This window comes from Mucilaginibacter flavidus (assembly GCF_024055575.1).
Lineage (GTDB): Bacteria > Bacteroidota > Bacteroidia > Sphingobacteriales > Sphingobacteriaceae > Mucilaginibacter > Mucilaginibacter flavidus.
Genome location: NZ_JAMXOE010000015.1, coordinates 114,744 through 160,857, shown reverse-complemented (window position 1 = coordinate 160,857; position 46,114 = coordinate 114,744). Strand labels below are relative to the sequence as shown.

Below are 46,114 nucleotides of genomic sequence, written 5' to 3'. Positions count from 1 at the left end.
AGACATCACCACCCCGCTGAAAAACTGTTAATGTTTATTGAACCGCCGTATGCCGAACGGCACGTACGGTGGTGTGAGAGGACAGTAAGGGAAATAATCCCTTACTTCCTACTCGATGTGCGCGATATAAGTACGATAGAAAAATGCTGTTTTTTTCGGCAGGTTGGGGAGTAACTCTACAATCATATTTATGTGTGAAATTATTAAGTATCTGATTTTTAGGTCTTTTGTATGTATTTTAATCGTTGGCACCATTATGCACTATTGAGTCATATCATATTTAAAAAGCAAATTGTAATTATGAAAAGATTCATTTTATCAGCAGCAGTATTAGTAGTAGGCTTAGCCTCAGTAAAAGCAAATACCTTAAAGACCAACGTGCAAAACGTTGCGATTGTTAGCCAGGCAGATACCGGTAAAAAAACACCTATTAAATTAGACGCCCTTCCCGACCCTATAAAAACTGTGCTTGGTACAGAAGTTTTTAAAACCTGGGTACCAACAGATGCCTTTGCAGTAACCGCAGGCACCGCTCAGTATTACGAAGTTGATGTTAAAAAAGGTACCGAAACTAAGGCGCTAAAATTCGACAAAGACGGAAAAATAATTCAGTAAATTCCAGTTAATATTGTTTTATCCCTCAAAAGCCCCCGATATACCGGGGGCTTTTGTATTTTTGCCATACATCAACCCATATTACCTATGGCAAAAATATTGATAGTTGAAGACGATTTAACTTTCGTCCAATTATTGCAAGGGTTTTTGCAAAAGCAGGGCCACGAAATACTTGCAGCACCAAATATTAAAGGCGGTTTGAAGCTTATAGCACAACATCCCTTTGACTTATTGCTGCTGGACTACCGGTTGCCCGATGGTATCGGCCTTGATGTGCTTATTAAAGAGCGCGAAACAGGCTCTGTGGTGCCGGTTATTATCATGACCAGTTTTAACGATGTGCGCACTGCAGTGAAGGCTATTCAGTCGGGTGCGTTTGATTATATTACCAAGCCGGTTAACCCGGATGAGTTGCTGATGATAATGCACAATGCACTTAATGGTAAAAAGAAGCCAGTCGAAACCACATCCAATGAGCAGCCGGAATTTATAAAAGGCAGCAGTCACGATTCGGACAAGCTACATGAGCATATAGATGTAGTTGCGCCTACCGATATGGCCGTGCTGATACAGGGCGAAAGCGGTACCGGCAAGGAGTATGTGGCCCGTACCATTCACAGCCAGAGTAAACGCGCGGTAAAGCCATTTGTGGCTATTGATTGCGGAGCATTATCAAAAGATTTAGCAGCAAGCGAACTTTTCGGCCATATTAAAGGGGCCTTTACGGGTGCTATAGCCGACAAAAAAGGCATGTTTGAATACGCAGATGGCGGTACGCTTTTTTTGGATGAGGTAGGTAATTTGAGCTACGACGTGCAGGTAAAATTGCTCCGCACCTTACAGGAGCGGGTGATACAACCGCTGGGCAGCAATAAACAGATACCTGTTAACGTGCGGATAATTACTGCAACCAACGACGACCTGGTAAACAGCGTTAGCGAAGGCGACTTCAGGCAGGACCTTTATCACAGGATAAATGAATTTAAGATACAACTATCACCGTTGCGTGTAAGGGATGACGACCTCGATATTTTTATTAAACATTTTATAACCCAGGCAAACAGGGAACTTGGCCGTAACGTAAGCGGAATTGTCCCCGATGCCAGAGAAATATTACACAAATACGATTGGCCGGGCAACCTGCGCGAACTAAAAAATGTGATTAAGCGCATGGTGTTATTAAGCCAAACAAACGTTGCCGGGGCCGATACCCTGCCTGATGAGATGTTGTTTTCGATATCAAATCATATCCCTCAAAATCGAGATTCAGATTTAAAAGCCCAGAATGAGGTAAACGAAAAGCAGCTGATTCAAAAAACCCTTCTCCAGGTAAAATACAACAAATCAAAAGCCGCAAAATTGCTGAATATCGACAGAAAGACACTGTACAGTAAGATTGAGCGATACGGGTTGGATAGTTAATGTATTCTCATCAGTAGCCGAAACTATCCCACGGTTTCTTTCACCCCATATTCCCTCGCTGCCAATGCCAGGGTGTGCAATTTTTCGGCAAGCGCCAAAATGTTTTCGGTAAGGGCTGGTGTTAATTCATTCTTACCGGTCAACTCCATTTCAGCACGGCGGAAGCCCTCGGCCAGTTCACGTGAGCCGGCCTGTGCAGTGCGGCCGGCAATGCGATGGGTTATTAGCGAAAGCTTTTCTGTGTCCTCTGCATTTATCGCCGCCTTTAATTGTTTAATATCGTGCGTGCTGTCTTTGGCAAATTGGTTAAGTATTTTAGCGGTTTGTTCCGCGTCGCCAAAGGTCATTTTTTCAATGGTTTTGAGGTTTAGCTGTGGTAAATCCGTATCGCCGGGTTTGTTCTTCGAAACTAAGGCCACCAGCTCGCTTTCCCTGAATGGTTTCATCAGCAGGCCATTAAACCCATGGTCCAAAACTGTTTCGCTTTCGCCGGGCAGCGCCTGGGCTGTCAGTGCATAAATCATCACATCATCCGGCACCTGTTTACGCATTAATCTGCACAGCTCAATTCCGCTCATTTCGGGCATGCGGATGTCGAGCAGCAGGTATTTAACTGCCGCATCCCATTTAGCAGCCAACAGTTCGTGCGGTGAGCTAAAGCAGCGGTAAGGTATTTGGTTATGATCAAAAATCCTTGAACATAGTTCAAGGATGAATGAGTCATCATCAATTATCCAAACCTTATCATTGTTTCCGCCCCCGTTTGTAACAGGTTTTTTAAGGCCTGCCGGTTGCTGCGCTTTTTCGAAAGACAAATCGAAACTAAAACTGCTGCCTTTATCCGGTTTGCTTTTTACCGTTATTTCGCCGCCCTGGCTTTCTATCAATTCTTTGGTTATGGGTAAGCCAAGCCCGGTACCTACACGCATTAATTTTTCATCGCCTGCTTGTTCAAATTCTTTAAAAATCCGGTCGACATCCTCTGCAGCCAGCCCAATACCGGTATCGGTAACATCGAAATGAAAAACGATGTAGTTGCCGGCATGCTTACATTTTACCGTTAAAGCTACGCCACCCCTCTCGGTAAATTTAATAGCATTGCCCAACAGGTTAAAAAGTATCTGCTTAAGACGAAACGGATCACCATTTACAAAAACAGAAATGGCCTCGTCAAAATTGGTGGTAAGGGCAATGTCCTTCTTCTCGGCCTGCAAATGCATTACGGTAACGGTTTCATCCAGCAGCGTCAGCATGTTAAACGGTTGGTTAATAAAGCTGATTTTGCCCGATATGATGCGGTTATAATCAAGTACCTCATTCACTATCTGCATTAAGTGCCCGCTGGAATTATAAATAGCGTCGATGTCTTTCTGCTGCGGGTGCTTTTGCTGTTTAACCATTTCGGCGTAGCCGATTATCGACTGCAGGGGCGTGCGTATTTCGTGGCTCATGTTTGAAAGGAAGCGCTGCTTTGCCTGCGCGTGGTACTCAGCCTCGTCGCGCGCTTTTTCCACCTCTTTCCGGTATTTGTTTATACGCGATATGTCCCTCAAAATAAAATAAACCAGTAAAACAATCAGTATCACAAACGCCAGCATGATTAAACTGATGCGCTTAATGCTGCCCTGTACCATGTTTTTAGCCGCCATGTTGTTTTCGGCGGTTTGTATAACCACTTCTACCTCAACCTTATTCAAAATTGACAATATCTGGCCGATGATGTTTTCGCTTGATTTAATCAGTACCGCCTCCCGGGTTACAAACGCAGCACTTTTTTGCTGCTGAACTTTTTCAAGGTCGCGCATGGTTTGCCCGAGGCCCTTCAGTAGGCTGTCCTGTATGGCCTTTGCCAGGGTGTCGTGCTTTACTTTTAGTTCCTCGTTTACTATCTGGAAAGGCTGTTTCAATGAGTCGGTATCCATTGCCTTTTTTTTGCCAAAGAGGCGGTTAAAAAAACTTCGGTTATCTTTCTTTTCGCTGGTGTAAGCCGGGTAAACGGTGGTAGTCGATGTTTTCTTTTCTGTGGTGGTAACCATGCTGTCGGCCTGCTTTGCACTTTGGGCCACAATTTCATTCAGTCCTTCAACCTGCGCCGAAAACGATTTATTGTCAATAAGTCCTTCGCGCACTTTAAGGTAGTTTACAAACAGGCGGTCGCGATCGTGCAACAACTTTTTCAGCGTGTTGAGCCGGCCTACCTGAGCCGATTTTACAGGGTAAAGCGTCTGAAGCGTATCAATTTTAAAAATCAGTGTCTTTGAATCATTGAAACCGTAATATTTGTCGGGGTTGTTGATTGAGCGGGCGCGCTGTACCTGGTCGATACGGGCAATACCGCGCGACAAGTCGTTTACCAAACGCAGCTTGTTGTTTGGTGCAGATACATTTTCGAAGGCATCAAGCATAGCGGTAAAAGCGCCCTTGCTGGTGCTCCAGGCCAAAAACAGGGCAAAACAGGCCAGTATGGCTGCAATAATTATTTTCCCTTTTACCGATTGTATAAACCTTGGTTTGTGCATTGGCATAATGGTTAAACAATCATACCTAAACGCAAAAACAGGAAATATGTGTTTTTTTTGATGAAATAGGTGGTTTGTCGTACCACAACGACCAGGAAAATCTATTTATTAATTCTCCTTATTTGGTTTACAGGAGGTTATGGGGCTTTTGTGAAATCATACGCATCTCTTTCCACAAAATCGGCAACCTTAACCCTTATGCCTTTTACGCTGCCATTTTTAACGATAAACGGGAACACAGCCTTGCCCAGCGTTGGATCGGAGAAGGTAGCATAAAAACGGTTACCTCCCAGGGGTTGTAGGTGAATATACATTTTAGGGTGATGCTCGAAGCGTATCTCCAGGTCGTTGTTTTCACCCTGTGTTATCGTCATGCTGCCATAAAGGTCGTTGGTATATTTGCCGGTATAGCTTGATGGGGGGAAGGCCGGTTTTAAATTCAGGGCAACTGAATCGCGCAGTTTCTTGTCTGCCACCTGCTCAACAGCTGCATCGTTTTTAAATTCGGCTAAATACGTATCGCTGTAATCGCGGTATTGCATTTTAAAATAGGCGTCCATTATTTCCCAGCGCAGGGCTTCAAAAAAGTTGTTTTGGTCGGTATTGGTTAAAATAACAATACCCAAATGATCCTGCGGTACCAGTGTTACCGACGACAGGTAACCGTTCACTCCGCCATCGTGCATAATAAGGTGATGGCCCGAATAATCCTGTATCATCCAGCCAAGGCCATAAAGCTCATAATTGGTTTCGCCATTTAAATGCTTTACCCGGCCCATAATATCCTGTGCCTCGCGGGTGACGTTTATGGCAGCGGCAGGTATTACCTGCCTTTGGCCAACCTTGCCATCACTTAGCAGGGCAAGCACCCATTTGCTCATGTCGTTTATCGACGAGCTGATTCCGCCGGCCGGTGCAAGTCCGTCAATCTGGCAATAGGGTATAGGTGATAACCGCCCATCAATCAGGGTATGAGGTACAGTGCGGTTTAATGATTTAGGCATATCGGCGCTCAACGCAACAGTATTGGTCATGCCCAGCGGCGCAAAAATATTTTCCTTTAAATAAACCTCCCACGATTTGCCGGTAACCACCGGGATAATTTCTCCCGCAGTTAAAAACGCCGCATTGGTGTAACCCCATTTGGTACGGAAAGGGTAAACGGTTTTCAGCATGCCCAGCCGCTTTATAACATCGGCACGGGATAAGTTGGTATTGTAAAATGTAAAATCGCCCTGAAAGGTTTGAAAACCCAGCCTGTGACAAAGCAGATCGCGAATGAGTACCTGGTCGGCGGGCTTGCCTTCCAGCTTAAATTGGGGTAGGTATTTGTTAACCTTGTCATCAAGCGAAAGCTGTTTATTGGTTTGCAGCATGGCCAGCGCCGTGGCGGTAAAAGCTTTGGTATTACTGCCTATCATAAACAGGCTATTAATATCAACCTGGGCGGGTAAACCAAGCTCTTTAATGCCATACGCCTTCATCAACACAATTTTGCCATCCTTAACAATGCAGACGGCAGCACCGGGAATACGCCAGTTGGTGAGAGCGCGGTTAATATAAAAATCGAGGCTGTCCTTAATAAATTTACTCCTGTCGATACGTTGTGCATAACTAACCATCACACAGCTAAAAAGACCAACCACACTCACAAGTATTTTTTTCATCTGAAGAATTTAAAATAAACACGTATTATCACGAATTAGGGCGAATTTCACTAATTCATGCTGTCGTCTTGGTCAATTCGTTCAATTCGTGTAATTCGAATTAATTAGTGACAATTAGTGATTCATTTGATAAAGTACTAATTTAACGCAAAATTTACGGACGCATTACCCATAAATAAAATTAAGCTAAAAACTGACCACATGAATATTAAAACTTATCAACAAAAACTAATACCCTTGTTTTTTTTAGGGCTCATGCTATGCCAGCTGGCGGTAAAAGCGCAGCGGGGAAGAACGCATTGGGCAGCCGACGGTTACCAGTACTTTCGCGCCGTAGAGGCCAACGGAATCGTAGAACTTGACACCCGCGATCCGGCGAAGAAAACTGTTTTGGTAAGCAACGAAATGCTTACACCGCAGGGCAAAAGTCCGCTTAAAGTAGCTAATTTCTACCTGTCGGAAGACGGGCAAAAGGTGCTAATATTTACCAATACCAAAAAGGTTTGGCGCTACAATACCCGTGGCGACTATTGGGTGTACGACATTGCTGCAAAAACTTTAAAACAATTGGGTACCGCGAGGCCGGAATCTTCACTGATGTTTGCCAAACTATCGCCCGATGGTACCAAAGCAGCGTATGTTAGCGAACATAATATTTATACCGAAGACCTAGCTACCGGTGCAGTTAAACAGCTAACCACCGATGGCAGCCAAACACGTATTAATGGTACGTTCGACTGGGCGTACGAAGAAGAACTGGATTGCAGGGATGGTTTCCGCTGGTCGCCTGATAGCCATAGTATTGCTTACTGGCAAATAAATGCCGCTAATACCAAAAAGTATTTGATGCTTAATACCACCGATTCCATCTATCCATACGTGGTGCCGGTTGAATACCCGGTAGCGGGCGAAAACCCTAGCGAATGTAAGATAGCAGTGGTTGATGTTACCACCGGTAAAATTACCTGGATGAACATTCCCGGCGACGCCATACAGCATTATATTCCGCGTATGGAATGGACAACCAACTCCAACGAGATTATTTTGGAGCAACTGAATCGTGCGCAAACAGAAAGTAAAATTTTTACGGCTAATGTGTCAAACGGAACGGCAAGGGCCATCCATACAGAAACAGACAAGGCCTGGATTGACGGTAAATCGCGCTGGAACGGCGGCGACCCTGTAGGGTGGGAATGGATAAATAAAGGCAAAGATTTTTTATGGATAAGTGAAAAGGACGGCTGGAGGCATATATCGAAAATTGACCGCGATGGCAAGGAAACGCTAATTACGAAAGGCAATTATGATGTAGAAGCGCTTAATTTAATTGATGAGGCAACAGGTTATATCTATTTTATGGCGTCGCCTGATAACGCTACCCAGGAATACCTTTATCGTATAAAATTAAGCGGTGGCAATGCCGAGCGTGTAACGCCTATGGACGAGCCGGGTACGCATAGCTATGAAATATCGCCTAACGGAAAAATTGGCTTGCATACATTTTCAAATATTTACACGCCGTACCAGAGCGAAGTAGTAAGCCTGCCCGACCATAAACATATTAACGGAACGGTTATTAAATTAAATACCGATGCCAAAAACAAGCCGGAGTTTTTTAAAGTGAAAACTGTTGATGGCGTTGAGATGGACGGTTGGATGGTGAAACCATTGGATTTTGACCCGGCTAAAAAGTATCCGGTTGTATTTTATGTTTACAGCGAACCGGCCGGTGCAACCGTTACCGATAGCTACGGAACCGGCCGCAATGGCGAGTACGTTGGTGATATGGCTAAAGACGGATATATCTATATCTCACTGGATAATCGCGGCACTCCGGCCCCGAAAGGCGCTGAATGGCGCAAATCAATTTACAAAAAAATTGGTATAGTAAACATACAGGACCAGGCCATGGGCGCAAAAGAGATTTTGAAATGGCCTTATGTCGATTCAAGCCGGGTAGCGGTTTGGGGTTGGAGTGGCGGCGGCTCGTGCACGCTTAACCTGATGTTTCAGCATCCTGAAATTTACAAAACAGGGATAGCTGTGGCGGCAGTTGGCTGGCAGCTTACTTATGATAATATTTACCAGGAACGTTACATGGGTGTACCCATTGACGAAGCAAGCAAGCAAGTATTTATACAGGGGTCACCTATTACTTATGCCAAAAACCTGCGCGGCAACCTGCTTTACGTACACGGCACCGGCGATGATAATGTACACTATAAAAACGCTGAAATGCTGATTAACGAGTTGGTAAAATACAACAGGCAATTTCAGCTGATGTCGTACCCTAACCGAACGCACGCAATATATGAAGGGCCGGGAACAACATTGCACCTGCGCACTTTGTACACACAATATTTAAAAGAGCACTGCCCTCCGGGAGGTAGATAAGAACAGTTCGGGTAAAACATCAGGCGGCTTTCCCCATAGCGATGGGTTTTAAACCCATCGCTATAATGGCTGCATCCTTTTAACTAAAACGCTGAATTGTCGTGACGGTGACACGACAATTCAGCGTTTTTCTTTAAATGGGCAAACGCACGAAAGCCACACGGGGTTACCGTGTGGCTTTCTATAAATATCTGCAATTGGTTTAGTAAGCTATATTAACGTCTCCGGCGGTGCCGTTTAAATCTTTTGTCACTGGTTTTGAAGCAACACCGTCATTTTCAAAATCAGTCTTCCGGCCGAGTAAGGTAAAGTTTTCGGCAACTACCTCGGTAGTGTATTTTTTTATTCCTTCTTTGTCTTCAAACGAGCGGGTGCGCAACTTCCCCTCTATATAAACAAGCTTTCCTTTTTGTAAAAATTTTGCAGCCACATCAGCAAGGCCGCGCCACATTACAATATTGTGCCATTCCGTTTGCTCGATTTTACGACCATCTTTATTAAAACTTTCTGACGTAGCAAGCGGAAAACTTACTACTGAAACACCACCTTCTAAAGTACGGGCTTCGGGGTCTTTCCCTAAATGGCCCACCAAAATAACTTTATTTACGCCTGACATATATATTGTAAAGCAACAAAAAATATATTACAAATTAAAAATATTTTTTATAAATATAAATATGATTTTAGGAATGGCTAATTTTTGAAGGTTTTCTACAGGTGTATAAAACCAATTTTCCTGCAATTTCAGGGGCTTGTTTTGGAGTGTTATCAAACGAACATACAGTCGCTGATGGGTAAGTACATGTTTTTTTAGAGGCGATATTTCGCTGATTTTTAAATTTGCACCAAAGAATTCTGCAACCTTATCACTGTTAAATAATTCTTCGGGTGTAAGTAAGGCAGTGGTTTCAATTAATGGCAAATCGTACATATTTGCCCAGATGTCAGTTTGATCGCGCTTGTTTACCAACACGCTGTCGCTGTCGGTGACCAAAAAATAATTAAAAAAGCGCTCACGCACCTTCACTTTGTTTAGTTTAACAGGCAGGCTGTTTATTGCATTATGGGTAAAAGCATAACAGCCGGTGCGCACCGGGCAAATGCCACACCCGGGATTTTTTGGTTTACAAATTACCGCCCCAAACTCCATCATTGCCTGGTTGTGCATGCCGGGCATTTCACTATTAAGTAAATCGTTTGCAGCCTCCTGGAATATTTTTTTGCCTTTAGTACTGTTTATGGGCTCGTCAATACCAAGGTAGCGCGCTAGTACCCGGTACACATTACCGTCGACAACCGCCCTAGCCTCGTTTGAGGAAAACGATGAGATAGCCGCGGCCGTATACTCCCCGATACCCGTAAGTTTTATAAGCTGGTCATAACGTTGTGGGAAAATGCCGTCGTATTGCTCCTGAACCAGTCGCGCAGTTTTAAGCATATTGCGGCCCCGGGAGTAATAGCCCAGGCCCTGCCACAGTTTTAAAATATCGTCTTCACTGGCCGCGGCGAAACTGGTAACTGTAGGGTACTTCTCTAAAAAACGATTAAAATAGGGCATTCCCTGTTCAACCCGGGTTTGCTGCAAAATAATTTCGGATAGCCAAATTACGTAGGCATCGGTAGTGTTGCGCCAGGGCAAATTGCGTTTATTATTTAGGTACCAGTTTAGCAGTTCGTGGTTAAAATTCATGGGGTGTAAAAGTACTAAGCAATTAACACCATTTTATAGATAATTTTTGAGGCTTTTAACTGAATCACAGCATGTAATAAAAAAATAATGTTAATTATTTCAATCTTTAGTAATAAAGAGATACTTTTGCAACCCCAAATCAGTTAAGTAATTGTATAATAAATAAAAGAAAAAGCAGATATGACTAAGGCAGAAATTATAACTGAAATCTCGTCAAAGACAGGAATAGAAAAAGTAGACGTGCAGGAAACTGTTGAGGCGTTTTTTAAAGTAGTAAAATCCTCAATGATGGGCGGTGAAAACGTATACGTAAGAGGTTTTGGAAGTTTTGTTGTAAAAAAGAGAGCGAAAAAAACAGCACGTAACATTTCGAAAAATACTGCCATCATTATCCCGGAACACTTTGTACCAAGCTTTAAACCAGCAAAAACCTTTGTTGATAAAGTTAGGACCGGCAACAAAATTACCAAATAATTTAAGGCAATGCATAAAAAACAAATAGCTGTACTGGTAGTAGTTTTCGCTATTATGGGCGGTTTGTTTTTAATGCCTGTAAAGGGGTTGATTAAGGCTAAAGATGACCCGGGACATTCCCGTGCCACTGTAAACCAAAGTAAACCCGTTAGCAAGGTTGTTGATGTATCAGTTGTATCTGGAGCTGCCAAAATTTTAATTGGCGCGTCGTTATCTGCACAGATAAATGACCTTGAGGGCCAGCTGAAAAGCGCAACATCTGATTCTGATAAACTTAACCTGCAGAGAAAACTGGCCAAATTGTGGGATGATGTAAATCAGCCGGCACCGGCCGCTTTTTATTATCAGGATATTGCCCAAAAGGAAAACAAGTTTGAAAACTGGTTAAATGCGGGCAATCGTTTCAACGAAGCCTACCGTACTAGCCAGGACACAGCAGCACAGCCAACATTTGTAGTAAACGCAATTGCTAACTATAAAAATGCTGTAAAGCTAAAACCTGCCGACCTTGATGCCAAAACCGGCTTAGGTATTGCCTATGTAAACCAAACAAGCTCTGGTATTACCGACCCTGACGGCGGCTCGCCGATGCAGGGTATAATGCTGTTGCTTGACGTGGTAAAGCAGGACCCTAAAAACCGGAATGCAAATTTAAACCTTGGCTTGTTCGCCATGAAAAGCGGTCAGTTTGATAAAGCTATCGCAAGGTTTAAAACTGTAATTGAACAACAGCCCGAAGCTGGCCCGTACTTTTATATGGCCGAAAGCTACAAGGAATTAGGACAAAAAAAGGAAGCTATTGCAGCTTACCAAAAATGTAAGGAATTAGTTACTGATCCAACTTTTGATCAGAAGATTGACGACTACATAAAAGAATTGAAGAATTAATCACACATTAAAAATTATTATTATGCCCAGCGGTAAAAAACGTAAAAGACACAAAATGGCTACCCACAAACGTAAAAAACGTTTGAGAAAAAACAGACATAAGAAAAAATAAGCAATGTTTTTTTAGTCGGTAGCCTTAAGTCCTAAGTCGATAGCCCTTTTTACTTTGGGGAACGATTTTAGACTTAAGACTATAGACTTAGGACTAAACACTTACCCCATGCTTATTTTCCTGTTTGTATTACAGGCAAAGTTGTTTTTTACCCACTAATTAACGTGCGGTTGTATAGCCGCTTTAAGAAATGGAGTAGCAGTTGATAAAAGAATTAATTATCGATTCATCCCCCAGCGGGACTACTATTGCATTATTACAGGACAAACAGCTTGTAGAACTTCATAAAGAGCAAATCAGCAACAATTATACTGTTGGTGATATTTACCTTGGCCGTATCAAAAAGATTATGCCAGGGCTAAATGCAGCTTTTGTTGACGTAGGCTACGAGAAAGATGCCTTTTTGCATTACCTTGATTTGGGGCCGCAGGTACAAAGCCTGCTTAAGCTAACCAAACAAGTACGTAGCGGGGGATACCAGTCAAAGCTTTTAGATAATTTTAAGCTGGATCCGGATATTAATAAAGGGGGTAAAATCTCGGAATTATTATCGAAAAGTCAGCTTATACCTGTGCAGATAGCCAAGGAGCCAATTTCAACAAAAGGCCCCCGCTTAAGCTCAGATATATCTATTGCCGGACGATACGTAGTATTGGTGCCGTTCTCGGAAGTTATCTCTATCTCGAAAAAGATAAAGAGCAACACCGAGCGTAACCGCCTGCGTAAAATTGTTGAAAGTATTAAGCCAAAGCATTTTGGCGTAATTATACGTACCGTATCAGAAGGTAAAGGTGTTGCCGAAATGCAAAAGGACCTGCTTGATTTAATATCAAAGTGGGAGTCGTTCATTACGCGCCTGCCGTCTATCGAGCCCGCAAAAAAAGCGCTTGGCGAAATTGACCGTACCTCGACCCTTTTGCGCGATATTTTAAATCCCGATTTTCAGCATATTTATGTAAACGACAACAGCATGTTCGAAGAAGTGCGGTCGTACGTTCATGAAATATCGCCGGATCTGGAGAGTATCGTGCGTTTCCACAAAAATAGTGTGCCCATATTTGAGCACTACGGTATTGATAAGCAGATAAAGGGTGCGTTTGGTAAAACAGTAAACCTTGCAGGCGGTGCCTACCTGGTTATTGAGCATACCGAGGCCCTGCACGTTATCGATGTAAACAGCGGAAACCGCACAGCCAATAAAGAAAACCAGGAAGAAAATGCCTTCCAGGTAAATAAAGAGGCTGCTAAAGAAATTGCCCGCCAGCTCAGGCTGCGCGATATGGGCGGCATTGTGGTTATCGACTTTATCGATATGCACAAGCCAAACAACCGTAAAGACCTGTTCGACTACCTGCGCGCCGAAATGGCCCACGACCGTGCAAAACACACCATTTTGCCACCGAGCAAGTTTGGACTGGTACAAATTACCCGCCAGCGCGTTCGCCCGGAAATGAACATTGTTACCAGCGAAGTTTGCCCAACCTGTAACGGAACAGGTACCATCAGGCCTACCATTTTGCTGCTTGATGATATCGAGACTAACTTTAACTTCATACTGGTTGAGCAAAACGCAAAAAATATTACACTTACGGTTCACCCTTATATTGAGGCCTATATTAAAAAAGGCTTTATAAACCGCCAGGTGAAATGGTTTGTAAAATACAACCAGTGGATAAAGGTTAAAAGTAATCCGGCGTATCAAATTACGGAGTTCCACTTCTTTTCAGGTAAAGACGAAGAGATAAAGTTATAGAATGATGTGTCCCGCAGGTGCGGGATGCGTATTTCTGATGTGCGGATGAAAGAATTAAGATAAGAGCAGATGTTTTAAGAAGCATCTGCTCTTATTTTTTTGGGAAGATTTATGGCAACGCAGGATGAATAGAGTTTAAAGTGCGGAAGATATTATGGCGATAGGACTAAAGAGAATTTTATTTTACGTAAATCAATCGTAACTTGAGATTTCAATTTCAATATCTTGTTTTTACCCAGACAAAAAATTCGTAAACAACTTGCTACATTAATCACACGTGCGCAGCAATTGGGTTTACCTGCTACTGACGTGGCAACAGCACAAGAATATCTGGAATACAATGAATATAGATTGTGTTTAGACCATATTGTAACCCAACTACACGAATGCGAAACCCCTATCGATAACGAATTCTATCACGAAGTTGAAAAGGTGGCAGCATTAATGTCGGTTCACGAAAAAGAACATGATTATATTAAAGATTTGATAACTATGTAACACGTCACATTGTTCTGACCGGGGGGGGGCATTTTCAAATCATCAAATCAACACATCTTCAAATCAAAAAATCACTTCTTCATCTCTTCCTTAATCGACCTTAAAAATTCATTTACATGTTGGGAGCCGATGATATAGATGAGGCCGTCGCGGTCCGTAAGGTGCAGCGCTTCTTTGCCTGCGCAATAAAAGCGGATAGTACCTTTTGAATGGAGGTTATAAACAGGGTTATTGAATAAATATCTGCTGTATTCTTTTCTTTCAACTTTTACAATACTGTTCAGATCTATTTTAACCAGGCGTGTGGTCCAGAGCCCATCAAGCATGATACTTTTATTTTCAACACGGATGCGGAAATGCAGCAGGAAACCCATAATGATGGATATGATGATAATAGCGAAGCCTACAATAGCCAGCAGGCCGCCGTTACGCTCGCGCTCGTCGGTAAAAAAATAAGCCGCAAAGCAAAACATAGCCAGCACCAGGCGTATGGTTATTGGTATAAATTCCCTGCCGAGGTATTGTTTCTCAACGAAATCCGGTTTATCCATTTAATTTGATGATTTGATGATTTGAAAATTTGAAGATGTTTTTTTGTTATGAAATTGAAGTTGTTTTCATCTTCAAATCGTCGCATTTCCAAATCTTCAAATTAAAACCAACTCGAATATAACTACTTTTTTGGTGTCTTTGGTAACTTTATAATTATCGGCAAGCCGGTAACCGCCCAGCCAGGCAATATCACCATTGCCGTTTATCAGCAGCGGTACTTGCTCTTTTTGATGTAACGGCACTTTTTCGCCAACAAAAAAATCGCTTACCTTTTTACGGCCCTTCATCCCCAACGGGACAAAAGAATCGCCTTGCTGCCACGGCCGCAAAGTTAAGGGATAAATTAATAACCCTGCATCGATTGAAACAGCCATCGGGTTGTTTTTTACAATAAGCGGACTATCGTCATGCAAAATATTCAACTTATAACGGCCATAGTTAATCTCCCGGTCGTGTATATTAATCAACACTTCCCGTTGTTGGCCAGTACCCTTTTTTGTTAAAATGAGCCGCTCCCGGTCTAATATCAATCTAAAATTTTCTGATTCAAAAACGCGGCCGGAGTGTTTACCCAATGCTGAAATTAAATCATCAATGCTGGTTTCATTAAAGCCATAGGGCTGCAGCAGGTTAAAAAGCAGCAGGCGTTTGGGTTCCAGGTCGATAATATCCTTTAAAAAAATATGGCTTTCGCCCCCGTAAATTACAACCACTTTTTGCTGCAATTCTGCCACCCGCAGGTTAAGCAATATTTCAAGTTCCCTGAAATGCTGCAGGTTGTTTTCAAAGGTACGCTCAAGGGCCGGGTTCAGTTCCTTTAGCTTCGGCATAACTTCGAGCCGTATTTTATTGCGGGCGTATTTGGTTGATGAGTTCGAACTGTCCTCGCGGTACGGTATTTGTAAGCTCTGTATTAGCTGGTGAATACCATCGCGCCCTAAAAATAATAAGGGCCGTACAAGCGGGCCATTTTTAGGTAAAATACCATGCAAGCCGGCAATGCCGGTTCCACGGGTGAGGTTTAACAATATTGTTTCAATTGCATCGTTTTGGTGGTGTGCAAGCGCAATAACTGAATAGCCCGCCTGTTCCCTAACCTTTTCAAACCATTGGTAACGGAGTGTACGGGCAGCCATTTGGGTGGATACTTTGTTATCACTAGCAAATGTTAAAGTATCAAAGCTGGTAGTGTGGAAGGGTACATCAAGTTGTTGTGCCAGCTGGCGGCAAAATTGTTCGTCGCCGGTAGATTCATCGCCCCTAAGCTGAAAGTTACAATGAGCAATACCAAAATTATACCCTGCCGATTTGAGTAAATGAACCATGATAACAGAATCCATACCCCCGCTAACGGCTGCAAGTATTTTACTTTGCCCGTCAAAAAGTGAATTTTGATCGATAAAATCAGTGAAATTTTTAACCGGCAGCATCCATCAAAATTATTAATTTAAAACCCCAACAAAAAACTAATTTTGCGAGCGTGAGGAAATACGTTTTATTCGTCCTGTTATTGTGCTTTTCGGCGACCGCATTTTGCCAGAAAAAATCGTCGGTTACACTGGTAAAATCGCGGGAGACATTTGGAGTGAAGCGCAACGGCAAAGATTTGATTAAAGTTTACCAGGGTACCTTTAAGCAGGATTTTAGCACGCTCACTTCAGATAGTGCCTACTTTTATCCGCAGGATAACGCATTCGACGCGTTTGGCAACGTGGTAATAAACCAGGGCGACACGCTGCACATATTTTCGGACAAGCTGAATTATAACGGTAACACCAAAATAGCCATACTTACCGACAACGTAAAAATGGTTGATAAAGACGCCACGCTTACTACCAATCATTTAACCTATAACACGGCCACACGCATTGGCACCTATACCGATGGCGGCAAGCTGGTGAATAAAGACAATACGCTTTTAAGTAAAAACGGCTACTACTTTGCCTTTACCCGCGACTCATACTTCAGGTATGATGTATCGCTCACTACACCCGATGCATTGGTGAAAACCGATACGATGCGGTATAATACGGGAACCAAAATTGCCTATTTTTATGGGCCGACGCATATTTATAGCACCGGCAAAGACAAAACTCCAAAGACCAAAAAGAGCGATACCGCTAAAAAGGACAGAGACACGCTTTATACGGAAAATGGGCAATATAATACGGTTACGGAGCAAGCCGCTTTCGGAAAAAACAACCTGTATACATCGGGCACAAAATCGTTAAAAGGAGATAGTTTGTTTTATGATAAGCTGAAAGGCTATGGCCGGGCGGTTAAACACGTAACGTTTACCGACAAGGAACAGAAAACTACCATCAAAGGCAATTTGGGTACCTACTTTAAAGATGAAGAACGAACGGTAATGACCGAAGACCCCTACATAATTATTGTTACGGAAAAAAAAGATACCACCAAAACCGACTCGCTGGCAAAAGCTGATTCTGTAAGAAAAGCCGATTCGGTATTTAAGATAAACCCCGGCAAAAATAAGGGCACCATTAACATGGCGAAGCTGATAAAGCAAACCGTTCCCGGCAAGACTGACACTGTTGCCAATACCCGAAAGTATAACCCGGCGTTAATAAAAGAGGGTAAACTGAAAGTTGATACCATACTTAAAAAACTGCATGCGGATACCGATGTAATCCGTAAAAAGATAGACTCCGTTATTAAAAAGCCACCGGTTAATGTAAAAACCAATAATTTGAAAACGGTGCAGGCCAAAATAATTCCGGGGAAATCAAAACCGGTGACCAAGCCCGGGATAACTCCATTGAGGCGCGGGCAGCCGGTGTATGATAAGGAACCTGTTACTACTGTTGTAAAGAAAGATACGAGCCACCTTAAACGCGATTCGGTTTATATGTCGGCAGATACGATTGAAACCCGGATTTTAACTTATAAGGACTTAAAAATATACCAGGAAAAACAACGGCTGGCGCATATAAGGGATTCTTCGGCGAAGCCAAAGAAGAAAGTGCCAGATTCGAAGTTTTTAACGGCTGCGCCGGCCGGTGTATTGGTCGACACGACCTTTCGCCACCGTGACTTTTTTGGCAAGCCCAAACTAGTGGTAAAAAAGGCGCCGCCAGCGCCAAGCAAAAGGCAACTGTTAGCCGACAGCCTTCGAAAGAAAAAGTTTGACGACTCGGTTACGATGGCCAGGAAGCTTGAGCCGCTTGATACCGCGCGTATACGTATTGTAATAGGTCACCATCATTTTAAAATGTTTAAGTCGGATCTGCAAGCCAAAGCCGACTCAATGTTCTACAGCAATGCCGATTCTACCATTCGCTGTTATGTGAACCCGATTATATGGACCCAGGGCTCGCAACTAACCGGTGATACGGTGTATATGCAGATGAAGCATAAAAAGATGGACAACATGACGATGTTTCCGCATGCCTTTATTGTGAATATTGAGAAGGACGATTCCGTACATTTTAACCAAACGGGCGGCAAAAAAATGCGCGGCTATTTTAAGGATGATAAGCTGCACCAGATGTTTATTGATGGCAACGCCGAAAGTATTTATTTTGCGCGCGATAGCGGGAGCACAAAAGTAACCGGTATGGAGCGGTCGTTAAGTACCCGCATAAGTGTTGATTTTGAGAACAACCAGGCAACCCGTATTGGGTTTTATTTAAAGCCCGAGCATAAATACACGCCCATTGCTAAAGTTGTGGATGATGATAAAATACTAAAAGGCTTTATATGGAAGCCAAAAGAACGGCCCATTTCAAAGGAGTCGATTATTCCTTCGTATAGCAGAAAGGCTGATGCGAAAGCTGCAAAGGAAAAAGCAAAGGCGGGCAAGGCAGGGGTGAAAAAACTGCCGGATGGCAAAGCAGTAAAAGATACTACAGCTAAGTCGCTGCAGAAACTGCCGGGAGTTAAAGCCGCCAAGGATAGTTTGAATAAACTGCCATCAAAAATGCCGGGGGTAAAAGCCGTTGCCGATAGTGTGAATAAGATGATTCAAAAATCACCGGCGATAAAAACGGCGAAAGACAGCCTGCTGAAAGGTGCGCCTGTAAAATTGCCCGGCAACAAAGCCTCAAAAGATTCGGTAAATGGTAAGCCGGTTTTGAAAAAAACCACCGAACAATAGGTATGAGCTTATAAAATTGAAGATTACACTTCAATATTTCTTCGATGGAATTATTACATTTGTAATATAACACTTACAAAATGAGCGACAAGGATTTTGAAAAGTTAATGGATATAGCTAAAATGCAGCTTGAAGAGGTTAAAAAAATGACCAAAAAAGAGGCAATCGCATCCCTTCATGATGCGGGTATCTTAACAAAAAAAGGAAAGTTTACTAAACCTTATGCCATTTTAGAACAGAAATAACAGTATTGAACCTGCCTTACTATGTATGATATCCGGCCCAATAGTATTATTGGGTTTCACGGTTGCGATTTAAGTGTACGTGACCATCTGATAAACAATCCCAACAATATTGAAATAAGCAGAGAACCGCACGATTGGTTAGGCCATGGGATGTACTTTTGGGAAAACAACTATACGCGTGCGATGGAATGGGCAGAGCAAAAGGCGACACGCGGAAAAATTAAAAACCCAGCCGTTCTCGGAGCTATATTGCAGCTTGGCCACTGTTGCGATTTTTTAGATTCTAAATATTTACGGCTTATAAAGCAATACCATGAAATGATGAAGGAAGGGTATGAAATAGCTGGTAAAAATCTTCCACAAAATATTGACGCTACCGGAGACAGACATCATGATAAATTACTAAGGATTTTAGATTGTGCGGTTATTGAATATATGCACAACAGAACTATTAAGCTTTATAACAAGGAAATAGCCGATAACGATTTCAGTACCACAAAAATATTCGACTCAACCCGCGGCGTTTTTACCGAAGGGGGCCCTGCATTCGCAGGTGCAGGAATTTTGGAAAAGAGCCATATCCAGGTATGTATTCGCAATATGAATTGCATAAAAGGATTTTTTATCCCACGCGATGAAATTTCATTTCCTTAATTAACAGGTATATTCGCCGCAAATAAATTCGCATGGAAACCGAATCGCCTTTGCCGCTTACCGCCGACACTAAACAACTTGCCCAACAAACAGTATTCCCCATCCTGTTTACCATCAGTTTTGCACATCTCATTAATGATATGCTGCAATCGGTTATCCCCTCAATTTATCCATTAATTAAGGGCGAATTTCATTTAACCTTTGCACAGGTAGGGTTAATAGCGTTTACCTATCAAATTGTCGCTTCTATCTTACAGCCTTTTGTTGGCTTTTATACCGACCGTAAGCCAAGGCCATTCTCATTGCCGGTAGGCATGGGGCTTACCCTCACGGGCTTGTTAATTGCATCCATGGCATCAAGCTACTATACTATTTTGGTAGCGGTCGGTTTTATCGGCTTGGGCTCGTCCATATTTCACCCTGAATCGTCACGGGTAGCACATTTGGCTTCCGGCGGCAGGAAGGGGCTGGCGCAATCCATTTTTCAACTGGGAGGTAATGCAGGCAGTGCTATTGGCCCTTTGCTGGCGGCTATTATAATTGCGCCTTACGGGCAGTTTAATGTAATATGGTTTTGTATCGCCGCCTTTGTTGGGATATTGGTATTACTGCAAATTGGCAAATGGTACCGCGACCGCCTGGCATACAACGCAAAAAACAAAACTACCCACAGCGAATATCATAACCACAACCTGTCGCGCAAACGGGTAATGTTTTCACTCGCTGTATTGCTGGTGTTAATATTCTCGAAGTTTTTTTACCTGAGCAGCATTACCAGCTATTACACTTTTTTCCTTATCCATAAGTTCCATTTAACTATACAACACTCGCAGGTTTACCTGTTCCTGTTTTTGGGTGCAGTAGCCGCAGGCACTGTTATCGGCGGTCCGCTGGGCGACCGTTTTGGCCGCAAGTACATCATCTGGATATCCATCCTGGGTGTGGCGCCTTTTACCATGCTGCTGCCTTACGTGCCGTTATTTTGGACCGCTGTGTTGTCTGTAGTAATCGGCTTAATCCTGTCGTCGGCTTTCTCTGCCATATTGGTTTATGCCACCGACTTAGTGCCGGGCAAAGTGGGGTTAATAGCCGGGTTATTTTTTGGACTTGCCTTCGGCATGGGTGGGCTTGGCTCGGCAGTATTGGGTAAAGTTGCCGATATGACCAGCATTGAGTACGTGTTTAAAATATGCGCGTTTTTACCGCTGATAGGTATTTTTACTGCGTTCCTGCCCAACATTGAGCATAAAAAGAAATTGTAAACCACGCTCAAACATAAGCTGTTGTAGATTTGTTGCCTATGGTAAATTATTTATCATGAATGCAAAAGCTGCAGTTAGCATGCTAACTATTTACCTGGTTGCTTATGTAATTGTTTTTGCCACGGGCTACTATGTAACCCTGCTGGCCTACATGTTCCTGGTGTCGCCGGTGTTTTTAATAGCTACGGTGTATTTTGTACTGTCAGATACCACGGATAACTACCCCGAGTTGGGTGAGGGCGAAGAGTGGGGTTACGGTGATAAGGACAAAAGCGAACTGGGTGTATTTTAACAGGTGGTGCCTATTTTCACCAGGTGAACTTTTTTTGTACGATATAAGTCTTACGGCAAAAAGTGCAGTAATACTTGCGTATGTCGAGAAAGAAGAGGAAGAACTTAACGAACCAGCCCCTGTGCTTTTTACAATTGAAATCATCGCCGCACGAAGGGCAAAAATGAATATATTTTAGTTTTACTACTGTTTTCAAGAACGCGTATTTTTCCATTTTACGGAAAATGCTGCTGAATGGTTTTCTGCTATCAAACACTTAAGGGAATAATGAATGCTGTAGCCGAACCGCAGGTGGAAAAAAACTAACCGCTAATCTCCGGCCTCTAAACTCTAATCACTATCTTGCAGTCTAATTACCAATTCATTTCCAAACGATGAGAAAATTCCTGATACTGATTGCGCTGCTGTGCCCGGTGCTTATTTATGCTCAAAAAAAGAAAGGGCCGCCAACAACTTTTGATTTGCTGATAGGCACTTACACCAAGGGCAAAAGCAAGGGCATTTACGTGTACCGCTTTTATGCCGAGAAAGGCCGGCTTGAATATTTAAATGAAATTGACGGCGTGAGCAACCCATCATATCTTACCGTTACAAACGATAACAAATTCGTATACGCGGTAAACGAAGACGGTAAGCAAGGCGAAGTAAGCGCATTTAAATTTAATGCAAGGCTGGGTAAGCTGGAGTTTATAAACAATCAATCGTCGCTGGGTGCCGATCCATGTTATATTTCGGTTGATAAGGACCAGAAAAATGCATTTATAGCCAATTACAGCAGCGGCACCATTGCGGTATTGCCCATTAATAAAGACGGCTCGTTAGCCAATGGCATACAATCCATGCACGATGATGGACATGGCATAAATAAAGAGCGCCAGGAATCAGCCCACGTGCATACTGCGGTGCTGTCGCCGGATGAAAAATATTTGCTTTATACCGATTTAGGTACCGATAAGCTACATGTAACCCGTTATCGCCCGGGTAAGGAAAGCCCTTTAACTGATGCAAAGCCTCCCTTTGTTAGTGTAACACCCGGCGACGGCCCACGCCATCTTGTTTTTTCGAACGATAAAAAGCGTGTTTACCTGTTAACCGAAATGGGTTCGAACATACATGTGTTTGATTATGATGGCGGTAAACTGAAAGAGAAACAAACGATATCGTTTTTAATGCCGGGATTTAAAGGCAAAACCGCCGGCGCCGCTGTGCATATTACGCCTGATGGTAAATTTCTGTATGCATCAAACAGGTTGGAGACCAATACCATCACAGCGTTCGCAATAAATGAAGAAACCGGCGAACTTAGCCAGGTAGACCAGATCTCGACCTTTGGTAAAAACCCGCGCGATTTTGCCATCGACCCGAACGGTAACTTTTTGGTTGTAGCTAACCAGGACAGCGACAGTATATTCGTCTACAAAATAAATAAGGAAACCGGCAAGTTAAACTTGTTGCAAGGCAAGCTGGAAATTGGCAACCCGGTTTGTTTAAAATTTACACCGGCAGAATAATAACAGGCGTTAGCATAAAGCTAAAAGCAAAAAGACCAAAGCTATTTTTAAATAGCTTTGGTCTTTTTGCTTTTAAATAATTTGTTTGGGAATTGCTTAAAGTGTTTTAGGGTCAATTATTTTTAACCCTTTGATGTTATCAAAGCCTTTATCGCTGGTAATCAGTGATAAATCGTTAACAATAGCAGTAGCCGCAATAATTGCATCCGGTGTTTTTGTTTTTTTACTTCTCCTGATCACTATAGTTTGTTTAACAATTGATGATGTAAGCGGTAAAATATTGGCGTTTTGGATAAAGTCCTTAACAACGATCTCCTTATTTAAATCGGAACTGATCCACGAAAGCGCTTCGATTTCTGTGATTACTGAAATATTTGGTGTTTTGTCAATTATTTCTGAAACGAGATCCATTCCTTTCTCAGATAACAGTTCTGAAAAGTAATTTGAAATTACGTTATTATCAATTAAGTATTGTCCCATTCTTTACGCATATTTTGGGTGTGATTCTCAAAACTTTCAGCGTCCTCTTTTGAAAATACACCTCTATATTTGTCGGAAAGTTTGGTTTTAGAGGGTGCTACATTTTCTTGTAATACTTTGATAATCTGTAATTCTTCCAACTCATGCAGCAACCCGGCTGCTCTATGATTAGTAAGTTGTATCAACATTGTATTTTCCATATCACAGGTGCTTAAAATAAATATAATTCAAATTTAGTTAAATAACGTGAGTTCGATATAAAGATTGGCGCTAATAAATTCACATCGTTTTACTTGGTAGCTTGCGTTTGGCCTCACCTAAATCCTCTCCAAAGGAGAGGACTTCAGCTTCGCTCTTCGGAAATTCCTTTTAGAACCCTCTCCTTTGGAGAGGGCAGGGTGAGGCGACGACCAGCTATTGTGCTGAGGTTCGCAACTCCCAAGCATCGTGTTCTATCCCGAACTCACGTTAAATAAATTCCATCAGCATGTGGAATTTATTTAGTAGCGCTTTATTAATAAAAAAAGCCAGGAGCAATTCTCTTACTAAGAATCGGCTCCTGGCTTTAATCTTAAATCTTTTAATTCTTACTGCGTCTTTGCAAATGAATAAACAACATAAGCTGTTTTATTGCCTAATGCAACCGGCGATTTTAAAGTCATGGTAGTGCCATCGTTGGCGGCAACAATTAGTTGGTAGCCCTGCGTTACTTTTTGGGCTTTGTCGCCTTCAAAAAGTTTTTTGAACTGAAATAATTGGTCGCTGCCTGCACTGTTATTTACCGACCAGAATATGGTTTGCGAAGTACCGTCCTGTAAAGTATATGTACCATTGCCGCTATTGGTCAGTTTCCAGGTACTGCCGACAAAAGCTTGTGGCGGCGCCTGGTCAAATACGTTTTGAACTGCTTGCTGTACAATGCCCTCGTAATTAACGCTGTTGATGGTCCAGGTGCCGGTAAATTTACCGCGCGACACGTTGCTTGCGCCTGTAACTGCGTTTTTTGAACTTGAGCATGCCGAAATAATAAAGGTAAGGGCTAAAACTGTTAATGATAATTGAACTAATTTTTTCATGAGTATGTAGTATCTTTCCCATGCATAAGCATAAACCCTGCCAAAGTAATGGCCGCCGCAATATTGTACCGAATAATTTTAAGCGATTAGGCTTTCTCCTTTACCTTTTCCAACACCTCTAAATAGTAATTCTCATACACAGGCAGTATATTAGCCAAATCAAATAATTTGGCCCGTGCCAGGGCGTTTTCTTTAAAGGTCATCAGGCGTTCTTCGTCTTCTAAAATATAAATGGATCTTTCGGCCATGCCATCCACGTCGCCAACATCTCTTAGAAAGCCTGTTTCGCCATCTATATTTAATTCGGGCAAACCACCGGCATTTGAGCTTACTACAGGCACTTTACAGGCCATGGCCTCTAAGGCTGCCAAACCAAAGCTTTCGGACTCTGATGGCATTAAAAACAAGTCAGACACTGACAGGATTTCTTCCACGGCGTCTTGTTTACCTAAAAAGCGTACATCGTTCCATACGTCCAGGTCGCGGCACATTTGTTCACAGTATGAACGCTCGACACCGTCGCCTACCATTAGCAGTTTGGCCGGAATTTTCTTTACTATTTTGGCGAAGATCTTCACAACATCCTGGGTACGTTTTACCTTGCGAAAATTGGATGTATGCACAATAATTTTTTCGCCCGATGGCGCTATGGCCTTTTTAAAATGATCTTTGGCTTTCAGGTTAAAACGGTTTAAATCGATAAAGTTGGGGATCACCCTGATGTCGTTTTCTATTTCAAAAAAGCTGTAGGTATCATTCCGCAAATGTTCAGACACCGCTGTTACCCCGTCTGATTTGTTGATAGAGAAGGTAACCACCGGTTTAAATGTACGGTCTTTACCTACCAGCGTAATATCAGTACCATGCAAGGTAGTAACCACCGGGATGTAGATACCGTAGGTCATTAATATTTGCTTTGCCATAAACGCAGCTGATGCATGCGGGATGGCGTAGTGTACGTGCAATATATCCAGTTTTTCGAATCTTACCACATCAACCAGCCTGCTTGCCAGGGCCAGTTCATAGGGTGGGAAATCAAAAAGCGGGTAGTTTGATACGGATACTTCGTGATAAAAGAGATTTTCGGAGAAAAGATCGAGCCGGGCGGGCTGGTTATAGGTAACAAAATGCACCTGGTGACCGCGGTCGGCAAGGGCCTTACCCAACTCGGTGGCAACAACCCCGCTTCCGCCAAAGGTTGGATAACAAACTATTCCAATTTTCATTAATGCTGTTTAAGTCGACACTAACCAGCTGCAACTAATTGGTTGTTTTTTGCCCTGCTGATTAATTATACAAGTTTAACAGCAATTTATGGGAATAGTGTTAACCGGATGTAAAATGATTTTGGCGGATTTCGGAATTCGGATGTTCGATTTCGGAATTATAGGATTTGGTGCGCTTCCCGAAATAAATTCGGGACAGGCAGTTCCCCTCCCTGGAGGGGCGCGATGGATTGGTGTTGTGGCAGGGGTGGGTTCGCCGCCATGCTCACTCACCAACCCGTCATTGCGAGGAACGATCCGCCAGCTGGCGGACTACGTAGGACAATCAATGAACTTTCATGATGATAGGACCTTGCAGCCGCTTGCCCGGTGGCTTCGAAATAGAGTTTAGTGAATTAACCTAATGTTCACCCCGCTCAATTGCCGCGGAGGCTGTTACTTTTTGTCTTGATACAAAAAGTAACCAAAAAAATCAAGTCAGCAGAAATGCTTCTTTGCCGCACCGGGCCTTTCACGCACAAAGCCGAAAAAACTGCGGGCTGGAATCTTTTTGCCGGATGACCCTGTCGCTTTGCTACCCTGCAATGCAAAAATTTCCTATGCCCTGCCCGGTGCGCAGGCCGGCAGTTTTTTCGGCTTTCTCCCGAAGCTTATCTGCTGACGGAAACCCAAAGCACAAGATATCCAAATCTAAAAAATTAATTGATTGTCAGACGTTTATAAATAAGTCATTATAAGCGAGGAACAAGCGCGGCAACCTCGTCGCCTGCTAAGCACAGGCCATGCCCGGTAGAAAAACTACATGGTTTAGTGCGCTCCCTGGAGGGGCGACGGATTTGTGTTGTGGCAGGGGTGGGTTCACCGCCATGCTCACTCACCAACACGTCATTGCGAGGAACGAAGCAACCTCAACGTAGGACAATCAATGAAACTTCATGATGATGGGACCTTACAGTCGCATGCCCGTTAACCGCAGGCCCCTCCCTGCAAAGCGTTCCGTTTTCCCACACGGAACACCCCGAACGCTGCGTAGCGCGCTCATTATCAATCATTTCATTTTTTAACCTTTGTAATATGCTGATAATCAACGTTTCCAGGTTTTGCATATTTAACGCCATAAAACACACTGACAATCAATTAATTAACCACAAAATGCGTTTTTTGCACAGACTTCATGTATAAACCTGGAACACTTTTTATTTTAATGCCGCGCCAAATACCGCTCCCTGCCATGGCCGGGGCCAAATTTGTGGAGGTAGATGGTCATGGTTAGCTTGTCGTAATTGTCGTACCAGGCTTCGTTAAAGCTCACTGATTGGTCGTTGTTAAACTCGATATAAAATGATTGGGCAAGTGCGCCGGAACCGCCGCTGCCACGGGTGCGGGAGGTGCCTATGTGGGTGATATCAGCGTAGGGAATGGTGATTGGCTTTTTAAATGCGCGGAACACCGTGATGCCGGTTTCGGCTACCACAACGCGCTGCCACGATTTTGAAAAGAAGTAATAATAAACCCAAACCGACCCGCACAAAAGTGCCGTTAACCCGTAGGCCTGGGCCGGGTGCGCAAAATCGCCCCGTAAACAATGGTACAGCATATACCCCGTGCACCACACAAAAAATGCCGCCCCGCAAATAGCCCTGGCAAAATACCTGGAATTAAAGCTGGAGGTTACGGTGGTGTCCATTGCGATGAGGATTTTGGGCTATGAGTGATAAAATGTTTTGTTGTTGGGTTAAAGGTAGTGAAATTGTTAAAATGATTTTGGGGTTGCCCCGCTGGTAGAAACGGTACCGCTCCGTTAGCTAACGGATCATACGCCTGCATGCCCTAAGCGCGGAGGTCTTTATCCGCGGCAATCGCTGACCCGGGCTTGTTGCTACATAGTGTGTTGGTTACCTGAACGCGGGCCACAAGCGGGGGAGATATCAAAATGACCAAACTTTATCTGTAATTATTGTGGAAGATTTCATTGGTTAATTTCTTTCTTAAGCCACATTAGAATAGCAACTTCGAGTTCTTTTCTAGTAATGTCTTCCATAATAGTATTTGCGATTTTTCCTGTTACAATATCGTATTCAAAATCGTAAATTTTGATTAATTCTGCTTTTATTTGATCTAATTTTTCTTTTATAACAACATGCTTTGCGGCTCCCATTATTTTAAGTAAAAATAGATAGAAGTCTAAAACATTTTTTTTGTAAAGTGCTATTAGTTTGTCTTCATTGTCTTCGAAAATTCTTTTCACTGGGTCTTTGGAGTCATTAAAAATCATATTAAAAGCGCCGCTAAAAATAACATTAGTCAAATCGGGACTTGTGGATGACTCCCATGTTTTAATAATTTCCTGATCTGCCTCGATTTTTTGTACGTAACTATTTATCTTTTTATCTAATGCTTTACCCCTTTTGATTTCATTTTTGTCTTGGCTGATCTCACTATAGAAGCTTTCTGCAATAGCGTTTATCTCGTCACCTAATTTGCCTTTAATATCTGACTCCAGAAATCGTTCCTCATCCCTGTATTTTATTGCTTGTTCATAATCTTGTTTAGTTACAGCTATTAATTTTCGCTTCTTTTTCGCAGATAAAGCATCTATAGTCTCATAAATAAATTCGGGGATTGGTATAAATAAATTATCCAATTTGTTTTTTAAATAGGCATTTTTATCTATAACCCCAATTACTAAATTGTTTGCCTCTTTTAACTGAAATACAAATGTGCCCCCTTCATGACCTACATTTTGTAAATCTCCAAATAAAGGCGTCTGACTTTTGTCTTTATCAAATTTCAGGATTACTTGATGTGCTAGTATAGAAAATGGCAATTCTTTGTTTTCATTCGATTTAAGTATCTCAATTAAGGCCTTTGCAAACGGGCTTGTCTTCCCTTTTAATCCATCCGAAACTTTTTCTATTCCACCAGCAGTTAAAGCTTGCCTTGATTTCTTGTTTTTTAAAGTCTCTAAGCCTCCTCCTCTAAATGGTGGATTAAATAATGCTCCAGAAAAACAGGAGTCGGAAACAATACTTATTTGATTAGCACTAGATGCGCTTATTAGAGCTAAAATATCTCTAACATTTAACCAACTGGTTGTATCGGTTTTATCAGCGTCGGATGGCTGCCAATAAGCCGTTTTTAGATAGTCATCATAAGCACCGTGTCCAGCGTAGATAACTAAAATATTATCGCTTTCTAAGGCATATTTAAAATATTCCTGTAGCCTTTGAAACAGAACTTTACGTGAAGTTTTTGCCTTTTCATATATGAATTCGACTTCATCGAAATTATATTTTTCCGATAGAACTTGTATTATCTTATTAACATCTGAGTAACAATTTTCTATTTTATTTAACTCAAGATCGTCGTAGTCATTTATCGCAATTGCGAGGATTCTATTTACTGACATACTTAAAAAAATTCTTTATTTTGAATTATAACAACCCGTTTAACTCTTAGAAAAAGACCCTCTGCCGGCGACTGCGTTGACCGGCAGGAGGGTCTCCAACAGACGGTTCTGCTGGTCGGAATGTGCTTTAAGTTAGATGTTGTTCAACCCATATGCACAATCGCCTCGTTTAATGCAGCCACAATCTGCCGAATGTATTCTTTGCTTTCAGAAATGAGACCATCCATAGCCCCGGAGTTGGTTGCAATTCGAACCGAATATTTTGTTTTTTGAGTGAAAAGAAATACGCCTGCGATCACTGCTACTATGATTCCAAAAACCTTGTTTTCTGCCGCCAACGCTACTACTATTCCGATAATCAACAGAATGTATCCAAGTGTTCGATTCGGTTCGATAACCCCAATTTGAACAGAGGATATATTCCTCATGGCGTATGTTTTACTGCCAACGATAAATCGGGATTGGGTTACTATAACTTCACCGTTTTCATAAAATTGCTTCTCGTCCATTGTAATTGTGTTAGGATTGGTTATGGCTAATGTATATATAATATTATAACTTTAATAATATGTTACTTAATTATTAAATTCACTCCATGAAGTTTTACTTGGGAGTTACCGATAATAGTTGGTTTAATTATTTAAGGCATATAAACCCTGAAGATGTAAACTTCTGGCAACCCGGCGGTAGTGTAAACTTTAGATTGTTGACACCAAACGCGCCTTTTCTTTTCAAACTTAAATACCCGATGAACGCGATTGGTGGAGTTGGCTTTTTCTCGAGCCACACTTTTTTGCCAATTTCGGTGGCGTGGGATACGTTCGGAGATAGGAATGGATGTAAAAGTTACGCTGAATTCCAATCGAAAATTCTAAACTACAGGACAAATAAAACCGACGTCAACCCACAAATAGGCTGCATTGTATTAAATAACCCGATATTTTTCGAAGAAAAAGATTGGATTAAAACCCCTGAAAACTGGGCAAAAAGCATCGTACAAGGAAAAGCTTACAACACTGACGATCAAATTGGGAAAGGGATTTGGCAGCAAGTGGAATTGCTTTTAGAAAAGTATATGATTTATGACCAGCAGCCTAGCAACAATGTATTTTCGTTAAATGAACCTGACGTAAGATATGGAAAATCGATTTTGTCAAAAATTAGAATTGGTCAAGGAGCCTTTCGGGTTTCTATTACGGATGCATATCAACGAAGATGTTCTATTACCGGTGAAAAGACATTGCCGGTTTTGGAGAGTGCTCATATACGTGCATATTCTGAGCTTGGCCCTCATGCGGTTTCAAATGGAATTTTGTTGCGCTCGGACATTCATAAACTCTTTGACAACGGATATTTAACGATCACAACTGACTTGAAAGTTGAGGTAAGCAACAGAATCAAAGCAGAGTTTGCCAACGGGAAAGAGTATTATCAATATCATGGAAAGGATTTGGTTACGGTGCCTTTAAATCAATATGACAGGCCGGATAAGCAATATATTGAATGGCATAATTCGAAAATATTTAAGGGATGAACTATGCCGGCTCTCACCCCTTAAACACCTTATCCCTATGCCATTCCAAACTCTCCAAATTCGGATAATGCCATTTATCCTGCGGCAGGGCTATTTCCACTCCTTTTAACTGCTTTATATTATAAGGGTGCTCTTCGCTTTCAATTAAATGAGGCGATATAATTACCCGGTAATTATTGCTAATAGCTACCAGTCCACGGTCAAAAGCGCGGTGTAGATTCGGGCAAAGGGCCAGACCATTGGTCACCTTATCGTTATGAGATACGGCAAAAGGGATAATGTGGCAGGCATCAATAAACGAATGTCCGTATGATGATTGCAGGCGCATGCCGGTAATGCAGCAGGTATTATTGTAAACTTTCGGCACCAGCTTTTTAAACAGGCCGCCGCGTACAAAATCATCTTCCTCAGTTTCGGCAGTCGCAGGTTGGTAAGGTACGTCGGGTTCGTTTAAAAGGTAGTTTTCAAGGTTATTGATATAGCTGTTACCGCTTTGCTTGGCCTGTACAAAAGCTGCTTTACGTTGCGGGAAGTAAGTATTCAACAGGGCTAGTCTCATCATGCTGCGTGCAGCGGCATCGGTAAATAGCAGGTAAATGTTATCGGAAAAATAACCGTAATCCAACACGTTTGATAATACATTTACGCTGCGGATGTAGGCATTAACCTGGCAGCCAGGCTTAGGCTGCAAAAACCAAAATAGCAGTCCATTTATCTTTTCGCTTTGCAGGTAGTAAAAGGGCTGTGTAAAATCGGCCGAATGTGTGGTGTCAACCAGCAGCCGCCAGTTTTCGAGAAATGCGCCAACAAGGTCGGTGTTAATGTAAAAGCGATTGTTTTCAACAACGCCTTTGTCAAACAGTTCAATAATTGACAGCAATAACACCGGCTTATGCGGCGCTTTGCCATAGATGGTATTAGCGCGTTTAAGGCGGGAAAGCTTATCAATAAACTGGTTGAGCAGCGACAATGTTTAGTGTGGTTGAATTTATTAAGGAAAGGTAAGCATTTTGTTGATAATAGGTTACTATCCCGTTAGCGATAGAACGTATACCGGCCTTCGCGCCTAATGCCTGCAGGCGTATGAGTGAATAGCGCGGGCCCCGGTTTCTACCAACCGAGGCAACGGCATAATAACAAAAAGGCTTCCTGTAATTTAATTTTTCCCTTCCAAAGCCAGCCCGGCGCATGGCGTACGGATTTTCTTGTTTTAAAGCAGCCTATGGCGGGCATAACAGCGCATAAGCAATTTTTTTCACAAAAGTGCTGACACTAATTTGTCAGCACTTTTCGCGTTTTTTAACGTAGCAAACAGGGTAAAAAGCGCATTGGCAGCACAGAAACGAACTTTTTGGCGCTTTGGCCCTGCTATTTACTGTTCCACCCTGTTCCTTGTGTTTCAGTGTGCACAGGAACGCAAATTGTACTATAATACTGGTATTGGTTTACCTTATTCCCCCCGCAACCTCACCGTATGGTTCACCGCCTTTTCTACAATCCGGTTCAGCGGGTCGCTGCTGCCCGGGATGCCCACATCCAGCGCGCCGTAATTATTGAACACGTCGGCCGCTTCCTGCGCCTCGCGGGCGTCGAGGGCATGCACGGTTACAATGGTCGCGTTTTGGGCGAGGGCGGCATGGGCTTCGGCTTCCTGCGGGTTATCAAACAGGTGGTTAAAAAATTCGGTGATGCGTGCCGGGTCGCCGCCGGTATGGGTGTCAACATTTTCTGCTTTAAACAGGTTGCCCAGCAGGTAGGATGTGGCCTGTTCGGCTATTTGAGGGTCGGGGAAAATACCGATTACTGTTATCATGCCACTAAAAGAGAGGGAAGGGGGTATTTGTTTTAATTTAATGGTGGAGGTGGTGGTTCGGTTGTGCTTTGAGTGCGGGTAGCTTCGGAATGGTGTTTGTGGGGTTAACTTAATGTTCACCCCGCTCAATTGCCGCGGGGGCTAGTCCTTTTTGTCTTGATACAAAAAGGACCAAAAAACAAAGCGAAGCGACCTCATGAGCGCCTATAAAAAACAAACAACCCGCGAATAAATCAAGACAGAAAAAAGCTTCAGCGCTGCAGGCCAGACTCCCCGGCCCGCTTTTCTGTCGTGCCTTTACCCGCCTTAACCATTTTGTTATTGCTTCATTTTTATGTTTTGCATGGGCCTGCCGTTGACTTGACTTTTGCCCGAAGGTGCGGAGGGGTAACAAAACACTCTCCCACTATCATTGCAAGAAACCGCTTATGAATTGCGAATTTTATCGTTGTACGTATACTTTCTGGGGTCTCCCGTCAGCAGATAAGCTTCGGGCGAAATCGGAAAACGCTGCCGGCCTGTGTGTCGGGCAGGGCATAGGAAATTTTTGCATTGCAGGGTCTGCGCCAAAAAGGGTCATCCGGCAAAAAGATTCCAGCCCGCAGCGTTTTCGGATTTGTGCGTGAGAGGCCCTGTGCGCCAAGAAGCATTTCTGCTGACTTGATTTTTTTGGTTACTTTTTGTATCAAGACAAAAAGTAACAGCCTCCGCGGCAATTGAGCGGGGCCAACTCTAAGTTATAAAAAACACCAATAATTCGAAGCTACCCATACGGCACAACATATTTTTCAGCACCAATACAGACTACTTCACTTTCGCCAACACCACTTTCTTACCCACTTTCCCAAAATCATGCTTTATGTTATAGTCGAGCGTGGTTGCGCTCCAGTAGCCGCAACCCAGCAGGCGGCGGATGGTCATGATAGGGTCGTTATTATCCCGGGGCGAGGTGAGCTGGAAGGCAGCCTTAAAGCCCCGCTTGTGCAGCTCGGGCAAACCGGCGGCATTCCATTCGCCAAAGGGGAAGGCAAAATATTTGATTTCTTTGCCGGTAATTTTTTCCAGCCTTTTGGTGGGCTTATCAATTTGGGTGTACCAGTCGTTGCCCTTGTAATGTCTGAAATTGGTATGGTCCTGCGTGTGGCAGGCAATCACATTCCCCTCGTCCGATAGTTGTTTTATCTTTTTGGCGTCCATGTAGTGTTTGTTTTTTTCTATATCTGTAGTGGTTATAAAATAAACGCCTTTAAAGCCATATTTCATTAGCTCGGGGCGGGCCACATCCCATTGGTCGCCGTCTGTATCGTCGAACGTGAGCATGATGGGTTTGGCGGGCAGAGGGGCGCCGGTAGTGAGGTAGTTGTATAGTTCGTCGGGCAAAATGGGGTGGTAGCCGCTATCGGCCAGCATTTTCATATGCGCCCTGAAAGTAGCCGGGGGAATGATGTAATCTTTATCAACCTGTTTGTCGCTTGCGCGCCAGTTGCGTATCTGGTGGTAGCATAATATGGGCACCTGTTTGCGCGCCAGGATAGCCGCATTATCTAAAGGCTGCGCCATTGAAATTAAACTGAAGAAACAAAATGAAGCGAGGGCAATGAAGGGTTTTAACACTTGGAAAGGGTGATTTTATAAGAGTAAAAATAGGGTATTTTTTGACATGTAAAAGAGGTTTGTTTGAAGGAAATGAAAAATAAAAAGGGCTGCAAACGCAGTTGATTTTGATTAAACACTCATCGTCACGTCATTGCGAGGAACGAAGCAACCGCTACTTAGGACAATCAATGATACTTTAAGATGAGTGAACCTTACAGCCGCATGCCCGATAAGCGTCAGGCTCTGCGGGTTGCTCCGAAATTGAGTTTATAGGATTAACTTAGTGTTCACCCCGCTCAATTGCCGCGGTGGCTGTTACTTTTTTCGCGTGTTGTTTGTTTTTATAGGCGCTCAAGAAGGCTGCGCCGTATGGCTTGATCCAAAAGTAACCAAAAGATCAAGACAGAAAAAAGCTTCCCCGCTGCAGGCCAGACACCCTGGCCCGCTTTTCTGTCGTGCCTTTACCCGCCTTTTAGCACATTGTTATCGTTTCCCTCTTATGTTTAGCAAAGGCCGGGAGTTGTTTCGAAGCTTATCTGCTCACGAGACACAAAAAATATTCCCTCGTGGTCATTGCGAGGAACGAAGCAACCTCTACGCATGCAAATCAATGAAGCAAAAACTCTGTGGTGACCTGTCAGCCGCATTTAAGTCTCCACAAAATCTTGGTTCATGAATGTCCTATGTAGAGGTTGCTTTGTTCCTTATAATGCGTAATCGTAAATTGCTCATTACCAATGGCAAATCTCACCAGTTTACACATGCTTTTGTGGGTTTCCCGTCAGCAGATAAGCTTCGGGCAAAAGCCGAAAAAACTGCCGGCCTGTGCGTCGGGCAGGGCATAGGAAATTTTTGCATGCAGGGTCTGCGCGGGATGGGGTAGTCCGGCAAAAAGATTCCAGCCCGCAGTTTTTTCGGCTTTGTGCGTGAAAGGCCCAGTGCGGCAAGGAAGCATTTCTGGTGACTTGATTTTTTGGTTACTTTTGTATCAAGACAAAAGTAACAGCCTCCGCGGCAATTGAGCGGGGTAAGTTTAAGTTCTAAAAAGGAATAAAACTTCGAAGCTTCCCGCACGTCATCACATATCTTTTTCAAGATTTACCCTGATGGATACTCGCAATTACGCATTTTTAAGTCGCTGATTATCAATGAGAATTTTATCATTTTACGGATACTTTTATGGGGTGCCTGTCAGCAAATAAGCTTCGGGCGACAAAAATATTTTACGCCCCCTTACAACTCCTTCTCCATATACATCGTCCCGGGCAGGGGGTTAAAGCGGTATGGTTCAATTTCGTAGAACCCGGATGCGGCGTAAAGCTGCTGGGCTTTGGTCATGCTGGCCAGGGTGTCGAGCCGCAGTTTTTTATAACCCAGCTGTTTGGCAATTTCGCACGAGCGCTGCAGCAGTGCTACGCCAACCTGGTAGCCCCGGTACTGGTTTTTAACATACATGCGTTTAAGTTCGGCCGTTTCGTCGTCCAGCTTGCGGATTCCGCTGCAGCCAACAAAGGCATCGCCATCCATGGCCAGCAGCAAGGCCCCGGCAGGCTTGTTATATTGGGTGTCGATAGTCTCCAGTTCGGTCTCGAAATTCTGAAACGACAGGTCGACATTTAACGAGATCACATATTCGTGGAACAGTTTTTTGCCATTTTCAAACTCTTCGGCGGTAGTTGCTATTCGGTAAGTTATTTGTTTTTCCATTGTTTATGGTTAGCAATGCAAATTTAAGGGTATAGCCGCCGGGGGCAAAATGGTTTGGCAATTGTTTCAACTTGTTCGCCTTTGTTGCGGGCAGGGTATTACAAGCCCCCAACATACAGTTAACTTTAAATTTATTTTATGTTGTTTTTGTGGCCGCCATCAGCTACCTTGTTGTGGTAATCCCTAAAATTATGAAGCCGTTATTTTTAGTTGCCTTTATATTGGTTTTCGCCAGTTGTGCCATGATGCAGTCTATTGTTAAATCAACCTTCCCCTATACCACTACGGTTACCATCCCGCAAACGGATAAGCCCGGTGAAGAACACTCGGCAACGGCCATGGCAACCAGTTTCGACCAGGATTTTCGTAAAGACGGTAACAATGGGGCCAAAGTAAGCGAGGTGCGTATGGTATCGGCCAAGCTCGAATCAAGGGATCCTTCGGATTTCAACATCGGCAATCTCACCATGGTAAAGGTCTATATGGCTAAAGCCGATGGCACAGACGAGGTTTTGGTAGCATCGCGTACAGATATTACCGCCGGTGTGGGCAACACCATGGTGCTCGATATCGATAATTCTTCGTTTTTAGATCAGCATGTGCGGCAGACACAGGTGAAAATCAGGATGGTTTACAAACTGCGCAATGCCATCCAGGTTAGCCCCAGTTTGCATATTATACTGGGGTTGAGCGCATATCCTAATAGGTAGGGGGAGTCTTATTAGTCTTAAGTCGATAGTCTTGAGTCTTAAGTCGATAGTCTTGAGTCTTAAGTCAAAAAACCAAATCCGACTTAGGACTTAAGACTCAAGACTTCGGACTTATTTCAACAGCTTATTATCATTATCAGGGAATACCAAAATCGGCTCATATTTGCGAGCCTCGTCAACTTCCATATAAGCGTAGCTCATAATAATCACAATATCGCCAACCTGTGCAAGTCGGGCGGTTGCGCCGTTAAGGCAAATGGTGCCAGTGCCGCGTTCGCCGCGGATGGTGTAAGTTTCAAAGCGGGCGCCGTTGTTATTATTTACAATCTGCACCTTCTCATTGGGTATAATATTAGCCGCATCCAACAAATCCTCATCAATGGTAATGCTGCCAACATAATTAAGTTCGGCCTGCGTTACCCTTACCCGGTGAAGCTTGGATTTTAATACTTCAATTATCATGGGTGCAAAGGTAGATAATTTTTGGTTCATGGTTAATAGTGAAAAAGTTCATAGTTGATCCCGCACGTGCGGGATAGTTCATAGCCGGAGGGGAATTAGTAGTAGTGGGGTTTTTCTTGACTCTTGGCTCTTGATTCATGGCTTTTAGCTCTTGTTTTACCATGATCTATGAACCATGAACTATGAACCGGGGTTCGCCCGCAAAAAAATTTGGATATTAAAACTTAAATCACTTATCTTCGTTTCAACACAAAGCAAGACTATGTAGGCTATGGGCCCGTATAGTCTTGTTTGTATTTTAAAAGAAAGCCATCGCGTCCTTCTTAAAACAAGGGAGGGCGGTTTTTTTTGGCGACCGGTTAAACAAAAATTATTAAAAATTAATTTGTGCGTTATGGCAGAGGTAGCATATTATACCAAAGAAGGTTTAGAAAATTTAAAGAAAGAGTTACACGAGCTTAAAACCTCGGGGCGTACCAACATCAGCAAAGCCATTGCTGAGGCGCGTGATAAAGGCGACTTATCGGAAAACGCGGAATATGATGCCGCGAAAGAAGCACAGGGCCTGCACGAGGCTAAGATATCGAAGATGGGCGAAATGCTGGCCAATGCCCGCCTGCTGGACGAGTCGAAAATTGATACATCGAAGGTGCTGGCATTATCGATAGTTAAAATTAAAAACGTTAAAAACGGCGCCGTAATGAGCTACCAGCTGGTATCAGAAAACGAAGCCGACCTTAAATCGGGCAAAATATCGGTAGCATCACCAATAGCCAAAGGCCTGTTAGGCAAAAAAGTTGGCGAAACCACCGAAATTACCGTTCCGGCCGGTAAAATGGAATTTGAAATAATGGAAATAAGCCGATAAGGTTTAGTCGGGAAAGTCCGGAAGACGCTGCAGTTGCATTGTTAGGACTTCCCCAACTTTTCAACCTTACAACATTTCAACTTTACAACAAAACACTCACCCCATGACCATCTTCTCAAAAATAGTATCAGGCGAAATACCGGCGTATAAAGTAGCCGAGACCATTGATTTTTTGGCATTCCTGGATATTAACCCGCTGGCCGAAGGGCATGTGCTGGTGATACCCAAAGAAGAGGTTGATTACCTGTTCGATATGGATGACGCCGTGTATACCGAACTGCAGATATTTGCCAAAATAGTTGCCACTGGTCTAAAAAAGGCTATCCCCTGTAAAAAAGTTGGCGTAGCTGTTATCGGCCTCGAAGTGCCGCACGCCCACATCCACCTCATCCCCATGAACCGGGTCGACGATATGAACTTCTCACGACCAAAGTTAACCTTCACTCCCGAGCAACTGGAAGCTACTTCGCATAAAATACGGGAAGCGCTGAAAGGGGAATGATTTGAAAATTTGATGAGGTGTTGATTTGAAGATGTATGGAATTTTCTGAACCTTGATTTACGTGATTAAAGGAGGCTCATGATAATTTGCAGGCGGCATCCTCTAATCCCAAAATCTGCTTAATCCAGGTTCAGATTAATGGCATTGCCTGCGGCCCGCGCTATCCGTTCATACTGCACGGGCCTTAGGCTTCAGGCCGGTATCCACAACTATCGCTAATGCAAAAATATTCCTAAAAATCTCCCGAGGCTGTGTCCCCACAGGCTATCGTTAAAAGATGAATAAAACAATTTTATCCTATTGTCGCGCGCCAATGGCACTTAAACGCCGAACCATCGCATTTTCAAGCCCCACATCAGCTATAACTCTTTCACGAACGCGGCCATCGCCGCACCCGGATCTTCCTGTTTCATAAAGTTCTCGCCGATCAAAAACCCGTTAAAGCCTGCCAGTTTCAGCTCCTTAATGGTTTGCGGGTTGCTGATAGCGCTTTCAGATATTTTCAAAAAATCCGCAGGAATATGTGGCGCTAAGTCGTACGAGGTTTGTACCGATACTGTAAAATCGGCAAGGTTCCGGTTGTTTACGCCGATTGCATCTAGGTTAGGGTTAATGCTTCTTTCGAGCTCTCCCAAATTGTGCACCTCTAGTAATACATTCAAACCAAGGCTTTTTGCCAGCGACGCAAAGGTTTCAATTTCGGCGGGGGTAAGTATCGCCGCAATCAGCAAAATTATATCGGCACCTAATGATTTTGCTTCAATGATCTGGTATTCATCTATCATAAAATCTTTCCGCAAAATCGGGATAGTATTGGCCGCGCGGGCAGCAACCAAATCGGCCTTTTTGCCCATAAAGAAATTGCGGTCGGTTAAAACCGACAACGCAGAGGCACCTGCGGCGGCATAGCCGTTGGTTACATTTTTAACCGATACCTTATCGTTAATTATTCCCTTCGACGGAGACCGGCGCTTAAACTCGGCGATGATGCCGGTGCGCGCAGGATCAAGCAGGAAATCTTTAAATGAATAGCATTCCCGGTGGAAAAGGTCCGATTCTTCCAGCTGGATATACGAAGTTCGGGCTTTAGCCCGCGCAACTTCTTTCTTTTTGTTTAGTACTATTTTATCTAAAATGTTCATAGGCCCCAAACCCCTAAAGGGGCTTTTTTGATTTGCAAATTTGTTAATTATTCTAATAAAAACGGCTGGCTACCTTTCCGGGCCGGGGCGTATGCCATACGCCCCTAAAATTTGTCCGGCATAAAATTCCGGCCGGATGATTCTCCCCCTTTAGGGGGCTGGGGGGCTTGGGCTAGCTCAACCAGTTCTGCATCATTTCTTTCCCGAACTCCGTCAATATCGATTCCGGGTGAAATTGAACACCGCGTACATCATATTCTTTATGGGTTAATGCCATTAACGAGTTATCCGCCTCATCAATCGCAGTTACAGTTAAGCAATCAGGCAGCGTCTTGCCGTCTACCACCCAGGAGTGATATCTGCCAACCTTAAACGTTTCGGGCAGACCTATAAATAAGCGCTCCTGCTTGTCGGTTACCTTTATCGGCGTTGCTATGCCATGCATCGGCTGGGGCAGGTTATACAGCTTGCCACCAAACACTTCGGCAATTGCCTGCTGCCCAAGGCATACGCCGAAAATACTTTTTGTTGCGGCATATTTTTCAATCACCTCTAACAATAAACCAGCCTCACTGGGTATGCCCGGTCCCGGCGAAAGGATAATACGTTCGTACGCATCCACGTCGCCGATATTGAATTTATCATTGCGCCATACCTCGCATTGCAGGCCAATCTCGTTAACCAAATGCACCAGGTTGTAGGTGAATGAATCGTAATTGTCGATTATTAAAATTCGGCCCCCCGCCCCCCTAAAGGGGGAGGAAGAAGCGGATGTCTTTATGTTTTCGTTGTCCATTTTTATTTCTCTATCAATTTTTTATTCCCCCTTCAGGGGGTTAGGGGGCTGGGCTTTTTATAGGCTTTCAGCCAATTCAATCGCTTTCCTTAATGCAGCTATCTTGTTATCAACCTCCTTTAACTCACTTTCGGCAATGGAACCGGCCACAATACCGGCACCAGCCTGGTAATGTAGGGTGCTATTTTTGCTTAAAAACGAGCGTATCATAATCGCATGGTTAAAGTCGCCGTTAAAGCCAAGGAAACCGATGGCGCCGCTGTAAAAGCTGCGTTTTGTTTTTTCGTTTTCATCGATGATTTCCATAGCGCGGTATTTTGGCGCCCCGCTCAGGGTGCCGGCCGGGTAAGTATCTGCCACCACTTTGAACGACGATACCCCGGGGAGCAGTTTGCCGCTTACGTGCGATACCAAATGTATCAGGTGTGAATAATATTGTACTTCCTTAAACGCCTTCACCGTAACATCGCCGCAATGGCGGCTCAAATCGTTGCGGGCCAAATCAACCAGCATCACATGCTCGGCCGATTCTTTGGGGTCGTTCTCCAGCTGGCGGGCAATTTCGGCATCTTTTTCGTCATCGCCGCTGCGTTTGAAGGTACCGGCAATCGGGAATATGCTGGCCACCTCATTTTTTACAGTTATCTGCGCCTCGGGCGATGAACCGAATATCCTGAAGTCACCGTAGTCAAAATAAAATAAATACGGCGAGGGGTTAATGGAGCGCAGTGCCCGGTACACATTAAATTCATCGCCCAAAAACTTCTTAGAGAAACCGCGAGACGGCACAATCTGGAAAACATCGCCGCGGTAAATATGCTGTTTCATTTTCTCCACCACGGCCATAAATTCTTCTCCGGTCAGGTTTGATTGCTCGGCATCCTTGCTTTCAAAACGGTACTCGGGGAAGTTTTTATTACGGATAAGGTCGGCCAGTTTTTCGAGGCCATTGTTATCAGCTTCGCCTTCGGGCTGGTTATGGAAAATGTACAATTCGTTTTTAAAGTGATCGATAGCAATAATATACCGGTAAATATGATATTGCATAACCGGGATCTTACGGCTGGTGTCGTCGCTTTCCTTCAATTTAATGGTTTCAAAATGCTCAACCGCTTCATGCGTAAAATACCCAAATATTCCGTTCGAAATAATTTTGCCCGGATAGGGAACGGTATCAAAGCTGCCAATAAAATCGTTGATTTTACTGATCAGGTCGAAATCGCCGGGCGCGTAATTGTCCTCGCTTTTATCAGGGTAACTTACTTTAAGCGCCCCTTCGTTTAAAACAAAGCCGCTTATCGGTTCGCAGCAAACATAGCTCACGCTGTTTTCGCGGCTGTGGTAGTCCGAGCTTTCCAACAGCAACGAGTTGGGGAACACATCGCGCAGGCGCAGGTAAATGCTTACCGGGGTAGTGGTATCGGCCAGTAGCTTTTTATGCGTTGTTATTATTTTATATTTCTTCATATTATTTAAAATGCCTTTAAGGTCTTGTCAAAAAGTGCGTTATTCGCCTCACCCTGCCCTCTCCAAAGGAGAGGGTTCTAAAACTAACGGCGTTCAAGTCCTCTCCTTTGGAGAGGATTTAGGTGAGGCGAACCGCAAGCCTTTTTTCAAATGCCCTTAAAATAAAAAAACCCAGCGAATGAGGTTCGCCGGGTTTCCTATTAGGTTTACAATTGATTAATCGTTCAGATCAAAAACTTTACCGGCTGCCAAATTTAATTGGTGCCACCAGCTATTTATATGATTGATTTTGAACATTACGGTCACAAATTTATAAAGAAAATTGAATTGACAAATTTTTTCTGCATTTTTTTATGATTGTGAACCTAAAACCGGCAAATGCCCGGCCATGATGGTGCCCACAATTACTAAAAACGCTATGATATAGAATATTGCAATAGTACGGTGCTTGCTCTCGGGCAGGATAATCTTTTTTGATTTGCTGTGCCCTATAGTGATTAAAACAATGGCTATTACCATCCCCACCCAGTGTTCAACCGAAAAATAACGGGTTACGTTATCCTTCATCGTGGTACTATCAAAATGCACCAAAGGGCTAAAATAAAGTAGCACAATACCGATAAGCAATTGGGTGTGGGCCGATATCAGCGCGAATAAATTGATTTTACGGTTTGTTTCGGTATATGGCTTTTGACTGAGCCAGCCCAACAGCGATTGAATGATAGCGACCAGCACCAGTAAAAACACAATGTACCTAAAACCGGAGTGCAACTGTTTAATAATAACGTAAGTATCCATGGGAATAAAAATTTATTCGAATATAGGGATTAGTAGTGAATGGTGAGCAGTGAATGGTGAAATGGTTTAAAATCGTATGTGGGGCAACGCTTTTCTATTTCGCCGGATTAAAATCCAGCGCTATAAATGGGTGGGAGTTACTCATCTGGATCTATTATAAACAGATGTATTTAAGGCACTCATAAATGATAAATTTAATAGCAGTACCGGCGATAATATCGCGCGCGCCAGGAAAATTAGCGAAACTGAGAGCTTATCGTATGTAAGTTAAAAATCAAACTTGTAAGGCAATCGTAAAATAGGTAGTTTTGATATGACTGGGACATCGAACAAAATGAAGAGATATTTTAGATTAACCTTTGTGAGCCTGAGCGGAGTTATCTTGATAGGTATAATTTATTTTAATTTTTTGGCGGCGGCACCCCCCAAATATTGGTGGCTCTTTCGTGATGTGCTTGCGATTTTGCTAACAGTGAGTGCTTTATATTATCAAAGCCTTGAAGATTAATAGTACTATCGAATCGTGTCGGAAGGCTCTAATGTACAGGCTGTTCGCAAACTAAAATCTAATAACTCTCACTCATCGGCGGTATGCCCTTCTCGTCAGATATGTCGGTGCTTTTTTTTTGTTTTTTTTCAAAAAGTGTTTTCACCTTATCCCAAAGGCCTAATACAGTATCTTCAGATATAAAATGAGATGCTTTTTGAGAAACCAGGCCAACGAGTGTTTTTACCAGGAAGCCCGAATTGCGGAAAATGGTTTTGTTAAGTGCAAAGGGCAATACGAACCGCGAGATCAGCCCAACCAGATCCTGGTCGAAAAAGCTGGTGCTTTTGCCTTCGGGGGTAATAGAACGGGGGAATAGCGTGCCCAATGTAGATATGGTAGCCGAAAAGTTTCTAAACCGCTGACCAATAGCCACGCTTTGTTGCTGCTGTACTTCTTTAAGCCGATAAATTTCGCCCCTTAAATCGCTAATGTTTCTGATAGGTGAATCCATTTGGCTTATTGGTTTTTAAATATCTTTTGGATAAATGCATTTACAATCGGCTTTTCGATAGCGCGTTTATTATACTTAATAGCCAGAGCTATAATTAAGTATATAATGGCCACGCACCCAAACCCGATCCAGTCGGCGCCAAACAGGTACGCTAAATAAAAAGCAAGGGTAAAACTGGCAAAAACAAACGCCAGTACCATAGCCATTACAACTACCACATCGGCAATAAGGCTGGCTGCAATTGAAGTTCCGCCTTCAATGGCCTGGTATTTTGCCAGCTTAATACGTGTTTCGGCGTAATCTAAAAGCTGTTCGATAATTGGTTGTGGAGGGGTCTCTTTTTCGGGTTCCATAGGCATTATAGTCTTTAGTCCTAAGTCCCAAGTCTAAAGTCTTAGGTCAAAAAAAATTAAGACTTTAGACTTTAAACTTACGACTAATGACTTATTTATGCGTGTTCCAAATCGTCCTGGTACTCTTCTTCGGCGCTGCTTATTTTTGATTTGATGTTGCCAACAACTTTATCTTTTAAACTCATCAGGTTTTCAATTTCGGCCGAGGCTGTTTCTTTTATCGAATCGCCAAGGTTTTTTAATGAATCGGCAAGCTTATCACGTGTTTCAGTCCCTTTATCCGGAGCAAATAATACACCTAAAGCTGCCCCAGCCGCCAGCCCTACCAGCAAAGCGACTACTACTTTTGTGTTATCGTTCATATACTATTAATTTTTAAGTTGACTAATTGTTTTGATTTTGATTAAATATATTCCTTTTTGTTACTGCTTAGTTCATGGTTGATGGTTCATAGTTCGTAGCAGTTTGCTTGTTGCGTATGTTATTTCAGCGGTAGCTAAAGCAAATTTAAGCTATTTTTTTGGCCCTTGAACTATCATCCATGAACATTTCCGGCCATGAACTATGAACCATCAACCATGAACTCCTCAACTTTCTCATCCATCCGGTCCGGTCCTTATCCGCTCCAGCCTGTCGGCGGCAAGGCGGTTGGTTTCGTATATTTCCAATAATAATAAAAAATACGACAATAACAGCGGTCCGAATACCAACCCAAGAATTCCAAACAATGGTATACCTATAAAAACACCTATAATTGATATTATGGGATGCGTGTTGCCCACCCGGCGGTTTATAATTACCCTTAAAACATTGTCGACGTTGCCGATAAATAGCAACCCAAATGCCATTAACGACACACCTTTTAACGTGTGGCCACCGGCTATCAAAATTATACCAAAAGGGATAGTTAAAGTCGGTGCGCCCACCACTGGCAAAAAAGATATAAACACGCCAATAACACCCCAAAAAATAGCGTCGGGCAAGCCGAAGGCATAAAAGCCCATGCTTAATAGAGAGCCCTGCACTAACGCTATTAAACCCTGCCCTAACACATTTGAGTAGGTTGCATTGCGTAAAGCAGTGGCAAATTTTATGGCATGCTGCTCGCGGAAAGGGGCATATTTTAATAAGGCTGCTTCAAACTCATGTATCTGGGTAAACATAAAATACATCAGGAAATACATCACCAGCAATACCAACAAAATATTTGCGGCACTGCCTACTATAGATGGGAATAACTCCGTAGCATAAGCACCTATTTTTTGCAATGTATTTTCGGCAATGTGCGGCTGGTTAAAGTTGTAACCGGCATAATCGTCAATTTTATCGACCCATTCCTGCAGGTTGAATGATTCTTTATTTATGCTGCCGATTTTGCCTACTACCATAATGCTCAGGCTCATCATCGGGATGATGATAACAATCAGCGAAGTGAAAATTATGAGTAGAGCTACCAGCGATTTGTTCCAGCCTTTTACTTCAACAAGGTGGAGGTATACAGGCCTGAATATGGTGAAAAATACGATTGCACCTAATACCGAGCTAAAAAGACTGGTTAGCGCATATAATAAAAAGCAGCCCAATATAATGATGGCTGTAAGTATGATATTATTGCGCTGTTTATAGTTAAAAACTGACATTAAGGCCTAAATTACACCTATATAACGCAATGGCTGCAAAATGTTTTGGGGAAGGAAGAATTTAATTGGATAGGAGTTCGAAAGTCGGAAAAATCCGAAAAGTTGGCGAAGATCGAAAGATTAAATGAACAAAATACTGGTAGCGTGTTTTCTACGCAACCGTGTTGAAACCCGGCGCTACAATATGGGCCGAGCCGATGGCTCTGTAAAAATCTTCAAAATCATGTTTGAGTAACGTCGGCGCAGCCGGGGGGTGTAAAATCAATGCAGCGTCTTTCGGACTTTTCCGACTTCCTGACTACTCCGCCTCTCTTAACAACGTATCAATCTTAGCCGAGCTTAATGATATCGAATCAAGGTAAAAAACACAATCAGGGGTAAGGTCGGGGATTTCGTAGCGCAGCTGCTCAATGGCCAGTAAAATATTCGAAAGCTGATTTTTTACATCATGCTTAAGCGCCCGCAGTGGTTCGTTATTTGCTGATACTGCGGATTGTTTGTTTTGAACTTTGGCAGCTGCTTTCATGTCACTTAATATTAATGGCCTTCATTTTATTATACAAAGTTTTGCGGTCGATGTTTAATATCTCGGCGGCCCTGGTTTTATTAAAATTAACTTCCCTTAACACTTTCAATATCGTTTCGTACTCGGCCTCGAGGGCAGCATTTTTTAAATCGTGCCTGTTCTCCTTTATCTCGTGCATCTCTGCGACAGGCGAATAATCATAAATGGGCGCCTTAAAGTTTGATATCTCCAGTGGCAGGGTTTTCATGGTTATTTCGTTACCCTCTGTTAACAGGGTGGCGCGGCGTACAACATTTTTCATCTCGCGGATGTTACCCTGCCAGCGGTAGTTCATAAAACATTC

At 43.1% G+C, this 46,114-nt stretch carries 47 protein-coding genes (1 of these 47 running past the window's edge); 19 read left to right on the top strand and 28 right to left on the bottom strand.

From position 1 onward, the window contains the following. Positions 1-300: 300 nt before the first annotated feature. Both NAF19_RS20485 and NAF19_RS20480 read left to right on the top strand, forming a co-directional pair. Positions 301-615, top strand: coding sequence for a hypothetical protein (locus tag NAF19_RS20485; RefSeq protein ID WP_252792202.1), 315 nt, complete (start codon positions 301-303; stop codon positions 613-615). An 87-nt stretch (positions 616-702) separates the two neighbouring features. After that, positions 703-2,037 carry a sigma-54-dependent transcriptional regulator gene (locus NAF19_RS20480; protein ID WP_252792201.1) on the top strand — a complete coding sequence of 445 codons (1,335 nt, stop codon included), beginning with the start codon at positions 703-705 and terminating at the stop codon, positions 2,035-2,037. 23 nt (positions 2,038-2,060) lie between these two features. On the opposite strand, the gene NAF19_RS20475 is transcribed toward NAF19_RS20480, so the two are convergent. Together NAF19_RS20475 and NAF19_RS20470 are read right to left on the bottom strand one after the other, a co-directional pair. Beyond that, positions 2,061-4,556: a hybrid sensor histidine kinase/response regulator gene (locus NAF19_RS20475; RefSeq protein WP_252792200.1), complete on the bottom strand. Its 2,496-nt coding sequence runs from the start codon at positions 4,554-4,556 to the stop codon at positions 2,061-2,063. 137 nt (positions 4,557-4,693) lie between these two features. Then, complete coding sequence (locus NAF19_RS20470; protein ID WP_252792199.1) at positions 4,694-6,223, bottom strand: serine hydrolase; 1,530 nt, start codon at positions 6,221-6,223, stop codon at positions 4,694-4,696. Positions 6,224-6,424: 201 nt separating this feature from the next. On the opposite strand from NAF19_RS20470, the gene NAF19_RS20465 reads away from it, so the two are divergent. Then, on the top strand, positions 6,425-8,617 hold the full coding sequence (locus NAF19_RS20465; RefSeq protein ID WP_252792198.1) for a S9 family peptidase: 2,193 nt from the start codon (positions 6,425-6,427) through the stop codon (positions 8,615-8,617). A gap of 202 nt (positions 8,618-8,819) precedes the next feature. On the opposite strand, the gene NAF19_RS20460 is transcribed toward NAF19_RS20465, so the two are convergent. Beyond that, positions 8,820-9,233 carry a single-stranded DNA-binding protein gene (locus NAF19_RS20460; RefSeq protein ID WP_252792197.1) on the bottom strand — a complete coding sequence of 138 codons (414 nt, stop codon included), beginning with the start codon at positions 9,231-9,233 and terminating at the stop codon, positions 8,820-8,822. A gap of 27 nt (positions 9,234-9,260) precedes the next feature. Then, on the bottom strand, positions 9,261-10,307 hold the full coding sequence (gene mutY / locus NAF19_RS20455; protein WP_252792196.1) for an A/G-specific adenine glycosylase: 1,047 nt from the start codon (positions 10,305-10,307) through the stop codon (positions 9,261-9,263). A gap of 180 nt (positions 10,308-10,487) precedes the next feature. On the opposite strand from mutY, the gene NAF19_RS20450 reads away from it, so the two are divergent. The 4 genes from NAF19_RS20450 to NAF19_RS20430 all read left to right on the top strand — a co-directional run bounded on the left by NAF19_RS20450 (position 10,488) and on the right by NAF19_RS20430 (position 14,032). Beyond that, positions 10,488-10,781: an HU family DNA-binding protein gene (locus tag NAF19_RS20450; RefSeq protein WP_252792195.1), complete on the top strand. Its 294-nt coding sequence runs from the start codon at positions 10,488-10,490 to the stop codon at positions 10,779-10,781. A gap of 9 nt (positions 10,782-10,790) precedes the next feature. Next, entirely contained in the window at positions 10,791-11,669 is an 879-nt protein-coding gene (locus tag NAF19_RS20445; RefSeq protein ID WP_252792194.1) for a tetratricopeptide repeat protein, read from the top strand. A 314-nt stretch (positions 11,670-11,983) separates the two neighbouring features. Then, positions 11,984-13,534, top strand: coding sequence for an Rne/Rng family ribonuclease (locus NAF19_RS20435; RefSeq protein WP_252792193.1), 1,551 nt, complete (start codon positions 11,984-11,986; stop codon positions 13,532-13,534). Positions 13,535-13,759: 225 nt separating this feature from the next. Beyond that, the gene (locus NAF19_RS20430; protein ID WP_370362897.1) at positions 13,760-14,032 is read left to right on the top strand and encodes a MafI family immunity protein; all 273 of its coding nucleotides are present in this window, start codon (positions 13,760-13,762) and stop codon (positions 14,030-14,032) included. Between the two features lie 71 nt (positions 14,033-14,103). Here NAF19_RS20430 and NAF19_RS20425 read toward each other — a convergent pair whose 3' ends face one another. Both NAF19_RS20425 and tilS read right to left on the bottom strand, forming a co-directional pair. Further along, complete coding sequence (locus NAF19_RS20425; RefSeq protein WP_252792191.1) at positions 14,104-14,583, bottom strand: hypothetical protein; 480 nt, start codon at positions 14,581-14,583, stop codon at positions 14,104-14,106. Between the two features lie 96 nt (positions 14,584-14,679). Continuing rightward, on the bottom strand, positions 14,680-16,014 hold the full coding sequence (gene tilS, locus NAF19_RS20420) for a tRNA lysidine(34) synthetase TilS (protein WP_252792190.1): 1,335 nt from the start codon (positions 16,012-16,014) through the stop codon (positions 14,680-14,682). A gap of 50 nt (positions 16,015-16,064) precedes the next feature. On the opposite strand from tilS, the gene NAF19_RS20415 reads away from it, so the two are divergent. From NAF19_RS20415 to NAF19_RS20390, 6 genes are all read left to right on the top strand, one after another. Further along, the gene (locus NAF19_RS20415; RefSeq protein WP_252792189.1) at positions 16,065-18,701 is read left to right on the top strand and encodes an OstA-like protein; all 2,637 of its coding nucleotides are present in this window, start codon (positions 16,065-16,067) and stop codon (positions 18,699-18,701) included. A gap of 80 nt (positions 18,702-18,781) precedes the next feature. After that, positions 18,782-18,946 (top strand): hypothetical protein, encoded by a 165-nt coding sequence (locus NAF19_RS20410; RefSeq protein ID WP_252792188.1) that lies wholly within the window; start codon positions 18,782-18,784, stop codon positions 18,944-18,946. A gap of 21 nt (positions 18,947-18,967) precedes the next feature. Then, the gene (locus NAF19_RS20405; RefSeq protein ID WP_252792187.1) at positions 18,968-19,600 is read left to right on the top strand and encodes a hypothetical protein; all 633 of its coding nucleotides are present in this window, start codon (positions 18,968-18,970) and stop codon (positions 19,598-19,600) included. Positions 19,601-19,632: 32 nt separating this feature from the next. Further along, positions 19,633-20,862, top strand: a complete 1,230-nt coding sequence (locus tag NAF19_RS20400) for an MFS transporter (protein WP_252792186.1) — start codon at positions 19,633-19,635, stop codon at positions 20,860-20,862. Between the two features lie 55 nt (positions 20,863-20,917). Continuing rightward, positions 20,918-21,154 carry a hypothetical protein gene (locus NAF19_RS20395; protein WP_252792185.1) on the top strand — a complete coding sequence of 79 codons (237 nt, stop codon included), beginning with the start codon at positions 20,918-20,920 and terminating at the stop codon, positions 21,152-21,154. A 374-nt stretch (positions 21,155-21,528) separates the two neighbouring features. Continuing rightward, entirely contained in the window at positions 21,529-22,665 is a 1,137-nt protein-coding gene (locus NAF19_RS20390) for a lactonase family protein (protein WP_252792184.1), read from the top strand. 96 nt (positions 22,666-22,761) lie between these two features. Here the strand turns inward: NAF19_RS20390 and NAF19_RS20385 are convergent, their stop codons facing one another. From NAF19_RS20385 to NAF19_RS20355, 7 genes are all read right to left on the bottom strand, one after another. Beyond that, positions 22,762-23,145 (bottom strand): type II toxin-antitoxin system VapC family toxin, encoded by a 384-nt coding sequence (locus tag NAF19_RS20385; protein ID WP_252792183.1) that lies wholly within the window; start codon positions 23,143-23,145, stop codon positions 22,762-22,764. Continuing rightward, positions 23,130-23,345 carry a hypothetical protein gene (locus NAF19_RS20380; RefSeq protein WP_252792182.1) on the bottom strand — a complete coding sequence of 72 codons (216 nt, stop codon included), beginning with the start codon at positions 23,343-23,345 and terminating at the stop codon, positions 23,130-23,132. Before NAF19_RS20380 ends, NAF19_RS20385 begins: the two co-directional genes overlap by 16 nt. A 387-nt stretch (positions 23,346-23,732) precedes the next feature. After that, positions 23,733-24,221 carry a hypothetical protein gene (locus NAF19_RS20375; RefSeq protein WP_252792181.1) on the bottom strand — a complete coding sequence of 163 codons (489 nt, stop codon included), beginning with the start codon at positions 24,219-24,221 and terminating at the stop codon, positions 23,733-23,735. Between the two features lie 86 nt (positions 24,222-24,307). Continuing rightward, positions 24,308-25,447 carry an N-acetyl-alpha-D-glucosaminyl L-malate synthase BshA gene (bshA, locus tag NAF19_RS20370; RefSeq protein WP_252792180.1) on the bottom strand — a complete coding sequence of 380 codons (1,140 nt, stop codon included), beginning with the start codon at positions 25,445-25,447 and terminating at the stop codon, positions 24,308-24,310. A 1,201-nt stretch (positions 25,448-26,648) separates the two neighbouring features. Then, positions 26,649-27,134, bottom strand: coding sequence for a hypothetical protein (locus NAF19_RS20365; protein WP_252792179.1), 486 nt, complete (start codon positions 27,132-27,134; stop codon positions 26,649-26,651). Between the two features lie 282 nt (positions 27,135-27,416). Beyond that, positions 27,417-28,856 (bottom strand): caspase family protein, encoded by a 1,440-nt coding sequence (locus NAF19_RS20360; protein WP_252792178.1) that lies wholly within the window; start codon positions 28,854-28,856, stop codon positions 27,417-27,419. A gap of 143 nt (positions 28,857-28,999) precedes the next feature. Beyond that, a complete protein-coding gene (locus NAF19_RS20355; RefSeq protein ID WP_252792177.1) occupies positions 29,000-29,365 on the bottom strand; it encodes a DUF6232 family protein in 366 nt (121 codons plus the stop codon). Between the two features lie 86 nt (positions 29,366-29,451). Here NAF19_RS20355 and NAF19_RS20350 point away from each other — a divergent pair, with 86 nt between their 5' ends. Then, a complete protein-coding gene (locus NAF19_RS20350) occupies positions 29,452-30,390 on the top strand; it encodes an HNH endonuclease (RefSeq protein WP_252792176.1) in 939 nt (312 codons plus the stop codon). A 13-nt stretch (positions 30,391-30,403) separates the two neighbouring features. Here the strand turns inward: NAF19_RS20350 and NAF19_RS20345 are convergent, their stop codons facing one another. The 3 genes from NAF19_RS20345 to NAF19_RS20335 all read right to left on the bottom strand — a co-directional run bounded on the left by NAF19_RS20345 (position 30,404) and on the right by NAF19_RS20335 (position 33,763). Then, the gene (locus tag NAF19_RS20345; protein WP_252792175.1) at positions 30,404-31,360 is read right to left on the bottom strand and encodes an HNH endonuclease; all 957 of its coding nucleotides are present in this window, start codon (positions 31,358-31,360) and stop codon (positions 30,404-30,406) included. 480 nt (positions 31,361-31,840) lie between these two features. Continuing rightward, on the bottom strand, positions 31,841-32,203 hold the full coding sequence (locus NAF19_RS20340; RefSeq protein ID WP_252792174.1) for a hypothetical protein: 363 nt from the start codon (positions 32,201-32,203) through the stop codon (positions 31,841-31,843). 804 nt (positions 32,204-33,007) lie between these two features. Next, positions 33,008-33,763: a polysaccharide deacetylase family protein gene (locus NAF19_RS20335; RefSeq protein WP_252792173.1), complete on the bottom strand. Its 756-nt coding sequence runs from the start codon at positions 33,761-33,763 to the stop codon at positions 33,008-33,010. A gap of 745 nt (positions 33,764-34,508) precedes the next feature. On the opposite strand from NAF19_RS20335, the gene NAF19_RS20330 reads away from it, so the two are divergent. Further along, positions 34,509-34,682, top strand: coding sequence for a hypothetical protein (locus NAF19_RS20330; RefSeq protein WP_252792172.1), 174 nt, complete (start codon positions 34,509-34,511; stop codon positions 34,680-34,682). A 350-nt stretch (positions 34,683-35,032) separates the two neighbouring features. Here the strand turns inward: NAF19_RS20330 and NAF19_RS20325 are convergent, their stop codons facing one another. After that, positions 35,033-35,506 carry a GNAT family N-acetyltransferase gene (locus NAF19_RS20325; protein ID WP_252792171.1) on the bottom strand — a complete coding sequence of 158 codons (474 nt, stop codon included), beginning with the start codon at positions 35,504-35,506 and terminating at the stop codon, positions 35,033-35,035. A gap of 191 nt (positions 35,507-35,697) precedes the next feature. On the opposite strand from NAF19_RS20325, the gene NAF19_RS20320 reads away from it, so the two are divergent. Continuing rightward, positions 35,698-36,216 (top strand): hypothetical protein, encoded by a 519-nt coding sequence (locus NAF19_RS20320; RefSeq protein ID WP_252792170.1) that lies wholly within the window; start codon positions 35,698-35,700, stop codon positions 36,214-36,216. 111 nt (positions 36,217-36,327) lie between these two features. Here the strand turns inward: NAF19_RS20320 and panD are convergent, their stop codons facing one another. After that, positions 36,328-36,678 carry an aspartate 1-decarboxylase gene (panD, locus tag NAF19_RS20315; protein WP_252792206.1) on the bottom strand — a complete coding sequence of 117 codons (351 nt, stop codon included), beginning with the start codon at positions 36,676-36,678 and terminating at the stop codon, positions 36,328-36,330. Between the two features lie 394 nt (positions 36,679-37,072). Between panD and greA the strand changes: the two genes are divergently transcribed. Together greA and NAF19_RS20305 are read left to right on the top strand one after the other, a co-directional pair. Then, the gene (gene greA / locus NAF19_RS20310; protein ID WP_252792169.1) at positions 37,073-37,546 is read left to right on the top strand and encodes a transcription elongation factor GreA; all 474 of its coding nucleotides are present in this window, start codon (positions 37,073-37,075) and stop codon (positions 37,544-37,546) included. A 103-nt stretch (positions 37,547-37,649) separates the two neighbouring features. Continuing rightward, positions 37,650-38,048, top strand: a complete 399-nt coding sequence (locus NAF19_RS20305; RefSeq protein WP_252792168.1) for an HIT family protein — start codon at positions 37,650-37,652, stop codon at positions 38,046-38,048. A gap of 359 nt (positions 38,049-38,407) precedes the next feature. Here NAF19_RS20305 and trpC read toward each other — a convergent pair whose 3' ends face one another. From trpC to NAF19_RS20285, 4 genes are all read right to left on the bottom strand, one after another. Then, complete coding sequence (gene trpC / locus NAF19_RS20300; protein ID WP_252792167.1) at positions 38,408-39,190, bottom strand: indole-3-glycerol phosphate synthase TrpC; 783 nt, start codon at positions 39,188-39,190, stop codon at positions 38,408-38,410. A 172-nt stretch (positions 39,191-39,362) separates the two neighbouring features. Then, positions 39,363-39,986 (bottom strand): anthranilate synthase component II, encoded by a 624-nt coding sequence (locus NAF19_RS20295; protein ID WP_252792166.1) that lies wholly within the window; start codon positions 39,984-39,986, stop codon positions 39,363-39,365. 57 nt (positions 39,987-40,043) lie between these two features. Continuing rightward, positions 40,044-41,453: an anthranilate synthase component I family protein gene (locus NAF19_RS20290; protein WP_252792165.1), complete on the bottom strand. Its 1,410-nt coding sequence runs from the start codon at positions 41,451-41,453 to the stop codon at positions 40,044-40,046. A 351-nt stretch (positions 41,454-41,804) separates the two neighbouring features. Next, positions 41,805-42,251 carry a cytochrome B gene (locus NAF19_RS20285; protein ID WP_252792164.1) on the bottom strand — a complete coding sequence of 149 codons (447 nt, stop codon included), beginning with the start codon at positions 42,249-42,251 and terminating at the stop codon, positions 41,805-41,807. A 334-nt stretch (positions 42,252-42,585) separates the two neighbouring features. Between NAF19_RS20285 and NAF19_RS20280 the strand changes: the two genes are divergently transcribed. Further along, entirely contained in the window at positions 42,586-42,759 is a 174-nt protein-coding gene (locus NAF19_RS20280; RefSeq protein WP_252792163.1) for a hypothetical protein, read from the top strand. A 58-nt stretch (positions 42,760-42,817) separates the two neighbouring features. Here the strand turns inward: NAF19_RS20280 and NAF19_RS20275 are convergent, their stop codons facing one another. The 6 genes from NAF19_RS20275 to NAF19_RS20250 all read right to left on the bottom strand — a co-directional run. After that, positions 42,818-43,252, bottom strand: coding sequence for a hypothetical protein (locus NAF19_RS20275; protein ID WP_252792162.1), 435 nt, complete (start codon positions 43,250-43,252; stop codon positions 42,818-42,820). A gap of 5 nt (positions 43,253-43,257) precedes the next feature. After that, positions 43,258-43,605, bottom strand: coding sequence for a phage holin family protein (locus NAF19_RS20270; protein ID WP_252792161.1), 348 nt, complete (start codon positions 43,603-43,605; stop codon positions 43,258-43,260). Between the two features lie 95 nt (positions 43,606-43,700). Continuing rightward, entirely contained in the window at positions 43,701-43,967 is a 267-nt protein-coding gene (locus tag NAF19_RS20265; protein WP_252792160.1) for a YtxH domain-containing protein, read from the bottom strand. Between the two features lie 234 nt (positions 43,968-44,201). After that, on the bottom strand, positions 44,202-45,245 hold the full coding sequence (locus NAF19_RS20260) for an AI-2E family transporter (protein WP_252792159.1): 1,044 nt from the start codon (positions 45,243-45,245) through the stop codon (positions 44,202-44,204). A gap of 298 nt (positions 45,246-45,543) precedes the next feature. After that, positions 45,544-45,771 (bottom strand): hypothetical protein, encoded by a 228-nt coding sequence (locus NAF19_RS20255; protein ID WP_252792158.1) that lies wholly within the window; start codon positions 45,769-45,771, stop codon positions 45,544-45,546. Between the two features lies 1 nt (position 45,772). After that, on the bottom strand, positions 45,773-46,114 hold the 3' portion of the coding sequence (locus NAF19_RS20250; protein ID WP_252792157.1) for a sigma-54-dependent transcriptional regulator. It continues 1,077 nt past the right edge of the window; 342 of the gene's 1,419 nt are visible here — the last part of the coding sequence; the start codon falls outside the window, past its right edge; its stop codon occupies positions 45,773-45,775.

What these genes read in the sequence shown, in the direction of transcription:
- NAF19_RS20485 (WP_252792202.1), top strand. Translation starts at nt 301, where the DNA reads ATGAAAAGATTCATTTTATCAGCAGCAGTATTAGTAGTAGGCTTAGCC.
- NAF19_RS20480 (WP_252792201.1), top strand. Translation starts at nt 703, where the DNA reads ATGGCAAAAATATTGATAGTTGAAGACGATTTAACTTTCGTCCAATTA.
- NAF19_RS20475 (WP_252792200.1), bottom strand. Translation starts at nt 4,556, where the DNA reads ATGCACAAACCAAGGTTTATACAATCGGTAAAAGGGAAAATAATTATT.
- NAF19_RS20470 (WP_252792199.1), bottom strand. Translation starts at nt 6,223, where the DNA reads ATGAAAAAAATACTTGTGAGTGTGGTTGGTCTTTTTAGCTGTGTGATG.
- NAF19_RS20465 (WP_252792198.1), top strand. Translation starts at nt 6,425, where the DNA reads ATGAATATTAAAACTTATCAACAAAAACTAATACCCTTGTTTTTTTTA.
- NAF19_RS20460 (WP_252792197.1), bottom strand. Translation starts at nt 9,233, where the DNA reads ATGTCAGGCGTAAATAAAGTTATTTTGGTGGGCCATTTAGGGAAAGAC.
- mutY (WP_252792196.1), bottom strand. Translation starts at nt 10,307, where the DNA reads ATGAATTTTAACCACGAACTGCTAAACTGGTACCTAAATAATAAACGC.
- NAF19_RS20450 (WP_252792195.1), top strand. Translation starts at nt 10,488, where the DNA reads ATGACTAAGGCAGAAATTATAACTGAAATCTCGTCAAAGACAGGAATA.
- NAF19_RS20445 (WP_252792194.1), top strand. Translation starts at nt 10,791, where the DNA reads ATGCATAAAAAACAAATAGCTGTACTGGTAGTAGTTTTCGCTATTATG.
- NAF19_RS20425 (WP_252792191.1), bottom strand. Translation starts at nt 14,583, where the DNA reads ATGGATAAACCGGATTTCGTTGAGAAACAATACCTCGGCAGGGAATTT.
- tilS (WP_252792190.1), bottom strand. Translation starts at nt 16,014, where the DNA reads ATGCTGCCGGTTAAAAATTTCACTGATTTTATCGATCAAAATTCACTT.
- NAF19_RS20410 (WP_252792188.1), top strand. Translation starts at nt 18,782, where the DNA reads ATGAGCGACAAGGATTTTGAAAAGTTAATGGATATAGCTAAAATGCAG.
- NAF19_RS20405 (WP_252792187.1), top strand. Translation starts at nt 18,968, where the DNA reads ATGTATGATATCCGGCCCAATAGTATTATTGGGTTTCACGGTTGCGAT.
- NAF19_RS20400 (WP_252792186.1), top strand. Translation starts at nt 19,633, where the DNA reads ATGGAAACCGAATCGCCTTTGCCGCTTACCGCCGACACTAAACAACTT.
- NAF19_RS20395 (WP_252792185.1), top strand. Translation starts at nt 20,918, where the DNA reads ATGAATGCAAAAGCTGCAGTTAGCATGCTAACTATTTACCTGGTTGCT.
- NAF19_RS20390 (WP_252792184.1), top strand. Translation starts at nt 21,529, where the DNA reads ATGAGAAAATTCCTGATACTGATTGCGCTGCTGTGCCCGGTGCTTATT.
- NAF19_RS20385 (WP_252792183.1), bottom strand. Translation starts at nt 23,145, where the DNA reads ATGGGACAATACTTAATTGATAATAACGTAATTTCAAATTACTTTTCA.
- NAF19_RS20380 (WP_252792182.1), bottom strand. Translation starts at nt 23,345, where the DNA reads ATGGAAAATACAATGTTGATACAACTTACTAATCATAGAGCAGCCGGG.
- NAF19_RS20375 (WP_252792181.1), bottom strand. Translation starts at nt 24,221, where the DNA reads ATGAAAAAATTAGTTCAATTATCATTAACAGTTTTAGCCCTTACCTTT.
- bshA (WP_252792180.1), bottom strand. Translation starts at nt 25,447, where the DNA reads ATGAAAATTGGAATAGTTTGTTATCCAACCTTTGGCGGAAGCGGGGTT.
- NAF19_RS20365 (WP_252792179.1), bottom strand. Translation starts at nt 27,134, where the DNA reads ATGGACACCACCGTAACCTCCAGCTTTAATTCCAGGTATTTTGCCAGG.
- NAF19_RS20360 (WP_252792178.1), bottom strand. Translation starts at nt 28,856, where the DNA reads ATGTCAGTAAATAGAATCCTCGCAATTGCGATAAATGACTACGACGAT.
- NAF19_RS20355 (WP_252792177.1), bottom strand. Translation starts at nt 29,365, where the DNA reads ATGGACGAGAAGCAATTTTATGAAAACGGTGAAGTTATAGTAACCCAA.
- NAF19_RS20350 (WP_252792176.1), top strand. Translation starts at nt 29,452, where the DNA reads ATGAAGTTTTACTTGGGAGTTACCGATAATAGTTGGTTTAATTATTTA.
- NAF19_RS20340 (WP_252792174.1), bottom strand. Translation starts at nt 32,203, where the DNA reads ATGATAACAGTAATCGGTATTTTCCCCGACCCTCAAATAGCCGAACAG.
- NAF19_RS20335 (WP_252792173.1), bottom strand. Translation starts at nt 33,763, where the DNA reads ATGGCGCAGCCTTTAGATAATGCGGCTATCCTGGCGCGCAAACAGGTG.
- NAF19_RS20330 (WP_252792172.1), top strand. Translation starts at nt 34,509, where the DNA reads ATGCGTAATCGTAAATTGCTCATTACCAATGGCAAATCTCACCAGTTT.
- NAF19_RS20325 (WP_252792171.1), bottom strand. Translation starts at nt 35,506, where the DNA reads ATGGAAAAACAAATAACTTACCGAATAGCAACTACCGCCGAAGAGTTT.
- NAF19_RS20320 (WP_252792170.1), top strand. Translation starts at nt 35,698, where the DNA reads ATGAAGCCGTTATTTTTAGTTGCCTTTATATTGGTTTTCGCCAGTTGT.
- panD (WP_252792206.1), bottom strand. Translation starts at nt 36,678, where the DNA reads ATGATAATTGAAGTATTAAAATCCAAGCTTCACCGGGTAAGGGTAACG.
- greA (WP_252792169.1), top strand. Translation starts at nt 37,073, where the DNA reads ATGGCAGAGGTAGCATATTATACCAAAGAAGGTTTAGAAAATTTAAAG.
- NAF19_RS20305 (WP_252792168.1), top strand. Translation starts at nt 37,650, where the DNA reads ATGACCATCTTCTCAAAAATAGTATCAGGCGAAATACCGGCGTATAAA.
- trpC (WP_252792167.1), bottom strand. Translation starts at nt 39,190, where the DNA reads ATGAACATTTTAGATAAAATAGTACTAAACAAAAAGAAAGAAGTTGCG.
- NAF19_RS20295 (WP_252792166.1), bottom strand. Translation starts at nt 39,986, where the DNA reads ATGGACAACGAAAACATAAAGACATCCGCTTCTTCCTCCCCCTTTAGG.
- NAF19_RS20290 (WP_252792165.1), bottom strand. Translation starts at nt 41,453, where the DNA reads ATGAAGAAATATAAAATAATAACAACGCATAAAAAGCTACTGGCCGAT.
- NAF19_RS20285 (WP_252792164.1), bottom strand. Translation starts at nt 42,251, where the DNA reads ATGGATACTTACGTTATTATTAAACAGTTGCACTCCGGTTTTAGGTAC.
- NAF19_RS20280 (WP_252792163.1), top strand. Translation starts at nt 42,586, where the DNA reads ATGAAGAGATATTTTAGATTAACCTTTGTGAGCCTGAGCGGAGTTATC.
- NAF19_RS20275 (WP_252792162.1), bottom strand. Translation starts at nt 43,252, where the DNA reads ATGGATTCACCTATCAGAAACATTAGCGATTTAAGGGGCGAAATTTAT.
- NAF19_RS20270 (WP_252792161.1), bottom strand. Translation starts at nt 43,605, where the DNA reads ATGGAACCCGAAAAAGAGACCCCTCCACAACCAATTATCGAACAGCTT.
- NAF19_RS20265 (WP_252792160.1), bottom strand. Translation starts at nt 43,967, where the DNA reads ATGAACGATAACACAAAAGTAGTAGTCGCTTTGCTGGTAGGGCTGGCG.
- NAF19_RS20260 (WP_252792159.1), bottom strand. Translation starts at nt 45,245, where the DNA reads ATGTCAGTTTTTAACTATAAACAGCGCAATAATATCATACTTACAGCC.
- NAF19_RS20255 (WP_252792158.1), bottom strand. Translation starts at nt 45,771, where the DNA reads ATGAAAGCAGCTGCCAAAGTTCAAAACAAACAATCCGCAGTATCAGCA.